The following is a 57671-nucleotide window of genomic DNA, read 5'->3' on the forward strand; positions in this document are numbered from 1 at the left end:
TTAAGCCACCGCGCTCCTGTGAGGCCTTGGTCAGCATCTGCATGCCGAGGCAGACGCCAAGCACAGGCTGGGTGAGGGAGCAGATGGTGTCGATAAGTTTCTTGTCTTTCAGCGCCTTCATGGCGGCCCTGGCGGTACCAACGCCCGGTAGCACGACTCGGGTGGCTGCCTTTATCTTGTCGATATCGTCACTCACCTCGACGTCGGCGCCGATCCGCTCGAAGGCGTAACGCACCGAGCTCAAATTAGCGCAGCCGGTATCTATGATGATGGTATCGGATTGGGTCATAGCACCCCCTTGCTCGATGGCAGGGCGTCGCCTTCGACCTTCACCGCCTGGCGCAGGGTGCGGCCAAAGACCTTAAACAGGCTCTCCACCTTGTGGTGATCGTTATCGCCCTGGGTAGACAGGTGCAGGGTGCAGCGCAGGCCATCGGCGAGGGATCGGAAGAAGTGGGGTACCATCTCAGTGGCCATCTCGCCGACCATCTCGCGCTCGAACTGCCCCTCAAACTTGATGAAGGGGCGACCCGAGAGATCCAGCAGGCAGCTGGCACTGGCTTCATCCATCGGGATGCTAAAGCCGAAGCGGGCGATGCCGCGTTTATCGCCTAGGGCCTGCCTGAGGGCATCACCAATGGCCAGCGCCGTGTCTTCGACGCTGTGGTGATCGTCTATTTCAAGATCGCCATCGACGCTCACATCCAGCCTGAAGTTACCGTGGGTGGCGATTTGATCCAGCATGTGGTCGAAGAAACCGATGCCGGTATTGATGCTGCTCTTTAGCTTACTGTCGAGATCGACAGTGACCTTGATGTCGGTTTCCTTGGTGGTGCGCACCACCGTCGCCACGCGATTACCCCCAAGCAGTTGTTCGGCGATGGCGTCCCAGTTCAAGGTGTCGCGATTGTACTGTATGCCTGTGATACCCATCGCCTCGGCCAGGCCCAGATCGGTTGCTCTATCGCCAATCACCGCCGATTGGGTAAAGTCGACCCGACCCTCGGTGAGGTAAGCCTTGACCAGACCCAGCTTAGGTTTGCGGCAGCTACAGTTTTCATCGTCGAAGTGTGGGCAGATGAGCACCTCATCGAACTTGACCCCCTGGCTGTTGAAGATCTGCATCATCATATCTTGGGGGGCATCGAAGTCATCCTTGGGGAAGGAGGGGGTGCCAAGGCCGTCCTGATTGCTCACCATCACCAAGCGGTAGCCGGCGCCCTGTAGCTTAAGCAGTGCGGGGATCACCTGAGGCTCAAATACCAGCTTGGCCAGGCTATCGACCTGCTTGTCGGTGACAGGCTCCTCGATCAGTGTGCCATCGCGGTCGATAAAGAGGATTTTCTGTTTCATCATGCTTCTACCTTAAATCTGCTTCTATCTTAAATTTGTCGTTATTGTCTGGCTGGCTGGGGCTTTACTTCGCTTTGCCACTAGGCCTTGAGTATGGCAAGCAGCGTCTCGGTCTGGGCGTCGCTGGCAAAGCTAAAACGTATCGCATCGGCAAGGGCCGGGTCTTTGTAGGCCCTGGCGACCACACCCGCCTGTTTGAGACGTGCCTGCATCTCACCGACTTTTATCTCATTTGCCTGGTCGAAATAGGCCAGCACGAAGTTGCCATAGGCAGGCAGCACTCTGGCGCCAGCTTCTCGTAAGGCGTCAGCGAGTCGTTGGCCGTTGGCCTTGAGCTGAGCGACCTGAGTCTGCATTCGGGCTATCCCTTCCTGACTTAGCGCATCTATCGCCAGCGTGGCGACCGGTAGCGGTACGGGATAGGGGGCGATCACCCGCATCACCATCTCGATGACCTCAGGGTTGGCCAGCATGAAGCCGCAGCGGGCACCGGCTAGGGCGAAGGACTTGGACAGGGTGCGTAGCACCACCAGGTTGTCGTACTTATCCAGCAGGCTTGCCACGCTGTAGTCCGGGCAAAACTCGATATAGGCTTCATCCACCACCACCAAGGTATCGGGCAGGCTGCGGATCACTGCCTCTATGGCGTCTGGGGCGATCACTGTGCCGGTTGGGTTGTTGGGATTGCAGATAAACACTAGCTTGGCATCGCCGACCTGGCTGCAAAGTACTTGTGGCAGCTGATACTCACTATCCAAGCGCAGCGCCTTGACGCCGACGTTGAAGGTCTTGGCGCTGATGGCGTACATGCCGTAGGTGGGGCCGAAGCAGGCGATGCTGTCCCGCCCCGGGATACAGAAGGTGCGGATAAGCAGCTCTATGGCTTCATCGGCGCCGCGACTGGTGAGTACCTGTTGATTACTTACGCCCGCATACTCGGCATAACGCGTAATAAGCTCCGGCGGCTGGCACTCAGGGTAGCGGTTTAGGCCATCCAGGTCGCTGTTGTTAAAGGGTGACTCGTTGGCATTGATCCAAATTTGCCCCTCGCCGCCGATGCGGCGCGCCGACTGATAGGGCTCAAGCGTCAGGAGCTCGGGTCTGGCGAGACGCTCGGCGAGCGATGTCGCGTTAACATTCATCTTAGCTTCTACACTCATCTTATTTCTCCTCGCCCGGTAGCGTGGCAAGGCGTACGGCGACGGCATTTCTGTGGGCATCGAGCTGCTCGGCGCTGGCCAGGGTCATCACGCACTCGCCTAGGCCCTGTAGCCCTTGGGCGCTCAGCTCCTGCACGGTGAAGCGGCGGCTAAAGTCGGCCAGCGACAGGCTGGAGACGGCGCGGCTATAGCCATAGGTTGGCAACACGTGATTGGTGCCGCTGGCGTAATCGCCAACTGACTCTGGCGTGTAGGCGCCAAGAAATACCGAGCCGGCGGCGCGGATTTTACTCAGCAGTTCACGGGGGGCACGGGTCTGAATGATCAGGTGCTCAGGGCCATAGCGGTTAGAGACCTCGGCGGCCTGGGCCATATCCTCGACAATCAGGGTGCGACTGGCGCTCAGGGCCTGCATGGCGATCTCGGCTCTGGGCAGTCTTGCCAGTTGCTCGCCAAGGCTCTGGTTGACGGCGTCTGCCAAAGTTTGGCTGTCGGTGACCAGCATTACCTGAGAGTCGGGGCCGTGCTCGGCTTGAGAGAGGAGATCAGCGGCGATGAAGTCGGGATTGGCCTCATTATCTGCGATCACAAGCACCTCTGAGGGGCCGGCGGGCATGTCTATGCTGACCACGCAGCGGCTGTCCTGGGCAACTAAGCGCTTGGCCTCGGTGACATAACGGTTGCCCGGGCCGAAGATCTTATCGACCGCAGGCACAGATTCTGTCCCCAGCGCTAAGGCGGCGATCGCCTGGGCGCCGCCTATCTGATAGATATCTGTGATGCCACAGGCCTTGGCAGCATAGACGATAGCATCGTCGATCGGTGGTGGGCTGACCAACACCCGCTGCTCACAACCGGCTATCTTGGCCGGCAGTGCCAGCATCAGCACGGTAGAGATAAGCGGCGCACTGCCACCGGGAATATAGAGGCCCACCTTTTCGATAGCTTCGCTTCGCAGCTCGCAGCGCACTCCGACTTGGGTCTCAAGGTCGATCCCCTTGAAGGCCTGGGCCTGGTGAAAGGTCTCGATGTTCTGTTTGGCCTGCTCGATAGCCGCCTTGATCTCGGGCGTCACTCGCTCGCTGGCGGCTTCTATCGCCGTATCGCTAAGGCGCAGGGCGTCGAGTTCTACCTTATCGAATTTTTGTGAGAAGGCTTTTAGCGCCGCGTCGCCCTGGCTGGCTACTTGGTCGATAATCGTTTTGACCTGCTGCTCAAGGTTGGCGTCGCCAATCAGGGGCGAGCGCGACAGGGCCTCTCGTCTTGCCTGGTCATCGAGCGCCTGCCAGTCGAGGCGCTGCATCTGTGTGGATGTCATGGTGTTTGTCGTCATGGCGTTATCCCATCATCTTTTCGATTGGCATTACCAGGATGGAGCTGGCCCCCAGCTGGGTCAGGGCCTCCATGGTATCCCAGAAGAGATCTTCGCTGCTGACTGCGTGGATCGCCACGCGATTGGTGTCGTCGTTCAGCGGCAGTACGGTCGGGTTCTCGGCGCCTGGTAGTAGGGCGACGATCTGATCCAGTGTTTCGGTCGGAGCGTGCAGCAGGATATATTTGCTCTCCTTGGCGCGCACCACACCGTTGACGCGGGAGAGGATCTTGTCGATCAGCGCCTGTTTGGCCTCGCTCTGCTCCTGGGTCGATTGGATGATGCAGGCCATGGAGCGGTAGATCACCTCAGTCTCGTACAGGCCGTTGGCCTCTAACGTCGCGCCGGTTGAGACCAGATCGCAGATACCGTCTGCCAGGCCGGCGCGGGGGGCCACCTCTACCGAGCCCTTGAGCATACAGTCGCGATAGCTAATGCCTTTCTCCTGCATGTAGCGGCGTAGCAGGTTAGGGTAGGAGGTGGCGATGCGCAGGCCCTCGAGCGAGCTGGCGTCCTGATAGCGCAATTCGGTGGGCACCGCCAGCGACAGGCGACAGGCGCCGAAATCCAGTTGGCGCAGTTTGATGCACTCGCTCGGCTTGTCCAAGGTTTGACGCTCGATCTGCTCCTCTTCGAGCACGTTCTCGCCTATGATGCCCAGGTCGACCACGCCGTCCATCACCAGGCCGGGAATGTCGTCGTCACGGACACGTAATAGGTCAATAGGCATGTTGTCAGAGTGGGCGATGAGGCGCTGTTCGTTAACGTTAAACTTAATGCCACAGCTCTTGAGCAGCTTCTGGGATTCCTTGGACAGGCGGCCGGACTTTTGAATGGCGATACGTAATCGGTTTGACTCTGACATAGGATGTTTCCTCATTTGTTGATTCAGTAAAATTGTTTAAATCGTTTTAAAACAAAATCTTAAGCTAAAAACTAAAAACCCCCGGAATTCCTTCCAGGGGTCTTAGATCGCTTTTGAATCAACCGCCAGAAGGAAATAGTCCTCCGGCAGTAAGCATCCGAAGGCTACCGCATATGATGGTGATGATGGATAGTATTCAAACGCTGTGTCATGTTCTGTCTTCTCTCGCCTAGTGCTGCGTGTACTTGCTTTGTGTATTAGCGGGGGCAGTGTCTGCCCTAAGTTGTATTTAAACTAATCAAGTTTTTCGGTGTATGCAAGCGCTAATTTGGGTCGATTGAAAATTATTCAACTAACACTGCAATATCCCCATTGGATCTCAATGATTTCCTGTTTATTTATCGCGGGTGCTTTGTGGCTTGTACTGGGTAAGAAAATCCGCATAATGCCAGCATGTCATTTTAAACATTAACTATCATCAGCCATTCATTGAATAAACGACTGATCCAAGATGTACAGCAGGTATTCGCCCCAGATGGCAGCTTAAGCCGTCATATCAAGGGCTATAGCTGTCGTGTCCAGCAGCAGACGATGGCGACTCGGGTGAGCGAGACCCTGCAAAAGGGCGACAACCTGGTGGTCGAGGCGGGCACGGGCGTGGGCAAGACCTACGCCTATCTGGTGCCGTCGCTACTCAGCGGTAAGCAGGTCATCGTCAGCACCGGCAGTAAGAACCTGCAGGAGCAGTTATTTTTCAAAGATCTGCCCGCACTGCTCAACATCTTAGGGATCAGGCCAAAAGTGGCTCTGCTCAAGGGGCGCAGCAACTACCTGTGCCAATACCTGATGGAGAAGCAGCTCAGCGGCGTCGAGGTGAACGATGGCAAGATCCTCGATGACCTGCTGCGAATCGATCAGTGGGCCAGCCAGACTGTGGATGGTGACATCGGCAGTCTCTACGCCGTGCCGGAAAACTCCCCGGCGATCCCGCTGGTGGTGAGCAGTAAAGAGTCCTGTATAGGTAAGGCCTGCGATCACTATGAGGCCTGCTTCACCCGTAAGGCCCGCGCCAAGGCACTGGATGCCAAGGTAATAGTGGTCAACCATCACCTGTTTTTCGCCGATCGCATCCTAAAAGAGACGGGATTTGCCGAGCTGTTACCCGACAGCGACGTGGTGATCTTCGACGAGGCGCATCTGCTGCCTGATATCGCCGTGACCTATTTCGGCCAGCAGCTCAGTATCAAGAGCCTCATCCGTCTGTTGGAACGTTTTAACGAGCTCTATCGCACTCAGATGGCCGATTCGCCGCAAATTGGCGCCATGACGGCCCGCTGCCATACTCAGCTGATCCATTGGCAGGGGCTGCTGTTTGCCAGCGAGGAGCGTGATTGGCGACGGCTTATCGGCGATAAGGCCCTGATGGAGGCGGCCTGGGCACTGGTCTCAGAGCTGACCGCCTATCGCACCATGCTGCTGGGCTATCTTGGCCGCAACGAGGCGTTCGATGATGGCGTCGAAAAAATCGATGGGCTGCTCAGCAAGTTAACCGTGTTTATTCAATGCGATAACCCAGATAGCGCCTACAGCATAGACTATGGTTATCAGCACCTGACCTTGAGGATCTCGCCCATCAAGGTGGCTAAGGAGTGTCAGTCGCTGTTTAGCCCGGATGTCAGCTGGATCTTTACCTCGGCCACCTTGCAGATCAATCGCGACCTGTCGCTGTTTACCAAGGCGATGGGGCTGGAGAAGGCCAACACGAGTATATTGGACAGTCCCTTCGACTATCGGCGCCAATCCCTGTTCTGTGTGCCGCGCCATCTGGCGTCGGTCACCAGTCAGGAGCGGGCCGCCAGGCAGCTGGTGGAGGTGGCGGTGAAGGCGATAAACGCCGCCAAGGGGCGCACCTTCATGCTGTTCACCAGCCATCGCATGCTCAATCTGGTGGCGGTGATGTTACAGGGGCGGGTCGACTATCCGCTCCTGGTACAGGGCCAGGCGGGCAAGCAGACTTTGCTTAAGAAATATCGACAGCTAGGCAACGCCGTGCTGCTGGGCACAGGTGCCTTCTGGGAAGGGGTGGATGTGCGCGGTAAGCTGCTGAGCTGCGTCATCATCGACAAGCTGCCCTTCGTTTCGCCGGACGATAATCTCTACAAGGCCAGGGCCGACGGGGTGCAGCGTGAGGGCAAAGATCCCTTCATGACCTTGTCGCTGCCCCAGGCGGTGATAGCGCTTAACCAGGGCGTCGGCCGCCTGATTCGTGATGAGAAAGACAGGGGCGTGTTGATCCTCTGCGACAATCGCATCGTCAATCGCCCCTATGGTCAGGCCTTTATCAACTCGCTGCCGCCCATGCATCGCACCCGTGATCTCGACAGTGCGGTGCGATTCCTACAAACCATAGACTAGCGCTAAGCCTGCTTAGTGCAGCTTCATCCGTGGGCGCACCACTCGCATCATCTTCTCCACCAACCAGAGGGCGATGGTCTTGGCCAGGCCGTGAATTGCTTTTTGGTGCATGCGGTAGAGGGAGATATACATGAAGCGGGCGATCTTTCCCTCGACAAACATGCTGTCTTTGGTGAGGTTGCCCATCAGGCTGCCCACGGTACTAAAGCGTGACAGATTGACCAGGGAGCCGTGATCCACATACTCATACTCGGTGAGACCCAGGCCTCTGAGCTCATTGAGAATATTGTGCTCGACACACTGGGCCATCTGGTGCGCCGACTGGGCCCTGGGCGGCACGAAGCTGCCATCGGCCTGCTCACAGGCGCAGCAATCGCCGATCACATAGAGATCGTCATGGCCTTGGGCCTGCAGGGTAGGACGCACCAATATCTGATTGGCGCGGTTGAGGTTAAGTCCCTCTATCTGCTTGATAAAATCAGGCGCCTTGACCCCGGCCGCCCACAGCATCAAGTTGGCGGCGATCAACTCGCCGTCAGCAGTGACAAAGCCCTTAGAGGTCGCCTCTTCGATACGGGTGTTTTGTCGCACCGACACGCCCAGCTTAATCAGCTCGCGGGTGGCCGAGGCGGCGATTCGCTCGGGCAGGGCGGGTAAGATGCGCGGGCCCGCCTCGATCAGTGTGATACTCAGCCTGTCGGCGGTCATCTTGCTCAGGCCATAACTCTTGAGCAGATCGGTCACATGGTAGAGTTCGGCGGACAGCTCCACCCCAGTCGCACCACCGCCGACGATGGCAATATTGAGCTTTTGCTGTTCCTCCGATTGATGCATGCGGGTGAAGCTGTCGAGCAGGGCGTTGTGAAAACGGTTCGCCTGGTGGTGGGAGTCGAGAAAGAAGCAGTGCTCCTTCACGCCTGGGGTGCCAAAGTCGTTGCTGACGCTGCCAACGGCCAGCACTAAGGTGTCGTACTCAAGTTCTCTGGCGGGCAGTAGTGCCTCGCCTTTATCGTTGCAGATGGCGCAGAGCTGTAAACGTTTGCCCTTAAGGTCCAGCCCGGTGAGTTCCCCCAATTGAAACTGGTAGCCATGTTTAACCGCGTGGGCGGAGTAGACTACGCCGTCGAGGTCGGCATCGAGTGAGCCTGTGGCCACCTCATGGAGCAAGGGTTTCCAGATATGCGTGCGATTTTTGTCTATCAGCAGGATCTCGGCCCTCTGCTTCTTGCCTAACTTGTGTCCCAGTTGGGTGGCCAGGCCGAGTCCGCCGGCACCGCCGCCCACAATCACGATTCTTGGGATCTTTGCACTCATCGACAACTCCTTCTATTGGGGGCGCGGCGCTCGGCGCCGCTTGCGCGTCTGTATCAGTCCGGCGCAGATGATAAGGCCACAGCCCATTAATTGTATCGGGGTGAGGTGCTCGGCAAACAGGCTCCAGCCGAGGATCACCACGGTCACAGGTTCGATATAGGCCAAGGTGCCGAAGGTGGCCGCGGGCAACACCCGTAGCGCCTTGACCGCGAATAAGATCGCCAGAAAGCCGGGAAATACGCCGATCAGCGCCAGCCAGAACCATTGGGTTAAGCTGGGGAGCACGGCTTGATGTAGGGCGAAGGGCAGCAAGCAGAGGGCGCCGAAACTCAGTTGGATAAGCGTGCTCTGGTAGGGGCTGGCACTGGCGGGCCTGCGATTGATTAACATGAAACCGCTGTAGCTCAGCAGGGCCAGCAGGGCAAAGCCATAGCCCTTGAGTTCGGCCGTGCTGCCCGTGAGGCTCTCAAGGCTCGGCAAGATGGCTACGACGCCAATAAGGGCGATGCCTATGGCCAGCAGGTCCTGGCGCGTCAGCCGCTCATGGAAGAGGAAGTGAGCGCCAATGGCGCTGACCAGGGGGGCGAGATAGATCAGCATCACCGCATTGGCCATGTTGATGTAACCTATGGATTGCACGTAAAACACCATGAAACCGGCGAGCATAGCGCCATTAAACAGATGGCGTTTCCCCGGACGATGCAGGATCTGCCGGGCCTTGCCTGTGGCAAGCATGTAGGCGATGAGGCAGGCGGCGCCGATCAGCAGGCGGTAAAAGGTGATGATACTGGCATCGAGGTTGGCGGTGCGCGCCAGTGCGCCGATTGTGCCCATTAAAATAGCCGAGCCTAGTGCCATCATCACGGCCTGGGAGGAGGAATGGGATGGCAATTGTGATAGCGGTTGGGGCTGTGCTCTTGATTGACTCATTACGTCATTAGCCTACATCTGAGTACGACTCTAGATCCTTGGGTTGAGTGTCTATGCTAGCTTTCTGTATCTGATTTTGTATTAGGTCATTAGCTTGCGTGCTGGCTAAACCGCCGACTTTAGCGCTGATTTAAGCTAAGAAGCCGATAAGCGTGAGCCTATCCTATCGGGTTTATCTTAAAGAGAAAACGGATTTTTCGCCTTGGCGTCGATATCAACTCAAGGGGCTATAGAGCCAGCGGATCGGTAACGCCTAGCCGCTAAGATCCCTAGGTTTACCGCTATGGCACGGGCAATTAAGGCTATACCTAAGCGGGTTTTACGTTATAATCGGCGCCATTCATCCTATGGTTTTGGCGATAAGGGGTTAGCGCAGTTCGATTAGCAGCGCAATGCCATGATATCGCGACAGATTTGGTTCGTTTTTGCATGCCGAAAAATAAAGATTTCTCAGCCCCGTTAAGTTTACTCGCCCTGGACACCTGCACTGAGTTTTGTTCGGTCGCCCTGCAATATCAGGGACAGGTGTTTGCCCGTGAGGCCGATGCGCCGCGGGAACACAGCCAACGCTTGCTGCCCATGGTGCAGGAGGTGCTGCAAGAGGCGGGGATCGCGCTGAGTCAGGTAGATGTGATCGCCTATGGCCGTGGGCCAGGCAGCTTCACCGGGATCCGCATCTGCACCTCAATGACCCAGGGGCTGGCCTTAGGCCAAGATCTTCCCGTGGTGGGGATCTCAACCTTGGCGGCCATGGCTCAGGCGGCTATCGAGATCAAGGGGGCGACTCAGATAGCAACCGCCATCGATGCGCGCATGGGCGAGATCTACTACGGCGAGTACCTCGCCGTCGATGGCTTGGCGAGCCTGGTTGGGGAAGAGCGGGTCTGTGCGCCAGAGGAGTTGTCGAGCCAGCTGGCTTTTGATACGCCCCTTGCCGCCTGTGGCACAGGCTTCGATGCCTACCCGGCGCTATTGACCGAGCAGATGAGCCTGGTCGAGGAAGCCAAATTCCCACTCGCGCGCTTTATGTTGCCGCTGGCAGAAGCCGCGGTGAAGGCGGGGCTGGCGACCGATGTGGATCAGTTAAAACCTGTGTATCTGCGTGATACCGTGACCTGGAAAAAACTGCCCGGTCGCGAGTAATTTAGTGTAGGCTTGAAGCAGTATCGTGTAACCAGACTGTCAGGAGAGTAGGGGGAATTACTTTGATGCAAGTTTCGTCATCTAACCTGATGCCTGGGCTCTCTTCGGGTGCCTCTGCCATTAGCGATGCTATCGCCCCACAGCAGGATCTGCGGACCAATGTTATCGATGTGTCGCCAGTGGGGCCGGCCGTGCCCGCAAGGGATAATGTCGATCTCGCTAATGCCAATACAAATGTGGCTAGCGATGCAACTGGCGACGCCACTAAGTTGGTCGAGCGCAAGCAAGAGTCCCTCGAAGAGCGGCTCAGCGCCAAGCTTGAATACGATCAACAGACCGGTGGCAGTCGCGGCGCCATAGGCCAATATCTGCTGCACCAACACGCCGCCCAGCGCGATGCCATCTCCCAGATGGTGGGCATAGACACCTATGTCTAGGTTCATGTTTAGCTAGGTTCATGTTTAGTCTCGTATACAGGGATATGTTTAGTCTTCAATAAAGGTAGATGTTTCGGCGTAGCGCCAGCGTGCCTAAAGTGCCGGCCATTAAGGCATCAACAACCTATAGGACGGGTTCTTCAGTATGGCTTTTTCTATCGATTCTCCCTCTTCTCGCGCCGGTATGCCATCTCGCAGCCTCTTCATGGTTGAGCTGCTGCTGGCTTTAGTCGTCACCCGCATTCCCTATCTAAGCGTGCCCTTTAAGTGGCTGGAGAGTTATTTTCACGAGGCGTCTCACGCCCTGGCGACCCTGATTAGCGGCGGGATAGTGAGTCATATCGAGCTCTATCCCAATGGCGCCGGTCTGTGCGTGAGCCAGGGAGGCTGGCCCGTGTTGATTGGCTTTGCCGGCTATTTCGGCGCCGCGCTCTGGGGGCTACTCATCTTTCATCTGGCCACCTGGGCCAGGGGGATCCGCGTCAGCTTTAGCTGTCTCGGGCTGGTGGTGTTGCTGAGTATCGTGCTCTGGGGGCGGGACCTGCTCACCGTCGCTATCTTGCTGATGCTCGCCTTGCTGTTTCTGCTGCCGTTAAAACTCAGTCATAGCCCACTGCTGACCTTTGCCCTCAGGGTGATGGCGCTGATGGTGATGTTGAACGCGCTCGCCAGCCCCACAGTGCTGCTGGGCATGCCGGGGCGCGGCGATGCGGCCATGCTGGCGGAGCAGACCTGGATCCCGGCCTGGATCTGGGTCGGTATCTGGCTGCTCACCAGTTTAACCATGCTCTGGCTCTGTTGGCGCCGGGTCGATAGTGCCAATCAGCTGAGCGCGCAAAAAGTGTAACCGACTGTATATCTAGTTTAATTTTCGTTATTAGCCTGATAGCTTAGGTGTTTTAGCCTTATCTAATATCTAGGGAGAGAATATGAAGAGTTTAACCTTAGCGGCCTCACTGGCATTAGCCATAGGCGTGGCGGCACCTAGCCTAGTCAGCCCAAACTATGCCCAGGCTAACGAGACACACCTAGTCAATCAGCAGGTCACAGATGCGCTCACCAATCCACTGAGACAAGCGGCAAACATGGAGCGTGATCAGTATCGTCACCCGGGTGAGACCCTGAGCTTCTTCGGCGTTAAGCCAAGCGATACTCTGGTGGAACTCTGGCCGGGCGGTGGTTGGTACGCCGAGATCCTCGCCCCTTACTTGGCGAAAGAGGGTCGCTATATCGCCGCGAATTTCGATGCCAACCCGCCTGAAGGCCTAGAGGTACCCGGCTATCGTATCCGCCTGGGCAAGGCGCTGGACAAGTGGCTCAAGGATCATGGCGATACCTTAGGCCAGGCATCGAGTATCAGTTTCGACCCTCCAAGGCTTATAGAGCTTGGCGCGCCTAACAGCGCAGATGTGGTGCTGACCTTCAGAAATCTGCACAACTGGGCCAAGTCCGGGGTATTGGAGCAGGTGTTCGACTCGGCCTACAAGGTATTAAAGCCTGGTGGTACCTTTGGCGTGGTGGAGCACAGGGCAAACCCTGGCATGGATCTGAGCACAGGTTACATGGTGCAGGATGAGATGATCGCGCTTGCCGAGAAAGTCGGCTTTACCCTGGTGGCCACCAGTGAGGTCAATGCCAACCCTAAAGACAGCAAAGATCATCCTAAGGGCGTCTGGACTCTGCCGCCGAGCCTGCGTCTTGGCGATCAGGATAAAGCCAAGTATCTTGCCATCGGCGAGAGCGACCGCATGACGCTTAAATTTGTGAAGAAGTCTTAATCATGAGCGATCCGCTAGCCCCTCTGTGTCAGCCCTCAAGTGATGGCAATGAAGTGATGCTATCACTGCCCCATATTCGTCTCTCTGGTCGGCTGTGGGGGGAGGCGGATAAACCTCTGCTATTGGCGCTGCACGGTTGGCTGGATAACGCCAACAGCTTTGCGCCCTTGGCGGAGCATTTAAGCGAGTACCGCCTGCTGGCAATCGATTGGCCGGGCCACGGCGCGTCGCAGCACAGGCCCGGTGGCTATCCGCTGCACTGGATAGACTACCTCTATGATCTCGAGCTGCTTATCGATGCCATAGTGCGTCATCAGCCCCTGCATGGCGTGATAGGTCACTCGCTGGGCGGCATAGTGGCCTCGGCCTACAGCGCCGCCTTTGCCGAGAAGGCCAAGCATTGGATCGTTATCGAGGCGCTCGCACCGCTGTTTGAGGCGCCCGCTAAGAGCAAGCTAAGACTCAGGCGCAGCTTCGATGCCCATCAGCGGGCGGCCATGAGTCAGCTCGCACCTAAGCCTGTGGTGCTGGATGCTGCCGTCAGGGCGAGGCACAAACTGACCGGGCTGGATATGCCCTGGTGTAAGCTAATTCTCGAGCGCAATTTGCAGCTAACAGACGGTCACTATTATTGGCGCAGCGACCCCAGACTCAAACTAGATTCCCCCATGAGGCTCGATTTTGACCATGTCAGCGGCCTGATGCAGGGCCACGCTGGCAAGGTGCTGGTCATTAGAGGCAAAGAAGGTTATCCCCTGATGGGCTATCACCAGACAGAAAAGGTGTCTGAAGCCCATGATACGGCTGGCGAAGATCTATGTGAAACCGCCGCCAGTTGGTATCAAGATCTCACTCAGGTGACCCTCGAAGGTGACCATCATCTCCATATGGGTAATAGTCTGGAGGTGGCTGCGGCAATTAAGGCATTTTTAGCGTGACAGCCCCTCGGGGAGGGATGGTAAAATTACACTAGGATTTTTACTCTAATTGTGTGATGATGTTCAAAATTAAAACGCCCGTATGATTTTTAGGGTGTTACCTACAATATTTATAAGTCAGTGTTTAGTTTCTGTTTTTGAAACCTTAAGTGAATGGCCTCATTCACCTAACTCTGCCTGGGGATTTAGGAGAGACTCGTGGAACAGCTTTGGACGAAAAATTTACCCCATGATGTGCCCGCTATTATCGATGCAAAGCAATACAGCTCGCTGATCGACCTGTTTGAAAGCTCGGTAGCCAAGTATGCCGATCAGCCTGCCTTTGTGAACATGGGCGCGACGCTGACCTATCGAAAACTCGAAGAGCGCAGCCGTGCCTTTGCGGCTTATCTGCAAAACGAACTCAAGCTGCAGAAGGGCGATCGCGTGGCGATCATGATGCCTAACCTGCTGCAGTATCCCATCGCCCTGTTCGGCATATTGCGTGCCGGCATGGTGGTGGTCAACGTGAACCCTCTGTATACCCCAAGAGAATTGAAGCATCAGCTCAACGACTCGGGTGCCAAGGCGATCGTCGTGGTATCTAACTTTGCCAATACCTTAGAGCAGGTTGTGGATCAGACGCCGGTGAAGAGCGTGATCCTAACCGGTCTTGGCGATCTCTTGAGCGCGCCTAAGCGCACCCTGGTGAACTTTGTGGTCAAGTACATCAAGAAGATGGTGCCTAAGTATCATCTGCCACATGCCATCTCTATGCGTCAGTCCCTCTCTAAGGGGCGCCGCCTGCAGTATGTGAAGCCGACCATCAAGGGGGACGATATCGCCTTCTTGCAATACACCGGCGGCACCACTGGTGTGTCTAAGGGCGCCATGCTGACCCATGGCAATATCGTCAGCAACCTGCTGCAGGCCGACGCGGCCTATTCGCCGCTGCTCGCCGATGGTAAGGAGTTTGTGGTTACCGCACTGCCGCTGTATCACATCTTCGCCCTGACGGTGAACTGCCTCTTGTTCCTGCATAAAGGCGCGAACAACCTGCTGATCACTAACCCAAGGGATATCCCGGCCTTCGTGTCTGAGTTGAAGAAGCATCCATTCACGGCGCTTACCGGGGTGAACACCTTGTTTAACGCCCTGGTCAGCTCAGAAGAGTTTAAGACCTTGGATTTCTCCAATCTTAAGCTTTCTATCGGTGGCGGTATGGCGGTGCAGCGCGCCGTGGCCGATAAGTGGCAGGGGATCACCAAGACGCGCCTGCTGGAAGGTTACGGTCTGACCGAGGCCTCGCCGCTGCTGACCTGCTGCCCCTATAACCTGGAGGGCTACAACGGCTCTATCGGCTTCCCGGTCGCCAATACCGACATACAGGTGCGTGACGAAGAGGGCAATGTGCTTCCTCAGGGCGAGACCGGCGAGCTGTTTGCCAAGGGTCCTCAGGTGATGAAAGGCTACTGGCAGCGCCCGGAAGAGACGGCCAAGGTGATCGATAAGGATGGCTATCTGGCCACCGGCGATATCGGTTACATGGATGAGCAAGGCTTCTTCTTTATCGTGGATCGCAAGAAGGATATGATCTTGGTCTCTGGCTTTAACGTCTTCCCTAACGAGGTGGAAGAGGTGGTTGCCCTGCATCCTAAGGTGCTGGAAGTGGCCGCCGTCGGCGTTCCCCATGAGGTGAGCGGCGAGCTGGTGAAGGTATTTGTAGTACCAAAAGACAAATCTTTGACCGAAGAGCAGGTGATCAAGCACTGTCGTCATCATTTGACGGGATATAAAATTCCTAAGCTGGTAGAATTCAGGGATGAGCTACCTAAGAGCAACGTGGGCAAGATCTTACGCCGCGAGTTGCGTGACGAAGCCAAATCGGCCTAGTTATATAGGAAACCACCCGTTGTAGGTGACTCAAAGCCGGCATTATGCCGGCTTTTGTGTTCACCGAGCCATAGCATTTGGAGATGAGATTTGACCTTTCAATATGTAGAGGATGACGCCAGCCTAACAGAGTTGGTGGACAAGTATCGTCAGGCTAAGGTCCTGATGTTGGATACCGAATTCGTTCGCACCCGCACCTATTACGCCAAGCTGGGACTGATCCAGGTTTATGACGGCGAGACCCTGGCGCTGATCGATCCTGTGGCGGTAAGCGACCTCTCTGCATTTTGGGCCCTGCTGGAGCGCGACGATATGGTAAGCGTGCTGCACTCTTGCAGCGAAGATCTCGAAGTCTTGGCCCGTTACGGTCGCTGCCAGCCTAAGGTGCTGTTCGACAGCCAGATCGCCGCCGCCTTCTGTGGTTGGGGACATGGCATGGGCTACGCCAAGCTGGTGGAGCACTGCCTGGGCGTGCAGCTGGATAAGGGCGAGTCGCGCACCGACTGGATGAAACGTCCGCTCAGCGATGCTCAGTTGCAGTATGCCGCCAACGATGTGGATTATCTCTATCGGCTCTACCCTCAGCTGCTTGAAAAGCTTCAAGAGAGTGGCAGAATGCCTTGGCTGCTGGAAGAGGGTGAGCGTATGACCCAGGGGCGTCTTGAGAGCCCGGATGGTGACACCGCCTATCTCAAGGTGAAGAACGCCTTCCAGCTAAGCCCTAAACAACTGGCCTATCTGAAGGTGCTCGCCAAGTGGCGCCTGCAAAAGGCGCTGGACAGAGACTTGGCCCTGGGCTTCGTGATTAAAGATCACGCCCTGCTGGCGCTGGCCAAGAAGCAGCCCAAATCTACCGGCGAGATCTTTAGGATGACAGAGCTGACCGAGCAGGAGAAACGCATGCATGCCAAGGCGATCATCGCCGAGATGGCCAAGGCGGATCTGGAAAACCTGCCCGAGGCTATCGATGTTATTGCACTAAAACCTGGCTACAAGTCGGCCTTCAAGGCGATAAAACAGGCCTTGACCCAGGTGGCTGAAACCCATGAGGTGCCTATGGAGCTGCTGGGCTCTAAGCGTCATATCCATGAGTACCTGCAGTGGCGCTGGAATGACGGTCAGGGCGAGATGCCCCTGGTGTTACAGGGCTGGCGCGGTGAGCTGAGTCAGGAAGCCTTGGCCGAGATCAGCTGCTAAGGCAGGATTATCCAACTTGCTAAACGCCAAACGGCGCCCATGAAAAAGCCCTCAAAAGAGGGCTTTTCTGTATGCATATTCTGGCTATTGAGCAAGACCTGCTCGTCGCCTAAGACTTTTCCGGCAGGGTCACGTTCAGTTCCAGTACCGACAGGTTGTCGTCGTTCTGATCCAGCTGCACCGACACCTGATCGCTGTCTATCTGCACATACTTGCGGATCACCTCGATGATCTCCTGCTTCATCGCCGGGAAGTAGTCTGGCGCGTCACGCTCGCCGCGCTGATGGGCGACGATGATCTGCAATCTCTCCTTGGCGGTGGTTGCGGTCGTAGGCTCTTTTTTCGCTCTGAAGTAATCGAGTAAAGACATAATTAGCTACCAAATATCCTTTTCAAGAATCCTTTTTTCTCTTCGGTGACGAAACGCATCTCTACGTCTTCACCCGTTAGTCGTGCCACGGCGTCGCTGTATGCCTTACCGGCATCGCTCTCTTGGTCGATGATCACAGGTACGCCCGAGTTAGAGGCCTTGAGCACGGCTTGTGACTCGGGGATCACCCCAAGCAGCGGAATGGCCAAGATCTCCTCTACGTCGGCCACGCTCAGCATCTCGCCGGTGGCGACGCGAGTAGGGGAGTAACGTGTCAGTAGCAGCAGCTCCTTGACCGGCTCAAGACCCTCTTCGGCGCGCTTAGACTTGCTCTGCAACATGCCCAGGATACGGTCCGAGTCGCGCACCGAGCTAACCTCTGGGTTGGTGGTGACGATCGCCGTGTCGGCAAAATAGAGGGCCATCATGGCGCCGGTTTCGATACCCGCAGGTGAGTCGCAGATGATGTATTCGAACTCTTGCTTAAGCTCGTCCAGTACGCGGCCCACGCCTTCTTTGGTCAGGGCGTCTTTATCACGGGTCTGAGAGGCGGGCAGCACGAACAGCTTGCTGGTGCGCTTGTCTTTGATCAGCGCCTGATTCAGGTTGGCTTCGCCGTTGATCACATTGACGAAGTCGTACACCACGCGGCGCTCACACCCCATGATGAGGTCCAGGTTACGCAGGCCGATATCGAAATCGACCACGACGGTTTTATGTCCTTTCAATGCCAGGCCGGTGGCAATGGCCGCACTCGAAGTGGTCTTGCCCACTCCACCCTTACCTGAGGTGACAACAATAATTTGTGCCATGTTTGTTTCTGTCCTTTTCAATTTCTATAGCGATAGTGCTTCGACGGTAAGGCTGTCGCCGTCAAGCCTGATGCAACCGCTCTTGATCGAGGCATGTGCCTGTAGATTCTCGGTTAACCAATATTGCCCGGCGATGGAGACCAGCTCGGCATCGATATTCTGGGCGATGATCACGGCATTCTTGTCGCCATTGGCACCCGCCATGGCCTTGCCTCTAAGACTACCGTATATGTGTATGCTGCCATCTGCAATCACTTCTGCGCCATTACCCACGGCGCCTATGATGATGAGATCGCCATTTTGCGCGTAAATCTGCTGACCCGAGCGAATGTTCTGCTTCACTATCTTGGTGGTTTTCGGCAGCTGCGGCTGGGTCTGACTCTGTTTGCCAGACTTGATCAGTGCAAGCCCCAAAGCCTTGGCTTGATTGGCGATAGCACTCGGCGCGCCTGTGATCCCCACAATCACCAACTGCCTGGAGATCAAGAGATCTTTGAGGCCGGCGAGGTTGTAATCGGGGTCTGAGATGGCGCTGAGGTTAACCACCAGGGGCGCACCAAGAAAAAACTGCGGCGCGATGGCCAGTTTATCGTCGAGTTCGCGGGCGATTCCGTCGAGATCTGCATCATTAATATGCAGCACTGAAAGCGTAAATGAAGAGCCTTTTAATTCGAGGCTAGGTTTCTGCATTCCTAAACTTGCTCTTGATAAAATTAACCGGCTCGCGCCGGCTAGATATTATTATAATCCTTGCGCTCCATGTTATAGTGTGCGCAATTTGCTGGCAAGTTGAATAAACTGGAAATTTCACCCTATATGATCTGTGCTGTATATAAGAGTCGCTTAAAACCCGATAGCTATCTTTTTGTGGAGAAACGCAACGATTTCGAGCGTGTACCCGAGCCTCTGATGAAGATGTTTGGCACGCCAGAACTGGTGATGTTGCTGCCGCTAAACAAACGTGAACAGTTAGCCCTTGCCGATATCGAAAAAGTAAAAGTTGAACTAGCCGAGAAGGGGTATTATCTTCAATTACCACCACCGCCGGTTAACCTACTCGAAGAGTACAAGAAAGAGATAGGTTATAGCAGAGACTAGTTACCGATAGGAAAGTGCATGTTTTTGAAGAATGTTTTGCTAAGTGCTCTACTTGCAAATGGCTTGGTTTTGACCAGCCCCTTGCAAGCCCAAGAGTCAGCGCTCAGTTACGATCAATATCTCTCTGAGTTAAAGCAGCAAGCAGTCGAGCAGGGGATCGCCCAAGGCACCATAGACGCGGTTTTCGATCAGATAAAGCTGTTCAAGAAAGCTGTGGTTAACGAACCCGCCGCCAATGGCCCACAAAATCTGGATACCTATCTCCCAGAGCGGGTCAGCGAAGCCCTGGTAGAGCAGGCGAGAGGCCTGTATCGAGACAACAAGGCGCTTTTCGACCGTCTCGGTAAGGAATATGGCGTTCAGCCAAGGTTTGTACTGGCCTACTGGGGCATAGCCTCGGCCTTCGATGCCAGCGACTATCCGGCGCTGACGGTGATCGCCTCCAACGCCTATCACGGTGATGGCCAGGATGAAGCGTTTCTCGCGGCGCTTAAGCTGATGGAGCGTGACCAGCTCAGCTTCGACAGCCTCAAGAGCGATGCCACCGGCCTGATGGGCTACCCCCACTTTACCCCCAAGCAGCTGGCCAAGTATGGCAAAGATGGTAATGGCGACGGTAAGGTGGATATCTGGCAGAACCTCGCCGATGCCTTCGCCACCACGGCAAACTATCTCAAGCAGCTCGGCTGGGATTATGATGGCACCTGGGGACGCCAGGTGAGATCCCCTAGCGAACTGCCCAAGGATCTGGTGGGGCTAGAGGTACACAAAGGCTTTGATCAGTGGCAGGCGCTCGGCGTAAGGCGCTTCAATGGCAGCGACCTGCCATCACGCAAAGATATGCAGGTGTCGCTGATAAGGCCCGATGGCGAAGGCGGTCGCAGCTATCTGGTGTATGACAACTACCGGGTACTGAGACAGACCCAGGCATCGGATCATCTGACCCTGGCTGTGACCTACCTGTCAGAAAGAATTAAGTATCCTGAGATAAAATAGGCTACTCGAGACGCCGAGCCGGTATTTGCTGGCTTGGCGCCTAAGCACTCCGCCAACTCCAGGTCATCGAATTTATGGCCTTTAAAAGAGTTGGCCCTTGAAAGAATTGTAAAGATGTCGTTTTGGAAAGAGAAAACCCTCGCAGAGTTGAGTGCCCAGGAATGGGAATCGCTGTGCGATGGCTGTGGTAAGTGTTGCCTCAATAAGATCATCGACGATGAAACCGATGAGCTCTACTACACCAACGCCGCCTGTAAGCTGCTCGATGCAAAGGCGTGTCATTGCATGCACTATGAGCAGCGTTTTACCTTCGTTCCTAGCTGCACCAAGGTGACGGTGGATAACATCGCCGAACTCACCTGGCTGCCAGACAGCTGCGCTTACCGCCGTCTGTATCAGGGCCGGGACCTTCCCAGTTGGCATCCGCTGTTAACCGGCGACAAGACCAAGATGCATGAGCTGGGGATGTCGACCCGCAACAAGATAGTGAATGAGAACAAGGTCAGGTACCTTGAGGACCATATCGTTTTGTGGCCGCTGAAAGACTGTGACTAGTTCTTCACTCAACTAGTGAAAAGTGGTTTTAGTCTTCTTTGACTGCAATCACTTTGCTGTAGCGTTAGCCATCAATGTTACTTATTGCCTGCGGCAGGCTCTTCGTGCAGGTGCTGCTGCGGCACGCTGTAAACCCCTCCTTGGGCGCTCTACGACAGCATCCCTGCTGTCGAAGGCCTCAGCCGCACCTGCACCAAGTTAATTGTCTCTTCGATTTAACCTTGCTGGTATCGGATGATGTTTGGGCCGAGCGTCTAGCGACGTTTTGTATTTGGAAGGGCGCCTAGAATCATCTCTTCATGGTGGATCAATTGCCTCCGGGAGGCTTATGTGCAGATACATCTGCTACACGCCGACTCTTTGCTTTAAAGAGAGTCATCCTTGGAGGCTCGACGATGGCATCCCTGCCATCGACGTCCGCAGATGCATCTACACTCGGTATCTAACGTTTCTTCGATTTGGCTTCATCTGTTGCTAGTAGATACAAGCTATTATTCTTAAAGAAAAAACGTATAAAAATGTGAAATGAGATGTTGAATATCAGCAACAAGTTAGATTAAAGTATCACCAATCAAGGACAGAGCTAGGCTAACTCGAATCTAACATCGACTACGCCATTCAGGGAATGAAAAAGCCAACCAACATGCGCCAATCATACCCCTTTAAAAGTTAACTTTGCTCTCATTTATTTCCAACCGGAAGCGGTGAATGTCTCGTCTTTTTTAAATAAGTTCGGTCTCGTTTTGTTTTGGGATGAGTTACTTTCTTCTAGTGACGCCACCTTATTATTAGTCAAAGTTTCAATTGCTTATGGTGTTGCTGTGAGGTGAGTTAGGTAGTCATAATTTATGTATCCGATATTGTCGCTAATAAGCGTTCTTAACTTGCGGCAGACGATTTTTAGCAAAACAGAAGTGATATTTAAGTTAAGCCGAAGTATTAGATAGCGCCAAATGTAATGGTATAAACACCTCATTCATTTATGACAGCTTGAAAGCTCTAACCTAGGCTCTTAAAGCTAAATTTTTAAGAGGCCAGCAATTGACTTCAAGTGAAGAAGAGATACAACCCTCCCGCCGCAGGGTTGCCTCAAATTAGCCCGAAGGGCACGGATTATAAACTCACGGATTGAGTAGCGAAAACCACCTCTCTCCGAATTAATGAACTGCTCGTTACACGAGGCTGATAGCTCGTGAACTAGATCTTTTTGTGCACGTAGGGTGATGATCAAAATTTCCATATTGAATGGTTAATGGTTTTATTTTTAAGGTTCGGAGGAAAGATGCTGCATCTTTTGTTAGGGTTGATTGTGTTGGTTGTCGGCATTGTTTTGTTGAAAAAAATTATAAAATTCATAGTGGTAGTGGCTGGTGGCGTGCTGGGCTTGGTAGCCGCTGTGTTCTTGGGACCTGCTGCCTTGTCGGCGATTCTATTGGAAAAATGCGCCAATGCCCTGCGGTTAAAGCTGGTCATGCCTTACCTGATGCTAGCTGGGTTCACTCTGCTGGTTGGCTGGATCTACCTTGAAGGGCACAACTACGGGCTGCAGAATACGGGCTTTGGTTACTACCGCAACCTGATCACGCTGCTGGTTGGACTGGCGGTTATCGGTGCCGTGTTCAAGACTCGCGGGCTCAATGCAATCAATGCCAATCAGGCCCTGCTGCTAAAGAAAGAGAGGCAAAGTTGGGCGCTGTTCCATGCCGCTCTGTTGCTAACCCTATGTGCCATCATCTCACCCCGTATCGCCGCCGAGACCGAATCACTGAACGGTCTGCAAACCTGGCTGGGCGGCGCTTACTGGGTGGTTGGCCTGCTGGTGCAACTGTACGCTCTGATGGACACCAATGTGCGCTGGACCTTCTGCTCCCAAGCTTTTGCCGAACTGTCCGAGACCGAGCAACTCAATGCCCGGGAACACTGTGAAACGCTGGCCGATGAGCATCACCTGGATCAGGCCGATGCCGAGGCGCTATATCAGGGCTGCGTCGTCCTGCTAGTCGAGCGAGGTGTGCTGCATGAATATGAGATACTGGCTGACTCTTGGGTCTTCAATGCCAATTGGGACGAGCACAACCGCCGGCGCATTGAAGATATGATCAACGCAACGGCCCGCCTGGACTTGGATGTAGTGGTACAATTGATCGGCCAGACCTACTGTCTGAATGAAGAGCAGGCCAGAGACTTTCTCGAATTCAATGCAGGGCTGGGCGTGATCTACGGCATCGGCACCAACGCTTTCTTTGTACCGCTAAAACAGTTAGACAACATCCGAGTTTGTACCTCCTGCGGGCACGCCGAAGAGGGCCACGTGCCAGAGCAGGGCGAATGGTTCTGCTCCACCACCTGCCGCGAAACCGAGAACCTGTGCCTGGAAATCAAAGACAAACCCTACAAGGAGTTTCTCGACTGCGCCGCCACCAGTGGCTTTGTGCTGATGGCCGGTGGTGTGGCGTTGGATACCAACCATAAGTTGTTCGCCACCGGCGGCCAGGGTCACGGTTTTGCCGCCGAAAACGCCAACCACAGGATTGACAAGCTGATGATGAAAGAAGTGGAACTCGTCGGCGGCGACAACGCCAAAAACGGCGCAGACCGTCTGGTTGACGGTGCCAGCCTGCAAACCAAATACTGCAGGACTGCCGCGCGCAGTGTAGGTGCAGGTTTTGACGGGCAGGGTGGCAACTACAAATACCTGGATGCCCAGGGCAAGCCCATGCAGATCGAGGTGCCCAAGGACCAGTACGAACTGGCCTTAGAAACCATGAAAAACAAGATCAAGGACGGTAAGGTGCCGGGCGTCAGCGATACCGAGCAGGCCAAAGACCTGGTGGTCAAAGGTCATCTGACCTATGATCAGGCCAAAAACATCACCAAGTTCGGCACTCTTGAATCAGTCGCGTATGACATCGCCGAAGGGGCGATTGTCGGTACCGTGGCTGGTGGCATCAGCTTTGCCCTGAGTGCCTGCGTCTACTACGCCTCCACTGGTGACAAGAAGCAAGCACTCAAGGTCGCCGCCATACAGGGCGGCAAAACCTTCGGTAAGAGCCTGAGTGTATACGTTGGTGCCCAGCAACTCAACCGGGTCGCCGTGGTGCAGAATGTGCTGAGCAAGATCGACGTTTCAGCACTGTCGCACAGTAAACGTAGCCTGCTGCAGAAAGGCTTTGGCGTTAGCTCCACGAACAGCCTCAACAAAGCCCTGCGCGGCACCGTGATCACCTCCATCGTGCTGATCGCCGTCACCACTGGTCCGGATATGGTCAAAATGGTCCGTGGCCGCATATCCAAAGCCCAATTTGTCAAGAATCTGGCAGTGGTGTCGTCTGGCATTGCCGGTGGCACCGTCGGCTCGATTGCTGGTGGCATCGTATTCAGCCCCTTCGGTCCGGTCTCCGCCATGCTAGGCCGCGCCGCAGGTGGCATTATCGGTGGGGTGATCTCCTCAGCCATCACGAACAAGATCGCTGGAAAACTCGTGGAAGAAGACCGAAAGCGCATGCTCAAACTGGTACAGCATCAGCTCGAATACCTGGCCGTAAGCTTCATGCTGACCAAGGACGAACTGCAAAACCTAAACCGAAACCTAGACCAAATCCTTCAGCCCAAAACGCTGGAAATCATCCACGCTGCCAAGTCTGAACAACGTGCCATGGCCAACTTCATTCTAAAGCCGGTGGTAGTCAGCGTGGTCAAACAACGCCCAGCCTTCCAGTATGATGGAGTTGAGATTTTCTTTGCATGTGAAGAAATAGCTGCGTGATTGCTAACATAAATGGGGTCATAGCAAATTTTATTGGAGAGTTGATTTGCAGATGAATCTGTTGGGTTTTGTGTTCATCGTGCGTTGGGGTAGGCTGGGTGCTAAAGTTGCTTACGCTGAATGTGGCGTTATGGGGTAATCGAGTTATGGAGAAGTCGATGAATATGGAAAAATGGAAGCAAGTACGTGCCAAGGGTAAAGCTAAATTTATCTGGATGAATGGCTTTCTGTTTAGGGGCGTTTCTACTGCAGTGCTATGGTCAACTTTGATGCAGTTGTTTCAGCCACAGGAACCTATTTGGGTTAGACTGCTTGTCGCTATTATCGTTTTTCCAGTTGGCGGTTTAATTTGGACCAATTGGCTTTGGTACTCCTCAGAGCGCAAGTATCGTAAAAATATATAACAAGTGACTTCGGCGTTTAGCCTGTTTATCTCAGTTTTTACACATCCTAGCTCCTCATTCTTAAGCAGGAGCTTGTACCTCTAATCTCTGTCTTATCTTCTTTTCATTACCAATGCCGCCAAATCGAAGAGACGTTAGATACCGGGTGCAGATACGCCGGTGAGCTTCCGAAACAGGGATGTTTCGGCAGAGCCTATAGGGATATATTCAAACAACATCCCTGTTTAAATGCCAGTTCGGCATCCATGCCTCTCGTTCGTGAGCACGAAGCGGTGCTTCACTCACCGTCTCACAGGCGTATCTGCACATCCCCCGCCGGGCAGGCGTTAGGTTGCAGTGAAGGTGCGACTTAATACATTCTTGGTAAGTAGCTATGAAGCTTGGTGTTACTTAAGCGAAATTTAAGCGAACTCAAGCTTGGTATGTCATCAAGCGACATGCGTGGCTAGGCGATAGCTAGCCACAAAAAACGCCCATTAAGGGCGTTTCTTATAAGCAATAACCTAAACGCAATTAGGCTTTCTTAGTCGGCATTAACGCCGGAACAATAAACACCACCAGGGCAATCAGGTAGGTGCTGAAGGCCACCACCATCCACTGTGACATTGTGATACCAAACATCTCCCATGGAATGTCGGTGCACATGCCCGTCGGCAGGAAGACAGAAGGGAACCACTCGTGTAGCGGCATCCATTCTGGAAATTCCGGCAGGAAGGAGCAGGTGGAGAAGGGCGATGGGTTGGTTTGCATCTCGACCAGTTCCAGTGCCAGCTTGAGGCCCCAGGCGGCGCTAACGCCCCACAGGAGTACGCCGAGGAAACGCAGCAGACGGAATTGATGGCCAACCACGCCGATGAGGCCGGCGGTGAGTACGCCGAGTACCGCTAAGCGCTGATAGATACACATGACGCAGGGGTCGAGTTTCATCACGTGTTGAAAGAAGAGGGCACAAGCTTCCAGGCCTACGGCTGTGAGTAGCAGTAGGGTCCAGGCTAAACGAGACTGTGCAAATCGGGTCAGGGCACTCAACGATATTCTCCTATAAAAAAACGCCTCTAACTGCTAGAGGCGTTTTTAAGACTTTACGAAACTAGATAAGTTCAGTCAATCAACAAATTAGTGTCCGGTGACTGCGCCCTTGGCCGCTTCCGCCACCGAGTGGTGGATCAGCATATGGGAATCGTAGAAGTACTGGGTCATCTCGCCCAGGAATCCTGTTTCGATGGCCAGGATGCCCACTATAGACAATACGATAGTGTAGGGCAGCGCCATCCACACCATGCGACCGTAGGAGAGTCGGATCAATGGGGCAATCGCCGAGGTCAGCAGGAACAGGAAGGCCGCCTGACCGTTAGGAGTTGCCACAGATGGCAGGTTGGTCCCCGTGTTGATGGCAACTGCCAGCAGGTCGAACTGATCGCGGGTGATCTGCCCATCTAACAGCGCGGCTTTCACCTCGTTGATATAGACGGTACCCACGAACACGTTATCACTCACCATAGAGAGCAGGCCGTTGGCGATATAGAAGATCACCAGCTGGGTGTTACCCTCGTAGCTCAGTGCCCACTGGATCACTGGGGCGAACAGTTGCTGGTCGATAATCACGCCCACGATGGCGAAGAAGACTGCCAGCAGCGCGGTGAAGGGCAGTGCCTCTTCGAAGGCCTTACCCAGGGCATGCTCGTTGGTGACGCCGTTAAAGGCGGTGGTTAGGATGATCACCGACAGACCGATAAGGCCCACAGAGGCCAGGTGGAAGGCCAGGCCGACGATCAGCCATACACCCACAAACGCTTGGATAACCAGCTTGATCTTGTCATGCTTGGTGCGGTGCGCATCTTCATAGGAGGCGTAATCGGACAGAATTTTGTGTACCGCCTCTGGCAGCTGTTGGCCGTAGCCAAACCACTTAAACTTTTCCACCAGGAAACAGGTGGCGATACCCGAGATGAACACAGGCACGGTAACCGGGCCCATGCGCAGGGCAAACTCACCGAACTGCCAGTTGGCCTGGGCGGCGATGATCAGGTTTTGCGGCTCACCCACCATGGTGCACACACCACCCAATGCGGTACCGACACCGGCGTGCATCAGCAGGTTACGCAGGAAGCCACGAAATGCCTCTAGCTCATCTTCACACAGGGGATGTCCTTCACCATGGCTGTCGGAGGTGTGGTCATGATCGTCGGTAAAACTTTTGCCAGAGGCCACCTTGTGGTAGATGGAGTAGAAGCCTACGGCCACGGCGATGATCACGGCGATTACCGTCAGCGCATCGAGGAAGGCCGACAGGAAGGCCGATGCCACACAGAACATCAAGGAGACCACTACCTTAGAGCGGATCTTGGTGATCATCTTGGTGAACACAAACAGCAGCAGCTGTTTCATGAAGTAGATGCCGGCCACCATGAAGATCAATAGCAGCAGTACTTCCAGGTTGGCTTCTATTTCATGCAAGACCTGACTGGGCGAGGTCATGCCTATGATGACGGCTTCGATGGCCAGCAGACCACCGGGTTGTAGGGGATAACATTTCAGCGCCATTGCCAGCGTGAAGATGAACTCGACTACCAGTAACCATCCGGCGACGAATGGGTTGAGGTAGAAGACGATCGGGTTGATCACTAAGAATGATAAAATTGCGATTTTGAACCACTTAGGAGAATTTCCTAAGAAATTGTCAATAAACGCCTGACTCATGGTCACAGGCATGGCATCCTCTCATCTATATAATTATTTTTTGACAGAAAGTTAACGAACTGTCCGCTGTTCAATTCAGTGTATCCTAATGATATGTAGAATTTAATACTTTTATGGCACCTATTGCCCAAAAACGGACATTAACTGCAATCTATATCACAAGCTTGTTGATGTGGTGTGTATTTTGCCCAGTAATGAGATCTGAGTCCTTGATCTTATCCAGTAATGTTACGGATTAGGTTTCCATTTTTTACCGCTCTGGTATGATCAGTTCCCAAGATAACTTTGAATAAATTGGAATAGTGGCCTGATGACAACTGTCCCCCAAGTACCTGTAGCGCCTAAAGACAAAGATATTATTGAAGCGAAAGGTCCTGCGAGCTTTGCCGAAAAGTATATTGTTCGTTCGATTTGGGAGGGAAAGTTTCCACCCGGTTCCATTCTACCTGCCGAGCGTGAACTGTCTGAATTGATCGGCGTGACACGTACAACGCTGCGTGAAGTGCTGCAGCGCTTGGCCCGTGACGGCTGGTTGACCATTCAACACGGTAAGCCAACACGAGTTAACGATATCTGGGAAACCTCGGGTCTGAACGTGCTGGAAACCATCGCCGATCTTAACCCTGCCGGTGAACCTGTGCTGCTGGAGCAGCTTTTATCTGCCCGCACCAACATCAGCGCCATCTATTTTAAGGGCGCCGTCCGTTACAACCCAGACAAGGTGCTTGAGGCGTTAGCGCCACTGGCCACCCTGAAAGACGATGCCAAGGCTTTTATCGAGTTCGATTACCAACTGCATCACACCCTGGCGTACCATTCGGGTAACCCGCTTTATGTGTTGATCCTTAACGGCTTCAAAGGCCTCTATAGCCGTGTGGGTGAAGAGTACTTTGCCATCGAGAAGGCGCGCGAACTGGCGCTGGACTTCTACCAGGCGCTCGAAGCTTTGGCCAAAGATCACAACCACAACGACGTGCCTGTATTGATGCGTAGCTACGGCATCAACAGCGGCAAGGTGTGGCAGCGTTATAAGGCGAATCTGATGCAATCGGCCGAAGCGAGCAAGGCTTAAGCGCCAGCTGCAAAACCCTTTGATAAAAAGGCCGCTCATTGAAGCGGCTTTTTTATGGCGTCTTTAAATCTGTTTGTTACTCGCGGCGTTAATCGATATCGAAGTTGTAGTAGATATCCAGTGTCTTGGAGATGGTACCCGAGACGCTCTCCAGATAGAGCTGGGACATCAGGTAGTAGCGCACCGTCATCTCATAACCTGGGTTGAACACCCCGACACCATATTTGACCATAAGATCTTCGCCGATGAAGCCACTGATGGCGACCTTGCCATCGTCGTTGGCGTCGAACTGCACGTTGGAGATGCCGAACTTCTCTATGATGCTGGAGGCGGAGCTGCCGAGATTGCTAAAGGCGTTGTCCCCCAGCTGATTGCCCAGGGTGAGGGCGGCGCCCATCATCAGGGCATTGTTCTGATCTGAGCTGGTGTTATTCAGCCCTGTGCCCTTGATAATGTAGGAGAGGATCTCCGCCTGCTCCTTGGCAGGGTTGGAGAAGAGGGTGACCACAGGTTTTAGCGGCGTGCCGGTAATGCGTACCCCGGCGACCACATCTTCATCCTTGATCTCGCGAATCGCCTCGATATTCAGGTTAGGCACCGCCATGGGGCCGACAAACTGCACCTCACCCGCCTTGATTGAGAGGGTCTGACCCATAAATTTGTAGTTACCGTTAACCACCTTGATGTCGCCATAGAGTAGCGGCGGCTTAAAGGCGGCCTGGCGCAGCTCCAGGGTGCCCACCAGCATGCCTCTGAGCCCCATGCCGTCTATGGTGAGCTTGTCGCCTACCTTGATCGCTATCTGGCTGGTGACGGCGATGGGATCTTTCACCTGGGCTTGACTGGCCAGACTGTCGTTGAACACCACGTCGCTGGACTCGGCCACGCCGCCCTCGGGCAGCTGGACGATTTTGATGTGGCCAGATGGCACATCCAGCTTGCCGCGAATATCCAGGTGCTTATCGCTAAAGCTGATGTCCAGATCCGGCGACACATCCAGTATCGCCAGCGGTGGCTGAATGATGGCCAGCTTGTCGCCGCTAAAATTAAGATCCCCCTTGAGGCCCTCTTGCCAGCCAATCACGCCATCTACCTTGGCCTTGCCATCGCCCATGGTCCACTGACCCTTCACCTGGCCCGTCTGCCCCTGCAGGGTGAGTTTGAGGTTGATGTTATCCAGCAGGGTCGGGTTAGCGGCCGCCGCCAGTTGGCCATTGACCAGATCTAACGTGCCGCTGAGATCCGGTTCATTCAGCGTACCGCCCAAGATGATGGCGCTGGAGACCTGACCGTCGAGCACCTCAAGCTGAGGCGTAAAGTCGGCCAGGGCATGCAGGTCGATATCTTTAAGATCTATCTTGCCGCTCAGCCTGTGCTCGGGATCTGTGCTTATGGTGAGCTGACTGTCTATCTTGGCGAAACGCTCTGATTCCAGCTGTGTGTCTATGGCCAGTTGCAGCTCATCCAGGCGGGCCTTGAGGTTGAGGTAATGGTACTGTGCCTCAATATGGCGCTTGGTGGTGGTGAGATCGAACTGTCCCGGCGCCATGGCCAGGGTTAGCTGACCCGTGGGCTTGGCGCCCTTGGCCCATTGAAGCTCGCCATCGAGCTGAGTCGGCCCCTTCCATTTAAGATTTTCAGGCAGCACGGGTGACAGCAGGGCGCCGAGATCGCCGACAAATTGCAATCGGGTATCGCCCTTGTCGCCAAGCTCTGCGGTGTCGGTGAGGCACAGACTGGCGGCGTCATGTCGCCAACAGAAGGGGGAGATCTCGCCCTTGGCGCGCTTGTTGTCCCAATAGAGGTCGATGGGCTCATCCAGCGCCATGGCGCCGAGGCGAGAATTGAGGCTGATGCGCTTTATCTTGGCGTCGAAGCGCTGGGTTTTCTCGTCGAAGGTGGAGGCGATAGAGGTGTTAAGCTGCAGGTCGCCATAGGTCTGCAGGCCCAGTTTCTGTTTGGCCATATCCCCCTTAAAGCCCAAGGTGAGGTTATTCAGCGCCATGCCTTGCCCCTTGATACCTGAGGACTTCAAGGATAGGGCAAACTGATGTGCATCCTGGGGGCGGTAGAAGGCGATAAGCTTGGCCTTGTCTACCGTGATATCGGCGTACTTAAATTCTATGGTATCGGCGTTGATGGCCACTTCCGGGTGCTCGTCATCGCCCGAGACATTGATCACCGCCTTGATGGCGCCGCTGGCATTGGGATCCCACAGGCTCAGCGCGGGCACGCTTAGCTGACCGTCTAGCGCCCAGGCATCATCTACCCGTCCGGAGAGGGTAAGCTGCGATTCCAGGGCGTCGAGCTGCAGATGCTCTGCGTTAAGCTGGAACTTATCGTTCAGGGAGATATCTCCCTGAAGCCTAAGGGGGTATTGATCCACCTGGCCTTCGAGATCCGCCTGGCTGATGCCTACCGACCACTGTTTATCGCTAAAGCGTCCCTGGCTATGCAGGCTGCCGCTTATCTGAGTTTCGGGCAGAGGTTTATCAGGCATTACATCCAGCTGGGCAAGATCTAAGCCTTGGGTGTCGGCCTCTAGCTGCCAGCTAATCGTCTCGCCGTAGCCCAGGTTGCCCTTAAGATCTAGATTGCCCATCTCGCTGTCGACGGTAAGCGCCGCCACCTCGACTTGCTTATCCTGATGGGTCAACTGGGTCTTCAGGCTTAACCAGGGGTGATAAGGAGTCTTAAGCTCACCATTTAGACTAAGGCTCTGGGACGCTAAGCTGCCGCTCGATGTAAGGGCCAATGCCTTGGCCTCATATTGGGCCTGAACTAGCGGCCACATCAGGTGCGGGCTGGAAAGCGTCATCTTGTAGGGCATTGCAGGCGTGCTCAGGTTCGCCTCGGCATCTAGGTCCAGCGCGAGGTGACCCTCGCCCTTTAGCTTGACGGCAAGGGCTGAGAAACCGCCGTTGAACTCTGCGTTCAGGTGCTGGCGCTTGAGATCCGGCAGCTCGCTGACCTTGTTGCTGGTGAGATCCGCCTCGAGATGCAGCGCCATGGGATAGTCTTGAACCAGGCTCATCTCACCATCGAGGCGCGCCTTACCATAGTCATGATCTAGGGTCAGGCTATCGACGGTGATCTTATAGCCAAGGTAGCTGCCGGCAAGGTCGATAGCGGCAAATTTGTCTATGCGCTCGCCGAGCCTGAGCTCACTGTCAACCAGATGTGCGCCATCGACAAAGATGGGCATGGGGATCTCGACCTCGGGCAACTGACTCAAGGGCCAGCTCGCCTGCGCGTCTTGCTGGTCAGCTTTTACCTGATTTTGAGCCTGCATTTGGCTATTAGTTTGATTTTGCTGCGCGCCATCTTCGCTCTGCCCAAGGGGAATCGAGACCAAGAGACCGTTGCTGTCGAGCCGATTGACCCTCAGGCCTGTCTCTAACCAGCTGGCCTTGGCCGCGAGCTGCTCGGCATTAAACTGCATCTCATTGACCCGCACCCTAATCTGATTGAGGTCGCTCTGGTTGAGGATTATGCCGATAGGCAGGGTGAGCGGAGTATGCTCGCTTGTTTCGTCAGTTGGTGCTGTCTCCTCGAGAGGAGCGTCTGGCGATGATGAAGTGAGCTTGTCTGTGTCGATATCGACCCTTACCGCATCGGCGCCTAGCGAGTCGACACATACCTGGCGCTGTAGCAGGCACAGGGGGCGCCAGTTGAGGCTAAGCCCCTCGGTTTCGACCTCTATGCCTGTCATCTGCCACTTGGCGTGTTCCAGTTGCAGCTGACCGTTGAGGGTACCACCGCCGTAGCTCAGGCTTAAGTCCGGCACCAAGAGATCGGCGAGATTGACCGCGATACGACTGCCAAAGGGGGTGCCTATCAAGATAGCCAGCAGGATGAGCAGGGCGAGCGGCAGATAGAGCAGCACCCTGACCAGGTTACGCAGCCAGCAGAGCAGGCGGTATAGCAAAGATCTCTGTGCTGCCGTTTCGCCGCTCTGCGTTGATAGCAGCTGTTCCGGCGTCATCTGCCCTTGGTCGATTCCATCTGGCCGCTCTATCATAGCTCGGCCCCCATGGTGAGATGGATGCGCCAGCTGCGATCAACTGTCTCAGTCTCCTTAAGGCCCACACCCAGGTCGAGCTTGATGGGGCCGATGGGGGAGATCCAGTGGACACCGCCGCCCACAGAGACGATGGGCTCGAACTGCTTATCGTCGAAGGCATTACCGGCATCGACGAAGGTAGCCACTCGCCAGGTAGGGGTGAGATAGTATTGATACTCCAGGCTGCCGACCATGAGGTAGCGGCCACCCACCACCATGCGGGCCAGCTGATCTTGGCTGTTGGTATATTCGATATAGGGGCCAAGCTCCTGATAGCTATAGCCGCGGATACTTTGATCGCCCCCGGCAAAGTAGCGCAGCGAGGGGGGCACCATGGGCAGATTCTCTTCGCTCACCAGGTTGGCGCCCAGATCCAGCCGGGAGACAAACCTGTGCTTGTCGAAGAAGGTGTCTATCCACTTAAACTTGGCCTGTAGCCGGGTCAGACGTAGATCTGAACCAAGACTCGGGTCGGCATGCTCCAGGCTGTAATATTGAAAGAAGCCCGACTTAGGATCCAGGCTCTTGTCGCCTCGGGTGGTCTTGGACAGGCTGGTGCCGAGCAGCAGGACGTCGGGATTATACTTGATATCAGACTGGGTATACTCTTCGTTGATGGCATCTAACGAATAGGTAAACAGCCATTGGTTTTGCAGGCGTTTTTGCCTGACGACCCCCACGAGTTTCTTGATCGATTCCAGCTCACCCGTGTTGCGATAGTCGCGCTTATCGGGATCGTAGATCTGGCTCACCCCATATTTATCCCTCAGCAGGCCGAGCCGTAGTTTAAGCTGATCGTCCAGCGGATGGGTGAGGGGAATGGTATAGGTGGTTAGAAACTTGGGCCTGTCAGGCGACCATTCGACGCTGGTCTCCTGTGAGTGGCCATAACGGTTGATCTGCGGCGTGCGCCAGGTCACCCTGACTCTCGGTTCTATGTTATTGTCGATGGAGTTGCCTATGTCGGCGCCCAGACCCAGCTCGATGGAGTGGCTGGGTTTAGGCGTTACCTCTACCCGAATGGGCACTCGGTCATCCTGCATCCTGTCCAGTTGCGGCAGCACCTTGATATTGGTGAAGTAGCCGGTATCCACCAACTCACGGTTGAGGGCGCCTATCTTACCCGTGCTGTAGTGGGAATCTGGCTCAAAAGGGATCAGCTTGTCGAGAAACCCAGGCACTAAGTCGTGACCATTGAAGCTGACCTCGCCGATACGATAGCGTGGGCCCGAGTCGTAATGCAGGCTGATCTGCGCGCTGTCGAGATCCCGGTTGACCACTATCTGATTGGTCAGATATTTGCCCTCGAAGTAACCCCTGGCTAGGGCGTAGGTGAGCAGCTGCGACTTGATCGCCTCATATTCGCCATGATTGAGCACATCGCCGGGTTTGACTTTTATCTGCCTGAGCCAGGCGTTGATCACCTCATCATCGAGGATCTCGCCGGACAGCTGAATATCTATCCACTGGATCACCGTCGGGGCGCCTGGGGTGACGGTTAGGCGGAGCGTCCAGGGGCCAGATTCTGGGCTCTCCAGCTGCTGGTCTATCTTGCCCTTGTAGTAGCCCAGGGAGTGTAGCGCGGCCTCTATGTTCTCTTCGGCGTTGAAGATATAAGCGCGGCGCTGCACCTCTGAGCTTGGGAGGGCGCCGAGGTGGGCGGTGATGTTGCGTTTAAGCGACTCGCTCGCGCCGTCGACCTCGACCTTCAACCAGTCGTTTGCCCAGACGGGGGAGACCCCCATGCTGAAGCTGAGTAGGGCGAGTATCGATAGCCGGGATAAGGTCGCAAAGATCCGCAAGAAAAAGGCTCTATCTAGTTGAAAAGTTTGTTGCTGTTTATTGTCGCAGATTATAGAGGCCAAGCAAGATGGTGATTGTAATTAATGATGAAAATCGGTACAAAGAAGGCAAACAATAACGAGGAAGTCTACCGTGAGAAGCACTTTTACCCCCTCCCTACTGGCCGGCCTGATGGGCCTGTTGATCAGCACAGGCGTAGCGGCCGAAACCCAGCCATTTTCCATCGCCATCCATGGCGGCGCCGGCACTATCTCTAAGGCCAATCTAACCGAGGCGCAGCAGCAAGCCTACCGCGACAAGCTAAAAGAGGCGGTGGATGCCGGCTATAAGGTGCTCGAGAAGGGGGGCGATAGCCTGACGGCGGTGACCACTGCCATCAATATTCTCGAAGACAGTCCGCTGTTTAATGCGGGTAAAGGCGCGGTTTACACCTATGACGGCACCCATGAGATGGACGCCTCCATCATGGATGGCCGCAGCCTCAACGCCGGCGCCGTAGCCGGGGTGAAACATATTAAAAACCCGATCAACCTGGCGCGCGCTGTGATGGACAAGTCGCCCCACGTGATGCTCTCGGGTCAGGGAGCGGAGGAGTTTGCCCTGAGTCAGGACTTTAGCCTGGTTCCTGTGACCTATTTTGATACCGACAGTCGCTATCAGCAGCTTCTCGATGCTAAGGCCAAGTTGAAGGCGGCCGAGAGCAAGGAGGCGGGCAAGCCTGACTATCAGGCCTCGGTTAACTATCTGGATTTGGATTACAAATTTGGCACCGTGGGCGCCGTGGCGCTGGATAAGCAAGGCAACCTGGCGGCCGGCACCTCGACCGGCGGCATGACGGTCAAGCGTTTCGGCCGTATCGGTGATTCGCCGGTGATCGGCGCCGGTACCTATGCGGAAAACCAGGTGTGCGCGGTGTCGGCCACCGGCCATGGCGAGTATTTCATTCGCTACCATGTGGCGGGGGATATCTGCGCCAAGGTGAAGTATCAACAAAAATCGATTCTGCAGGCGGCGGATGAGGTGATCAACCAGCGCCTGATCACCGCAGGTGGTACCGGCGGGGTGATTGCCATCGATCAGCGCGGCAACATCGCCACCCCATTTAACACCGAAGGCATGTACCGCGCGACTCGCAAGGGCGGCGAGCCGGCCAAGGTGATGATCTGGCAGGACAACTAAGCACATTCAACAAAAAGCAATCCAAAGTATAGGTTTGTTTTGAGCCGGGCCTGGGCTTATAGCCCTGGGCCTGGCTTTCGCTTTTATCTCTAAGCTTTTATCTTTAAGCTGCTTATCTCGTACTTCTTCACGTCAGCCCCTAAATCAGTTTACCTCAGTAACCCCCTGTCGACTGACTTCATCGAGGCGCTGATAAAAGAGAATTATGCTGCAAAATCGCCTCTAATCTGTCAATTGTGCTTAACGCTCGATGTATTGACTTTATGTAAAATTTGTAACCTCTTTGTCACTAAGCTGATTTATAGTGTGCGCTGGTCGAAGGATCAGCACCGCAGTAATTTGAGCGATAAGACTCGGATACTGTCTAGCACAGCACTAGTTAAACACTAGGTTAATGGATAATTTTAGGGGTTAATATGTTTACTAAAGCAAGCGCGCTTGCCTTGGCGATTGGTGGTGTCTCCACCTTTGCCCAGGCCGCAGACGATCTGATCATCTCAGAGTATGTAGAAGGCAGCAGCAACAACAAGGCCGTCGAATTCTACAATCCCACCGGCGCCGCCATCGATTTAAGTCAATATCAACTCGAGTTCTACTTTAACGGCAGCACCAGTGCCGGCTCTACCATAGCCCTTAGCGGTAGCCTGGCTGCCGGCAAGACCTATGTTGTGGCCGATAACGATGCCGCCGGTGAGATCTTAGCGGTCGCCAATCAGCTAAGCACTGCCAGTTTCTTCAACGGTGACGACACCTTAGTGCTGCGCAAGCAGGGCCAGGTGATCGACAGTCTTGGTCAGTTGGGCACAGATCCGGGGTCAGAGTGGGGCAGCGGCGATCTGTCGACGCAGAATAACACCCTGCGCCGGGATCCTAACCAGCTGATCGCCGATACTCAGCTCGATGATGCCGTGACCCTGGCCACCTGGACAGGGCATGTACAGGATGATTTTAGCGATCTCGGCCAGTTTGCCGGTCAAGGTCCGACAGATCCAACTGACCCGACGGATCCTACCGAGCCGCCGGTGAGCCTGGTCTGCCATGATCCGGCCACCAAGATCTCAGCACTGCAGGGCAGTAGCGATATCAGCCCCCTCAACGGACAGAGTGTAACGGTCGAGGCGATCGTGACCAGCAATCAGGAGGCTGGGCTCAAGGGTCTGTTCCTGCAGATGGCCGATGCCGAGGTTGACGGTGACATCAACACCTCAGAGGGGGTCTTCGTCTATACCGGTGGTTCGCTGGGTTATCAGACGGGCGATCGCGTGCGTCTGACCGCCACGGTCAAGGAGTATAACGGCCTGACCGAGCTGACCAATGTCAGCGAGCACGCCTTGTGTGACAGCGCTCAGGCTCTGCCGAGCGCCGCCGAGGTGAGCCTGCCACTGGCCCAGAGCAGCGACCTGGAAGCAGTCGAAGGCATGCGTGTACACTTTACCCAGAACCTGGTGGTGAATGAGGTCTATAACCTGGGACGCTACGGCGAGATCTTGCTTGGTAGCAAGCGTCACTTCATTGGGACTCAGGTGGCCGAGCCTGGCAGTGACGCGCTGGCGGTGAGTCAGGCCAACGCCTTAGACTCAGTGCTGCTGGACGACGGACTAACCTCACAAAACCCAGACCCTGTGCGTTACCCAGCACCAGGCCTGAGCGCCGACAATACTGTGCGTGTGGGCGACTCTATTACCGGGCTTCACGCCGTGATGCACTATGGCTTTGGCAAGTATCGCCTGATGCCAATCGATACGGTTAACTTCGTGGCGACCAACCCAAGAAGCAGCGAGCCAGCCTTGGCCGCTGGCGGTAACCTCAAGGTCGCCAGCTTCAACGTGCTGAACTACTTCAACGGCGATGGCCAGGGCGGCGGCTTCCCGACGGCTCGCGGCGCCGATACGCCAAGCGAGTTTGCCCGTCAGCGCGCCAAGATCATCAGCGCCATGGTGAGCATAGACGCCGATATCTTCGGCCTGATGGAGATAGAAAACGACGGCTTTGGTAGTGAGTCTGCTATCAATGACCTGGTGAGCGGTCTGAACCAGGCGGTGGGCGAGACAAGATATCAGTTTATCTCGGCGCCAACGCCAACCATAGGCACAGACGCCATTACTGTGGGCATGTTATATCGTAGCGATCGCGTTACGCCTGTGGGCGCGGCCAAGGTGCTGTCTAGCGCCAACTCGCCGCTGGATGAGCAGGGTGAGGTGCTGTTTAACGATGGTAAGAACCGTCCGAGTCTGACCCAGGCCTTCGAGGTCTTGGGTGAAGATCAACAACTCGTAGTGGCGGTAAACCATCTTAAGTCTAAGGGCAGTGATTGTGTCAGCCTGGGTGACCCAGACCTCAACGATGGTCAGGGTAACTGTAACCTAACCCGTACCCGCGCGGCGACCGCCCTGGGGACTTGGCTGGCCAGCGAGTATGGCGAGCTGCCAACCCTGGTGATTGGTGACATGAATGCCTATGCCAAGGAAGATCCAATCGATGCGCTACGCGGCGCCGGTTACCTCGAGCTGTTCGACCATCTGGGCAAGTCGGGCGCATACTCCTATGTCTTCTCCGGTGAGACGGGGCAGCTTGACCATGCATTGGCCAATACTCAGTTAGCCGACAGGGTTGTCGATGTGGCCGAGTGGCATATCAATACCGACGAGCCAAGACTGCTGGACTACAACGAAGAGTTTAAGTCTGCCGGTCAGATTGAGTCGCTCTACAGCAGCGATGCCTATCGCTCTTCGGACCATGACCCTGTGGTGATCTCCCTGCTGCTGGAACGTGAGACCATAGCGCCGGTCGCTAGCTTCAGTTATGAGTTACAGGGCCGTACCCTGAGCCTGGTGAGCAGCGCCACGGATGAAGATGGTGAGATCGTCGATTATCAATGGGATCTCGGTAACGGTGAGACCGCCAGCGGCAAGCAGCTTAGCTATCGCTACGCTAAGGCCGGTGAGTACCCAGTGACCCTGACGGTAACCGACAACGATGGTCTGAGCCATAGCGTGACTCAGGTGGTCAAGGTACAGGTGAAGCAGCAAAAGCCTGTTGCCGTTATCGAGCATCTGGATCTCTGGTTTATGGATCTGTTCATCTCGCTAAGCTATGACGCAGACGGTGGGATAGTGTCCCAGTCGTGGAAGTTTAACAATGGCAGCAAGCAGACGGGCCCGGTTGCCATCAGCTTCGGTCACCGCGCCAGTAAGGTAAAGCTGACGGTTGAGGATAACGACGGCCTCAAGGGTAAGGCAAAGTTGAATTTTTAGTGTTTAGTTTGCGCCGATTGAAATGGCCACCTTAGGGTGGCCTTTTTTATGCTTAATTAATGTCTAGATTTATGTAATCTAATGATTTTAATGGCTAAACAGCCGCATTACTTTCAGCTAATAGCTAAAGGTTTGCATTGGGGCTGGGTTAGCTAAAAATGTTCTTAACAATAATCATTTCTATTATCATGCGGTTGGCGCTAACCCTTGTCAATAAAGGGCTAGCGCCATTTTGGCGCCTCTGGCTTGAACTACAATTAGGTGCGAATCCTAGGTGAGAGCAAAGTTATGGATAGCTATCAGAGACTTTTAGTGGTTGTTGATGAACACGATTTTAGTTTAAAGGCCGTTTCCCGTGCCGTGTATTTGGCCAGTAAAACCCATGCGGCAATCATAGTGATGATGTTAGAGCACAGCCATTTCGTCAATCGTCTGGTGGACACCTTCGAGGCCGATGCCAATGAAGTGCAGTCCCAACCCCTGACCAAGGAGCGTAAGCTGAGTTGCTTAAATGCCTGTATCAGTCAGGCGGCCCAATCGGGGCTCTCCATCTCCAAGGCGTCTATCGCCTGTCATAGCAGCGACGATGTACTGCAGTTTTGCGACGACTTCAAGGTGGATGCGGTGATCTTGGCCGCCTCGCGCCATAAGCTATGGAACTGGCTGACCATCAAGCCGCTGGATGTGCGGCTGATCCGCGAGTCTTCCCGCCCCGTGGTGGTGGTTAAGGACCATCTGTGGCAACCCGGCGGGCATATTCTCTCTCTGGTTGAGCCCTGCGCCGATGATGTTACCCACAGGGCGCTCAATGACGCCGTGCTGCAGACCTCTGAGCATTTCTCTCAGCTGCTGGCTGGGGATTGTCATCTTATCGATTGCTACTATGGCGAGACGCCAAGCATCTCCTTCCATCAGGCGCTGGCTCCTGCCAATGATGAGAACTACCACCTGCAGCAGATGTCTAGTTATTCCAGCCGCTATCACCTACAGCCAAAGGGGGCTGCGGTGAGTAACCATCATCTTCATCTGGCCAAGTCGCTGCCGGAAGATGCCATCGAGTCCTTAGCCAAGGAGGTGGATTCTGAGCTGGTAATCGTCGGCGATACAGGCAATGGCAGCATGTTCTCCAACATGTGTGGCCATGTGGGGGAGCAGGTGATCGACAGGATCCAGTGCGATCTCTTGGTAGTCAAACCCCAAAGCGCCCACGCCATCTAGCCCTTTTATGTTTGAATGAGCCACTGTGAGAGTCGGTGGTTAGTCGGTTAGATAAATGAGAGTTAAAAAACCAATAAGCGACGCATTAGGCGTCGCTTATTGGTTAGACAGATATCACAGATTGAGTGGGAACTAGCAGTTAGTCCTATGAACTACGCCTTCTTGACCCCTCAATTTTTACCCCATCTATTCTTTGCACCATTTATTTCTTGACCCATTTTCCTTGGGGAGTCTGAATATAATGGCCCTTGGCGGTAGCCGCTATCGCCTTCTCGGCGGCCAGCTTGGCCACATCATCTACGCTGATCTGATTCTTGCGGGCAATCTTTTCGTAGTGCGCCTTGCGCTTGGCGTTGACCGACTTGGCCAGGGCGCTGGCCTCACTATTGTTGACCACCACACCTAGATATCCATTGACCTGTTCGCCCACTAAACCTTGCGCCTTGGCGTCTTGCAACGATATGGCGAAGGCATTGAGGCTGAGAAGAAGTCCGGCCATGAGGACGAGTATTTTGCTTTTCATTAGGATCACCTTATACCTTGATTAGAAGAGTTCATCGTTGTTGATCAGCTCATCGAGCTCTTTATCCACCTTAATCTTGATCTCATGTTCAATCTTAACGTTAAGGTTGATAACGATAGGCTTCTCAGGTGGCTCTATCTTGACCGTTGGCGTGCAGCCGCCCATGAGCAGCACGGCGGCCAGGCTCAGGGTTATCGTCGGCAAGGTTAGCAATTTCTTCACAGTGCTTCCTTAATCTGGTTGAAAATTCTATTGGCTATGGTCTTAGTGTAGATCCCTAAGATGACCATAGGCTGAACGTTTGCTTTTGTCGCTGGCTATGACTCTTATGTCGATGCTTGTGCGAAATTAGTTGGCCATGGCCCGCTCGATTTCAGACTGCAGTCTATCACCAATTTGTAAACTCTTGAGTAACTGCAACATATTTTCTTCCTGAGCGTAGTTTAAATGGATAGGACGTTCAATATCTTTGGCACGGCCCTTCACCTGAACCTTTAGCAGGGCATCGCCGTTGGGGGCCATGTCGAAACTGCTGGATAGCTGGGTGTAGTGCAGCTCCTCCAGTGCCGAAAAGGCGAAATCGAGATAGGGCTGCGACAGGCGCATCTGCAGCACGGCCGGATTGTCATCCACCTTGATGAGGCCACCGGGGGCGCGCGCCGCGAGCTGCCCATTGGTGATGCTTACCTGACCATGCTCCAGTTGCACCGGCAGCACGCCGTCGAAGATGCCATCGGCATAGATGCCGGTTTGGGGCTGGGCGGCGAGCAGCTGCTCGAGATCAAGCCCCTGAAGCACCAGATAGGCGGAGGAGGGAGCGCCGAGGTTAAGGTTAAAGATGGGCAGTAAGATCTCGCCCCCCAAGGTGTTGGCCCTGGCATCGAGCTTGACATCGGCGCCGCTCAGCGCCAAATCAGCACCTGTTTGAGCACCGAATGCGGCTTCTGTTTCGCCTTGAGTCAGATCTAATTCGAGTTTGGCGTGGGCGTTTATGTTGGTGATCAGCACGCCTGGGTTGAAGGCGGCAACCTTGAGTGACAGCGGCTCACAGGCAAGCTTTGCCGTTTGAGAGTGAGGCGCTTTGACACCATCTAGCTGGCATTGGCCGCTAAACTCGGCTTGCTCGAACGGCAGGGCGTTATAGCTACCCTCGCTGAGTTTGACCTCTGGGATTAAGGCAAAGGCAAAGTCCATCTTATCGCCGTGCCAGTTGAGGCTGTGCTTGCTGGTGAGATTGATATCGCCAATTAAGGGATTTTCTAGGCTTGTGCCTTGCATACGGGTTACACGCTTCATCAGCTCGTTGGCATCACTTGCTAGCGTGAGTTCTCCTGTAAGCAGCCTGGGTTTAAGCGAGTGAGTGAGTCCAAGATGATGCTCGCTGTAAAATGGCAGGCCATCCAGGTTCCAGCGCTCTTCGGTTGCGAGTTGATAGCCTGGCGATGAATCCGTTTTTAAGCCAAAGCGCTCAGCTTGGATCGAATTTTTTGATGCCTCAGCTACAGGTTCTGAATAGGACTTAGTGCTTGGGGCGGCCCCTGATTGCAGGGCACCTTGCCAACGAAGCGACTGACTCAGGCTGGCGCCAGGGAGCTTAAGCAGCGTTTTGCGGCGCAATTTATTGAGGCGAACACTCTCCTCGCTCACCTTAAGATTGGTTAGCTGGTAGTTCACCTCACTCTGCCAGGGGGAGGCTAACAGGGCATCTGGCGACAGTGATAGCGTCGATTGTGATTGTGTCGATTGTGATTGTGTCGACTGTGATAGTGTCGCCGCGGCGCTTTCTGTTCCGGTATTTGCGTCACCCTTGGTGGTTTTTGGGGTTAGCGCTATGGTCTGGGTGGCAAGGCTTAACTCATCGAGGTTGACCCGAGTGGTTCTAACTTGAGTTGTTTTAACTTGAGTGGTTTTAACCTGAGCTTGAGTCTGTTCTTGGCCCTTTCCCTGAACGGCTTTCTGCTCGCTGGCGACCAGCTTAATAACCTTTAACCCGACGGGGGGGATCACCAGAGCTTGCGCATCGAGGCGCAGTGGCTGCGCGGCTTCGAGTACAAACTCACTGGCGGTAAGTTCGCGCTCCAGCGGCTTTGCTGTTCTCTCTGTTTTTGAGGCGGCTGTGATTGAGGCGTCTGTCATTGAGGTGTTAGCCAATGAGACCTCAGGTATCGACACCTCAGGCAGCGTCAGATGAGGGGAGTGAGTGACACTCATAAAGCTCGCTAACTCGGCCAGAAGAGGCTTACCTGGGCTAAAGGTAAAATGACCAGCGCCAAAAGTGGTGCGAGTCTGCTCGCTGGTCAGCTGGGCTTCTGCTTGCCCTTGCCATACATCGCCTTGTAATTGCTCTGCTTTTGGCTCCTTGCTTGCCATCTGGAGCGCAGGCCAGCTTAGATGATGCCCGTCGATTGCGACTTTTAGCCCTTGCCAATCGAGGTTTAGCTTAAGTTCTGGCCCCTTTTCGAGGCTGAGATTGAGTGGCGCCGGAATTTCTGTGGTGATTTGGCTAGCGCCCACCTTAAGGTCTCTATGATTAAATTCGGGTTGCGCTAGGTTCAGCTCGCCCGCCAGGGTTAGATTGAGAGTGCTATTTTTTTGCGAATCATTTGTCGAATCATCTGTCGCATCTGCTTGTCTGGCATCCAGCTCGCCTTCGAGTTTCAAGTTTGCTTTGGCAAGATTGAGGCGATTGTCTATGTCGGTTTTATTCTTAGGCCGATCCTGACAGCCGTTGCTTGTCTCTGGATAGGGCGGCAGGATTAGGCACAGCGGCTGTTTAAGCGCTGCATCAAGTTGCCAGTTGCCGGTGAGCTGCCAGGTTGAAGTTGGCTTCGATTCAGGATCGTTTTTCAGCCTGGCTTCTTCTAGCCTTGCCTTTTCTAGCCTTGCCTTTTCAAGCTTGGCTGCAAGCACTAATCCCTGAGTTTCAACCTTGGCGGTGAGAATTCCTAGCTGCACGTCTACATCTTGGAGTGAAAAGTCGAGCGCATCTTCACCACTTATCTCTCGGCCAAGCTCCAGGGAGAGCTTGGTGGTATGTTCATCGGCTGAGCGATTATCTGGTGCCTGCTTATCATGTGCTTTCTTATCATGAGCCTTCTTATCATGAGCCTTCTTATCATGAGCCTTCTTATCATGAGCCTTCTTATCATGAGACTGGGCCTCAAGCGCCGTGAGAAGGGCGGTGACCGGCTCAGATTCACCTGCCAGTTCTCCAAGCTGCCCCAGCGATGTGTTGCTGGTGACCAAAGTTGGCGACAGCGTTAAATGCAGATCGTTAAGGGGGCCATTCAGTCCAAGTATCATGCTCTGACTGGATTGAGCCTGATTGGATTTAGCATGACTGGATTGACTGATATTCGTGCCGTCTTGTTTGGCACGTCCCAGGCCCGTCACGGCAATGCTTAGTTCTGGCGATAGCGGCTGGCCACCTAGCCGTTTCAGCTTGATGTTAAGCCCATCAAATTCATGGCTTGAAAGTAGTTCACCCTTGATAAGGTCTAACTCGCCGCGGGAGTTGAGGCTGCCGCTTAGGGAAAAAATTTCGGTTAAGCGCTCATTAACATCATGCAGGGCCGTGACTAATGCAGGTGCCTTTGAAAGGCCTGGCATGTCTGGCTTTGGTTCGCTTTGGCCGGCTGAGGTGAGCGCACTAAGTTCGCCGACGAGGCGGCCCAGGGGCTCGAATTCGAGCCGACTCTCGAGTTGCCAGCGGGTCTTCTCGAGTGTCGCCGCAAGGCTCAGCAGGGGCGCCTGATAGAAGCTGAGGGCGCCGGTAAGCTGACCTTGATTATCCAGGTTAAGATAATCCAGCTTGAGGCCCAGGGGTTGCGTCTGTGAGGCGCTAGCTTGTTTGCCTAACAGGTTGAAGCCGACTTCGCCCAAGGCGATCTGCGGTAGGGCGCCCAGATTGAGGGCGCTGCTGGCGCCTGATGCTTGCTCACGACCTAGATTATCGAAATAGTCCTGGCTCAGTGATACCTCGGCGCGGCGCACCGAAAGCGAGTCTATCTGGGTGAGCCCCATTGGCGCCGATAACCAGTCTTCGGCGAGTGTGAGCTCAAGATCGTCGAGTCTCACCAGGTTGTTATCGACCTTAAGCTGCGCCATGGGCAGCTTGAGCGCCATCAGATCGCTGGTGCTTAAGCGCAGCGCTTCTATGCTAATGCCAGCATCAGCCAGATAGGGATTTGCGAGACGTTTAACCAGGTATTCCAATTGACTCGCCACTAGCACGAAGAGCAGCAGGGACAGCGCCATTGCGCCGGCTATCCATTTTATGCTGCGGGAGGTAAAAAAACGTCGCGACATCTGTCCCTGTCTCTGATTATTTAGCGAAAGTTGCTAGCGCTGGTTACTTAAGGTCTCAATGATTGAAACTAACCTTTCTATTTTAGCGCTCTCGCCAGTAAAACCTATTCACTAAAACCTTTGACTGCCAGTAAAACCTTTGATCGATAGGAGAGAGCGGCTTCTATGTATCGCTAGTTTACCGGGCTAAAGAGGGCACCTTATTCACCTGGTGCCCAGAAACTCAAGTTTAGCCCTGAGGTTGCCAGCGGATATGAGTGCTCAGGGTATGAGACTCACCCGGCGCCAGCTCGACCCTATCTTCCAATACATTGGCGGCCTCAAGGCACACCATGGTGAGATAATCCTGATCGTTAAAGCGCGACAGACGCTTAGATTTCTCTATCCAAGGATTCCACAGCACCGCCGATCGGCTGTTATCGCGGCGCACCTCTATGATCCCCTGTGGGGTATGCAGTAGCTGGCAGTCGCCAAGCTGGGTGTAGACACGGTCGGTTTCGCGGTCAAATAACACCTCATCTCCCTCCTGCTCGAAGGGGCCTTCACCAAATTCGATATAGCGGGCGCCGCTAAAGCCACTGGCCTTAAGCTGATGAATATCTTCGATAGGGAAGTAGGTGTGCAGCGCCTGGGTCAGATTGAATGGGGTATCACCTAGGTTGGTGTTGATCAGGCTGACGCTTAGGCTATCGCTTAAGGTAAAGATGAGCTCGACTCGGCTTGGATGCGCCCAGTACTGCCTGTCTTCATCGCTTATGGTCAGGCTAAACTTGAGCTCCACCACCTGATCCTGCATCTGCACCGAATCTAAATTCCATAGACGGGTACGGGCAAAACCGTGTTGCGGCCACTGAGGGTTCTCATGCATGCCAAACCAGGGCCAGCAGACAGGGATACCGCCTCGGATGCCGCTACCCGGCTGATAGTCGTCGGCGCTCGATACCCAGAGCAGCGGGGCTTGGCCCTTTGGCTGAAACCTGTCTATCTGGGCGCCTTGCATGAAGATGCGTGCCTGACAGAGATCGGTATCGACCTCGACATATTCGAGTCCCTGGGGATGTTTTTTTACGGTTACAGAACCCATAAATGCTCCTCACGAGTTAAGCCGGGTTGGTCATTTAGCTGATGACCTAGCTTACAGAGTTTTCGTTGTAAGCTGTAGTATGACCTTGATTGTTTTTAAGCTTTTCGACGCTCGAAATAAAACAGCCGATTATAAGGGCTGTATTTTTGAGCAGATTTGGGTAAAGTGGTCGGAGCACTATAGTTGAGCGAGCGCTAATGTCCCGGCTAGCGCCTGTTCGTTTTGGGTTTCGACAATAGAAGGAATAAGGAATGCCAATCTATCAAGCTCCACTGCGCGACTATCAGTTTATTCTCTCCGAGCTACTTAACATCTATGGGCGCGATGACCTTCAGGGATTCGATGAGATCGACGCCGAGCTGACTGACGCCATTCTTCAAGGGGTCGCCGACTTCACCACAGAGATCATGCTGCCGCTTAACAGCCAGGGCGATACCCAGGGCTGCCAGCTGGTGGACGGTCAGGTGCGCACCCCCGAAGGCTTTAAGGACGCCTATCAGCAATACGTGGATAACGGCTGGGCGACACTCACCAGCGACCCAGAATATGGCGGTCAGGGTCTTCCCGAATGTATCGGGGTGTTTGCCACTGAGATGAAGACGGCGACCAACATGGCCTTTGCCATGTATCCAGGCTTAACCCACGGCGCCTATGCGGCGATCCATGCCCATGGCAGCGACACACTCAAGGCCAAATATCTCGAGAAGCTGGTGTCGGGCGAGTGGACCGGCACCATGAACCTGACAGAGGCCCATGCGGGCACGGATCTGGCGCTGCTGCGCACCAAGGCTAAGCCGGTGGGCGAAGACACCTATGCCATCAGCGGCGAGAAGATCTTCATCTCATCTGGGGATCACGACCTGGCCGACAACATAGTGCACCTGGTGCTGGCGCGTCTGCCCGATGCGCCCGATGGCGTGAAGGGGATCTCCCTGTTTGCCGTGCCCAAATATCTGGTGAATGAGGATGGCACCTTAGGTTGCCGCAACGGTGTCGAGGCCAGTGCCCTTGAGCATAAGATGGGGATCCACGGTAACTCTACCTGCGTCATGGTGTTCGACGGCGCCATCGGCGAGCTGGTGGGCGAACCCCATCAGGGGCTGAGGGCCATGTTTACCATGATGAATGAGGCGAGACTCGGCGTGGGCGTGCAGGGGCTCGGGGTCTCTGAGATCGCCTATCAAAATGCCCTGAGTTACGCCAGAGAACGTCTGCAGGGGCGCGCCTTAAGTGGCGTTAAGGCCAGTGAATCGCCGGCCGATCCGATTTTGGTTCATGGCGATGTCAGACGCATGTTGATGGCCCAGAAGGCTTTCAACCAAGGCGCCAGAGCCCTGATGGGACAGCAGGCTCTCTGGCTAGACGAGTCTCACCGTCATCAGGACAAGGCCAAGGCGACCATAGCGGCCAAGTTAGCGGCGCTCTTTACCCCAGTGGTGAAAGGTTTCGTTACCGATCAAGGCTTTAAGGCCTGTGTCGATGCCCAGCAGGTCTATGGAGGCCATGGCTATATTCACGAGTGGGGCATGGAGCAGTTTGTGCGCGATAGCCGCATCGCCATGATCTACGAAGGCACCAACGGCGTGCAGGCGCTTGACCTCGTTGGGCGTAAACTGCTTGCCGATAAAGGCGAGGCGCTGGGGCTCTGGTCTGAGATGGTTAAGCCGTTCCTGGCTAAACATCTCGAAGATGAGGCGCTGAAACCTTACCTGATGCCGCTGATGGAGGCCACGACCGACCTCGAGAAGGCGACCCAGTATATCGTCGCCAACGGGGTTAAGAATCCGGACATCATAGGCGCCGCCTCCATGGGCTATCTGCAGATCCTGGGTATAGTGGCTCTGGGCTGGATGTGGGCGCGGATGGCGGTCAAGTCTCAACAGGCCATGGCGGCGGGCGAAGAGGAGGCCTTCTATGCCAACAAGCTAGTGACGGCGAAATTCTACATGAGTTACTGGGCGCCTCAGACTAGGAGTATTCGCTATCAGATGGAGCGTAGCTGTGAGCTGCTGACTCAGTTACAAGACAGCGATTTCGACTAGGCCAGATTCGAATGGGCAAGTTAGGATTGAGCCTGATTCGATCTAGCAAGAAGGGCCGTAAGGCCCTTTTTTCATGCCCTTTCACTTGCCGATTTAAAGAGTAAACGACAGGGGGGATGTTGTTAGCGCATGAAATGCAACAAACGGTTGTTGGCGGGCATGGCATGGTCGGCTAGCAGATTGAGGCCTGCAGCTTCGGCGAGTTCAGTTATCCATTCTATGTCACGTATGCCACTGTGGATGTTGCGATGCTTGAGCCAGATATCGAACTGGCGATTGCTGTCGCTGGTGTATTGGTTGTTGTAGTTGAAGGGGCCGTAGACGCAGAGGCTGCCAGTATCGCTAAGATGGCGATCAACACCCTTGAAGAAATCGGTCACCATGGCCTCACTCATGATGTGCAGCGTGTTGGCGCTGAAGATGCCGTCGACCTCTCCCTGTGCCAGTGGCCAGGGGGCGGTGACATCCAGGCTGACGGGCGGTGCAATGTTATCGCCCCCCTGCAGGGCGATTCGCTTCTCGAGTGGCTCGATAAATCGCGGCTGATCGCTGGGGCACCAGATGAGATGGGGCAGGTGCGCCGCAAAGAATACCGCGTGTTGGCCCGTGCCGCTGCCGACCTCAAGCACTCGTCGTGTGGTCCTAAAGCTCTGTTTCAGTACCGCCAGAATAGGCGCTTTGTTGTTTTCGCAGGACTGTGAAAAGGGCAGTTGGCTGAGAGACATAATGCATGTTAATTGTGGGCAGTGAGTCTCAATCTACGATATTTCAGCGCCTGTTCGCAAGCCAATAAAAAAGCGCCCGCAGGCGCTTTTGGCTATTTAGCTATAACGCGCTTTACTGCGTGATCATTTCGCAGCGGGATCGCTGGTCAGATCGATGCGGTAGACGGCGAAGCCCAGGGCATCTGGCTCGGCCAGCTTTTCCATCTTGCGCAGCTGGTTGTCGTTGATGAACGTGTCGGCCTTGTCGCTGTTTTGGGTCTCGAAGCGAATGTCCAGCGCCACCTGAGTGTTGATGGTCTTGAAGTCCCAGTTGTAGTCGGCTCTTGGGTCGACCATGCCATCATAACCACCCTGATCGTTTGGCTTGGATTGTGCCGTGATATAGGCGGCCAGGGCCTCACGGTTGGTGTCTGGTAGCTCCATCACCACATACTCTGAGCCCGTACCGGCAAACTTGCCGCCAAAGGCGCGGTAGTTGTTAGAGGCTACGATAAACTCCTGGGCGCTAAGCGCATCACCGGTTAACACCTCGCCTGTTGGCGTGGTGTAGGCCAGATCGACGATACGCTGGGCGTTCTCGTTGCCAGCAATAACGGCGCAGTTACGGTCAAACTTGCTTGGCTGAGTGACATCTATCTTATAGGTCACGCCGTCGATCACATCGAAGTTGTAGGTCGGATGGCCATTCCAGTTGATCAGTGACTGAGGCTCGCTTGAGCTCGGGTCTATTTGATTGAACTGGTTGGCACTACACTCTAACCAGTCTTTCAGCTCGACGCCTGTGATCTTCACCGCCACCATGGTATTAGGGTAGAGGTAGAGATCGGCGGCGTTCTTAAAGGTCAGATCGCCGGCATCCACCTGCACGAACTGCGAGGCATCGGCTTCGGTGGCGTGACGCCCACCCGCCTTGAAGGGGGCTGCGGCCGAGAGGACTGGGATCCCCTGCAGCGATTCGGGTAGCTTGGCGCTCACCTGGGCAATCTGAGCATCCGAGACGATTTGTACCGTAGGATCATCCTGTACCAGAGTCAGGAAGCTATACATATCCGCCGCGGCGACCCCTATGGGTTGATCCACGAAGGCCAGGGTGCCTTGATGCTCGAGTTCGACCGCATCGTGAATATCTTTATCGGCGTCTACCAGGGCAACCTTGTTGGCGCCATCATAGATGGGACGCGCCTCAGTCTGGGCATCGGTTACCGACCAGGTGCCATCTTTGAGGGTCAGTTTAAGATCCACCACCCCTAAGTTGTCGCCCCAGCGGCCCGGCATGACGGCGGCCACACCGTTGAGTAGACCCTTCTCCACATCGGTATTGGGCAGATCGGCATAGTTGGCGTGTGGGAAGATAGAGTGGCTATGGCCGAACATGATGGCATCGATGCCTTCGACATTGGTCAGGGCGAAGGTGGCGTTCTCGGCCATGGCATCGCCTGGGTTTTCCGTCGAGCCAATGCCAGAGTGGGGGATGGCGATGATCACATCGGCGCCCTCGGCCTTCATCTTAGGCACGAACAGCTTGGCTGTCTCTATGATATCTTTAGCTTCGACCTTACCGGTCAGATGCTGCTTGTCCCACAACATGATCTGTGGTGGCACGAAGCCTATGTAACCTATCTTGATGGTGTGTTCACGCCCCTGAGTGTCGATAACCACTTTTTCCTTGATCAGGTAAGGGGTAAACAGGTTGTCGCCTTTCTTGATGTCATTCCAGCAGTCATCGGCCGCGCAGTAGACGTTGGCGTTGATATAGGGGAACTCGGCGCCGCTGAGGGCCTTCTCAAGAAAATCCAGGCCGTAGTTAAACTCGTGGTTGCCTATGTTGGCCACCTCATAGTCTAAGGTGTTCATCGCCTTGTAGGCCGGGTGAACATCGCCTTCATTCAGGCCAATCTTGGCCATGTAGTCGCCCATGGGGCTGCCCTGAAGCAGGTCACCGTTATCCACTAGCACGAAGTTAGTTGCCTCTTTACGGGCGGCGTGGATCAGGCTGGCGGTGCGCGCAAGGCCTATGGTGGGATCGACCTTAGACTGGTAGTAGTCATAGTCCATGATGTTAGTGTGCAGATCTGTGGTTTCCAGTACCCTGAGCTCCACGTTTGCCGAGGTGATCGTATCCTCATCATCATCGTTCCAGCTACAGGCGGTGAGTCCGATACTCGATGCGATAACCACGGCTAATAGTTTTTTATTAAACATATCCATCAATCTCTATTAATTATTGTTTGACCCCGAAGCCGCTGTTAATTTCAGTTGGGCTTCATTTGTGCGGCAAGGCCTGGGCAGGCTTATCTTTGGCCTGCTTAATCCCGAGTGCCGCCTGGCGAATTATAGAGAGATGAAATGTAAAAACTGTGACAGTAAGCGACTGTTTATGTGACAGTTTGTATCGACTTGCTATGAATCGGTGAACCCTTGAGCAGGTTGCGCGGGAATTGTGCAATCTCGCGGTTTGATGGGATAAAAAAAGCACGCCGGAGCGTGCTTTTTGTAGATTGACGAGTGCTGCTTACTTGGCGAGCAGGCCACGACTGCGAAGCAGCGGCTCGATGCCCGCTTCCTTACCGCGGAACTGCTTGTAGAGCAGCATAGGATCTTCGCTGCCGCCTTGAGACAGTACGTTGTTTCTGAAGGCGTCGGCGGTTGCCTTGTCGAAGATACCGTTCTCTTTGAAGGCCTCGAAGGCATCGGCGCCCAGGATGTCAGACCATAGGTAGCTGTAGTAACCGGCCGAGTAACCACCAGAGAAGATGTGTGAGAAGTAGGTGCTGCGATAGCGCGGCGCGATCTCCTCGATAAGGCCCATCTTGCTCAGGGAATCGGCTTCAAACTTGGCCGCATCTTTTGGCTCGAAGTCGCTCAGGGTGTGCCAGTCGAGATCCAGCTTGGTCGCCGCCATATATTCAACCGTGGCAAAGCCCTGGTTGAACTTGCTGGCCGCTTGGATCTTCTCGACCAGGGACAGAGGGATCACTTCGCCCGTCTTGTAATGCTTGGCAAACTGCGCCAGCACTTCTGGTTGAGTCATCCAGTTTTCCATCACCTGTGATGGGAACTCCACATAGTCACGTGGTACTGAGGTGCCCGCCTGAGAGCGATACTCGACGTCCGACAACATAGCGTGCAGGGCATGACCAAACTCGTGGAACAGAGTACTGGCCTCATCGAAGGTGAGCAGCGCTGGCTCGTCGCCTACCGGACGTGGGTAGTTGAGTACGTTAACGATAATCGGCTTAGACTCGACCCCATGCATTCTGTACTGCTTGCGATAGGCGTTGGCCCAGGCGCCACCACGCTTGCTGTCACGCACATAGTAGTCGCCCAGGAAGATCGCCATCAGCGAGCCATCTTTGTCATACACTTCCCAGGTACGCACCTCGTCGTTGTATTTAGGCAGATCGGTGCGCTCTTTCACTGTGATGCCGTAGAGACGGTTGGCTGTGTAGAACACGCCTTTCAGGGTGTTTTCCAGCGAGAAGTATGGGCGAGTTTCCTGCTCGTTGAAGCTGTACTTGGCCACACGGATCTTATCGGCATAGTACCACCAGTCCCAGGCCGCCAGCTTGAAGTTACCGCCTTCGGCGTCGATCAGCTCCTGCATTACGGCGACTTCTGCCTTGGCTTGACCAAGGGCTGCCGGCCAGACCTTATCTAACAGGCCGTAGACATTTTCAGGGGTCTTGGCGGTGCGCTCTTCCAGCACGAAGTGGGCGTGACTCTTATAACCCATCAGCTGGGCGCGCTCGGCGCGCAGGGCCGCCATTTGAGCCAGGATCTTCTTGTTGTCGTGGGCGTTGTTATTGTTGCCACGCTCAACGTATCCCTTGTAGATCTTCTCACGCAGCTCGCGGTTGTCAGCGTAGGTGAGGAAAGGGGTGATAGATGGACGCTGGGTGGTGAATACCCATTTGCCCGGATGACCTTTCTTCTCGGCGGTTTGCGCGGCGGTGTTGATCACATCCTGCGGTAGACCTTTGAGGTCGGCGGCGTTGTCGATCACCAGTTCGAAGGCGTTGGTTTCGGCCAGTAGGTTATCGCCAAACTCCAGGCTCAGCTTGCCGATCTTCTCGTTCAGAGCTCTGAGTTTAACCTTGTCGGCATCGCTCAGGTTAGCGCCGCCGCGGGTGAATGACTTGTAGGTATCTTCCAGTAGCTTCTGCTGGGCGGTATTGAGCGCCAGGCTATCGCGCTGGTCATATACGGCCTTGACGCGCTTGAACAGCTGGTCGTTGAGCAGGATGTCGTCACCGGCGGCAGACAACATAGGCGAGACCTCTTTAGAGATCGCCTGTAGCTGCTCGTTGGTGTCGGCACTGGTCAGGTTATAGAAGACGCTGGCCACCTTAGTGGTGAGATCGCCGGCAAATTCCATGGCTTCGATGGTATTGGCGAAGGTAGGGGCCGCCGGGTTATCGATAATGGCCTGGATCTCAGCCTTGTGCTGGGCGATACCCGCCTTGAAGGCTGGCAGGTAGTGCTCTGGCTTGATCTTGTCGAAATCTGGCATACCCAGGAAGGTATCATAGGGTTTGAAGAAGGGGTTGCTGGTGTTGTTGTCTATGATGCGCTGCGCGACCACGTTGGGTGCGACTTCCGCTTCCTGGCTGCTACCTTGCTGGGCGCTACAGCCGCCTAAGGCGATGGCGAGTGCCATGGCCGACACGATTGGCTTGAGGGTCAATCCCTTCATAGTTAAATTCCCCGATGATTGGCTTGTTTTAGGCCGCGATCTGGCGTCACGACTCGTTAAGCGGCCAAATTGACCGCGAATATCTGCGCTTAAATTGGCTTAAGCGGCGACATTAAACTGCTCATTATCAGGTTTCTGACGGTTAAATCTATCGATTTTGTGTTTTGTTTGTAACAAATGTTTTGAGTTGGCTGTTTTTGCACCCTAGATGCACATAAATGTGGCAAAATGCGTCAATTCGACGTTAAAAATGATAATAACAGATGACTCTTAAACTCTCCCTTAAAGCCGCCGGCGCCCTAAGTTTATTGCTGAGCAGCGGCCTGGCTTTTGCCGCGCCTCAAGCCGATTCACAGCTTAGTGCTCAAACTAGTTCTAATGCCCCTCTAATAGACGCGCCAAAGGTCTCGGCCCTGGCCGACCGAGTGGCTCAATATGCCCTTAATACCTATGGCGATGAGACCATCTCCGCGCTATCGACCCTGATCCCCTTTAAGACGGTGGAAACAGAGGGGATGACCCCCTTGACCCATCCCGAGTTTATCGGCTTCAAGGCGCAGTTAAAGTCCCTGAGCCAGAGCCTGGGCCTGGATTACAGCGATCAAGGCTATGTGGTGCTCATCGGTCTGGGGGAAGGGGAGCAGAAGCTTGGGGTGATCACCCACGGCGATGTGCAGCCCGCCGATGCCAGTTTCTGGCAGCAAGACCCCTTTATCCTTGACAGTCAGTCACAGCCCGGCTACCTGATTGGTCGCGGCACCGAAGATGACAAGGGGGCGATAGTAACCGCCATGTATGCCATGAAGGCGATCAAGGACAAAGGGCTTGCTTTAAACAGGCGCATCGAGCTGCTGGTCTATCTGGCTGAAGAGTCGGATTGGGCGCCGCTGAAGGCCTTTTTGACCGAATTTACCCCCGCCGATATCAATATCACCATAGACGCCGAGTACCCGGTGGTGACCGCCGAGAAGGGCTGGAGTGAAATTCGCCTGACTATTCCTAAGATGCCCAAGACGCCCAAGATGCCTAAGGATGGTAAAGCAGCCTCTAGCGCGTCGGCCAGCTTAGAGGGTTTTTCTGGCGGCGCCTTTGCCAGCCAGGTGCCCCAGCAGGCGGTGGCCAACATCTCTGGGCTAGATATGAAGACAATCGCTGCGCTAAAGGAGAAGGCCAGCAAACAGCAGGGGATGAAGTATCAATTTGAGCAGACATCATCGGCAGGCCAGGATGGCGGACAGCTAACCATCACCGCCGAGGGCAAGTCGACCCACTCTTCTACGCCTGAGGCGGGGGTCAACGCCGTGACCCATCTGGCCGAGCTGTTGAAGGGGATTCATTTTGCGCGCAGCGAGGCGGCCCTCACGGCTGAGTTTATTCAGCAGATGGTTGGGTTAGGGCTATACGGCGAGGAGTTTGGTGATATCGCCTATGAAGATGATTTTATGGGGCCCATGACCCTGGCCGCGACCTTGGTGAAGCCAAATGATCAGGGCACAGAGATAGTGCTAAACCTGAGACGCCCTGTGGGCAAGACTCCCGAGCAGCTGGACCAAGAAACGTATAAGGCGCTGGAGAGCTGGCAGGCGCAGCAAAGTGTGTCGCTTAAGGGGGTCGAGACCTATTGGGGCGAGCCTAAGTTGATGGACAAGGCGCCGCATCTGCAGACCCTGCTGTCGGTATTTGGTCACTTTACCGATACGCCATCTCCAAAGCCTGTGGCCATCGGTGGCTCGACCAACAGTAAGCTGTTTCCCAATGCACTAAGTTTTGGCCCCGCCATGCCCGGCGTCGAGTATACCGGCCATAGCGAGCACGAGTTCATCACCAAGACGCAGTTTATGCTCAATCTACAGATGTATACCGCCGCCTTCGTCGAGCTGGCCGCCTCAACAGAGCAGTTATCCGAGCAGGCTAAGCAAGGGACTGGGCAAGCGACTAAGACTGGGGCACAAAGCGCCAGCGATTAAGGCTTGCAAAATAACCTGACTATTTTTAAGGTAATTTAGTCTTTGTTGATAATTATCAATGACTTTTTAATTGCGTTAGATAAGCATAGCTAACGTCTTTGTACCCAGAAGAACAATAATATGAAAAATAACCAACCTGTCACCCAGAAAGAGAAGGTGTTTGCCGCCGACACTATCTTGTTGTCGACCACAGACCTTAAGGGCAAGATCAAATACGCTAATGCTGGTTTCACTCAGGTGTCTGAGTTTACTCAGGATGAACTCTACCGCCAGCCCCACAATATCGTGCGCCACCCTGACATGCCGCCGGCGGCCTTCGAATCCATGTGGTCTCGCCTCAAGCAGGGCAAGCCTTGGATTGGTATAGTGAAGAATCGCGCTAAGTCGGGAGATCACTACTGGGTCAACGCCTATGTGGCTCCTGTGTTAGAAGGCGGCCAGGTGCACGAATATCAATCGGTGCGCAGAAAGGCCACCCAGGCGCAGATAGATAACGCTCAGGCCCTCTATGGCGAGCTCAACGCCGGTAAACAGCCCCGCGCCCTAAAGGCGGCGCGCCTCGGCTTTGGTAAGCGTTTGGGCTTGGTCTTGCTGCTGAGCCTCGGCGTCGGCGTCGCGCTCGCCGGTTATTCGCCCCTGCTGGCACTGCTGGTGGCAGCGGGCCTGGGACTAGCCGGACTCTCTCTGCTCCTCAAGCCCTTTAATGCCCTGGTGGAGCAGGCGAGCGGCATCATAGACGATCCGCTGGCGACCGCCGTCTATTGCGGCCGTCAGGATGAGCTGGGCAAACTCAGCTTCGCCCTGCAGTATCTGCTGACGGAAACCGGCGGCGCCGTGGGACGCATGGCGGACTCGGCCGAGTCGATACAAGAACTCAGTGTCAGCCTGAATGAGACCATCAGCCATACCCGGGATCGCGCCGACAGTCAGAGCCAGCAGACCAGTCAGGCGGCCACCGCGGTGGAGGAGATGAGCGCCAGCTTTAACGAGGTGAGCCAGAATATCCAGCATGCGGCCGAAGAGATGTCGATGAGCCATGAGGCGGCCGAGAAGGGCCATGAGCTGCTGGTCGAGGTGATCCAGGCCATCAAGGGGCTGCATCAGGAGGTGAGTAACTTCTCTGCCGTGGTGGCCTCAATCGAGCAGGACAGTCAGGAGATCAACGAGGTGCTGGAGGTGATACGGGGTATCGCCGAGCAGACCAACCTGTTGGCCCTCAATGCCGCCATCGAGGCGGCCCGCGCCGGTGAGTCGGGCAGGGGGTTTGCCGTGGTGGCCGATGAGGTGCGCCAGCTCTCCAGCCGCACCAGCGAGTCGACCAGCCATATCGAGGCGATCGTCAGTAAGTTCAGAGACAGCACCTTAAAGGCGAGTCAGACCATGCAGGCGGGTCAGCGTCAGGCCCAGCACTCGGTAGGCTTGGCCCAGCAGGTGGATGCCTCCTTCGAGGAGCTGCGCGCCTCTATCGATAAGATCAATCAGATGAGTGATGCCAACGCTGCTGCCATGAGCCAGCAGACTGCGGTGGCCAGTGAGATCAGCCAGTCGATTCAGTTGATCAATGAGCTAGCCCTGGCGAGCCTGAGTCAGACCCAGGCCGCGGCAGAGCGGGGCGGCCAGGTGGCGCGCCTGTCGGCCAAGACTCATCACCTGTCACAGCAGTTCTGGCGTCAGAGTCTGCGCATTAAGTGATAAAACATTGAGTAGAAATATTGAGTAAAGAAAAAAGGGAAGCTTAGCTTCCCTTTTTTGTGGGGTATTTTACTTGCTAGTAACCCGCAGTCGCACTGCCGGCGCGGCGAGGATCTGAGGCGCCAAACAGGCCCTCGTCGGTGATCATGATCGACTGGGTCGAGCCCATGGCATCTTTGACGCTGACCTTGTGGCCTCTGGCTTCCAATAGCGAGATGGTGTCGCGATTGAGGTTCTTCTCCACTCTCAGCTCGTCGGGTAGCCATTGGTGATGTACCCGGCTGGCGTAGCTGGCCTCGGCGATATTGAGCCCATGATCGATCACATTCATGATGATCTGTAGTGTGGTGTTGATGATGCGTGACCCACCAGGGCTGCCGGTGACGATGAAGGGCTTGCCGTCTTTCATCACTATAGTTGGGCTCATAGAGCTGAGGGGGCGCTTGCCGCCTTCGACCGCATTGGCATCGCCGCCGATCAGACCATAGCCGTTAGGCACGCCGGGTTTAGCTGAGAAATCGTCCATCTCGTTGTTGAGCAGAATGCCCGTGCCTTCGGCCACCAGGCCCGAGC

Annotated in this window: 42 protein-coding genes (2 of these 42 running past the window's edge); 20 read left to right on the top strand and 22 right to left on the bottom strand. The window is 54.9% G+C overall.

From position 1 onward, the window contains the following. From hisH to hisG, 5 genes are all read right to left on the bottom strand, one after another. Positions 1–289: the 5' end (the start) of an imidazole glycerol phosphate synthase subunit HisH gene (gene hisH / locus AYI87_RS13870; protein WP_144203013.1), read on the bottom strand. 386 nt of this gene lie to the left of the window's left edge; 289 of the gene's 675 nt are visible here — the first part of the coding sequence; it begins with the start codon at positions 287–289; its stop codon lies beyond the left edge, outside the window. Continuing rightward, entirely contained in the window at positions 286–1353 is a 1068-nt protein-coding gene (gene hisB / locus AYI87_RS13875) for a bifunctional histidinol-phosphatase/imidazoleglycerol-phosphate dehydratase HisB (protein ID WP_144203219.1), read from the bottom strand. The genes hisH and hisB overlap by 4 nt, the downstream gene beginning before the upstream one ends. Before the next feature lie 80 nt (positions 1354–1433). Beyond that, positions 1434–2513: a histidinol-phosphate transaminase gene (hisC, locus tag AYI87_RS13880; protein WP_144203016.1), complete on the bottom strand. Its 1080-nt coding sequence runs from the start codon at positions 2511–2513 to the stop codon at positions 1434–1436. Position 2514: 1 nt separating this feature from the next. After that, entirely contained in the window at positions 2515–3816 is a 1302-nt protein-coding gene (gene hisD, locus AYI87_RS13885) for a histidinol dehydrogenase (RefSeq protein WP_144203221.1), read from the bottom strand. A 34-nt stretch (positions 3817–3850) separates the two neighbouring features. Next, complete coding sequence (gene hisG / locus AYI87_RS13890) at positions 3851–4750, bottom strand: ATP phosphoribosyltransferase (RefSeq protein ID WP_144203018.1); 900 nt, start codon at positions 4748–4750, stop codon at positions 3851–3853. Between the two features lie 489 nt (positions 4751–5239). Between hisG and AYI87_RS13895 the strand changes: the two genes are divergently transcribed. Beyond that, the gene (locus tag AYI87_RS13895; RefSeq protein ID WP_144203021.1) at positions 5240–7165 is read left to right on the top strand and encodes an ATP-dependent DNA helicase; all 1926 of its coding nucleotides are present in this window, start codon (positions 5240–5242) and stop codon (positions 7163–7165) included. A gap of 12 nt (positions 7166–7177) precedes the next feature. Here the strand turns inward: AYI87_RS13895 and AYI87_RS13900 are convergent, their stop codons facing one another. Together AYI87_RS13900 and AYI87_RS13905 are read right to left on the bottom strand one after the other, a co-directional pair. Next, positions 7178–8479 (bottom strand): NAD(P)/FAD-dependent oxidoreductase, encoded by a 1302-nt coding sequence (locus tag AYI87_RS13900; protein ID WP_144203024.1) that lies wholly within the window; start codon positions 8477–8479, stop codon positions 7178–7180. A 12-nt stretch (positions 8480–8491) separates the two neighbouring features. After that, a complete protein-coding gene (locus AYI87_RS13905; RefSeq protein ID WP_144203040.1) occupies positions 8492–9409 on the bottom strand; it encodes a DMT family transporter in 918 nt (305 codons plus the stop codon). A 429-nt stretch (positions 9410–9838) separates the two neighbouring features. Between AYI87_RS13905 and tsaB the strand changes: the two genes are divergently transcribed. From tsaB to rnd, 7 genes are all read left to right on the top strand, one after another. Next, positions 9839–10552 (top strand): tRNA (adenosine(37)-N6)-threonylcarbamoyltransferase complex dimerization subunit type 1 TsaB, encoded by a 714-nt coding sequence (gene tsaB, locus AYI87_RS13910; RefSeq protein WP_144203043.1) that lies wholly within the window; start codon positions 9839–9841, stop codon positions 10550–10552. A gap of 65 nt (positions 10553–10617) precedes the next feature. After that, positions 10618–10989 (top strand): hypothetical protein, encoded by a 372-nt coding sequence (locus tag AYI87_RS13915; protein ID WP_144203046.1) that lies wholly within the window; start codon positions 10618–10620, stop codon positions 10987–10989. Positions 10990–11134: 145 nt separating this feature from the next. Continuing rightward, the gene (locus AYI87_RS13920) at positions 11135–11836 is read left to right on the top strand and encodes a M50 family metallopeptidase (RefSeq protein WP_144203048.1); all 702 of its coding nucleotides are present in this window, start codon (positions 11135–11137) and stop codon (positions 11834–11836) included. An 82-nt stretch (positions 11837–11918) separates the two neighbouring features. Further along, a complete protein-coding gene (locus tag AYI87_RS13925) occupies positions 11919–12767 on the top strand; it encodes a class I SAM-dependent methyltransferase (RefSeq protein ID WP_144203051.1) in 849 nt (282 codons plus the stop codon). A 2-nt stretch (positions 12768–12769) separates the two neighbouring features. Further along, positions 12770–13705, top strand: a complete 936-nt coding sequence (locus AYI87_RS13930) for an alpha/beta fold hydrolase (protein WP_144203054.1) — start codon at positions 12770–12772, stop codon at positions 13703–13705. A gap of 198 nt (positions 13706–13903) precedes the next feature. Then, on the top strand, positions 13904–15577 hold the full coding sequence (fadD, locus tag AYI87_RS13935; RefSeq protein WP_144203057.1) for a long-chain-fatty-acid--CoA ligase FadD: 1674 nt from the start codon (positions 13904–13906) through the stop codon (positions 15575–15577). Positions 15578–15667: 90 nt separating this feature from the next. After that, positions 15668–16774: a ribonuclease D gene (rnd, locus tag AYI87_RS13940; RefSeq protein ID WP_144203059.1), complete on the top strand. Its 1107-nt coding sequence runs from the start codon at positions 15668–15670 to the stop codon at positions 16772–16774. Positions 16775–16883: 109 nt separating this feature from the next. Here the strand turns inward: rnd and minE are convergent, their stop codons facing one another. The 3 genes from minE to minC are packed head-to-tail and all read right to left on the bottom strand — an operon-like array spanning position 16884 to position 18646. Then, the gene (minE, locus tag AYI87_RS13945) at positions 16884–17144 is read right to left on the bottom strand and encodes a cell division topological specificity factor MinE (protein WP_144203062.1); all 261 of its coding nucleotides are present in this window, start codon (positions 17142–17144) and stop codon (positions 16884–16886) included. Positions 17145–17146: 2 nt separating this feature from the next. Next, positions 17147–17956: a septum site-determining protein MinD gene (minD, locus tag AYI87_RS13950; RefSeq protein ID WP_144203065.1), complete on the bottom strand. Its 810-nt coding sequence runs from the start codon at positions 17954–17956 to the stop codon at positions 17147–17149. Between the two features lie 24 nt (positions 17957–17980). Further along, positions 17981–18646: a septum site-determining protein MinC gene (gene minC / locus AYI87_RS13955; RefSeq protein ID WP_144203067.1), complete on the bottom strand. Its 666-nt coding sequence runs from the start codon at positions 18644–18646 to the stop codon at positions 17981–17983. A gap of 126 nt (positions 18647–18772) precedes the next feature. Between minC and AYI87_RS13960 the strand changes: the two genes are divergently transcribed. From AYI87_RS13960 to AYI87_RS13980, 5 genes are all read left to right on the top strand, one after another. After that, complete coding sequence (locus AYI87_RS13960; protein WP_011865981.1) at positions 18773–19054, top strand: YcgL domain-containing protein; 282 nt, start codon at positions 18773–18775, stop codon at positions 19052–19054. Between the two features lie 69 nt (positions 19055–19123). Beyond that, the gene (locus AYI87_RS13965) at positions 19124–20050 is read left to right on the top strand and encodes a lytic transglycosylase domain-containing protein (RefSeq protein ID WP_186300631.1); all 927 of its coding nucleotides are present in this window, start codon (positions 19124–19126) and stop codon (positions 20048–20050) included. A gap of 114 nt (positions 20051–20164) precedes the next feature. Further along, positions 20165–20605, top strand: a complete 441-nt coding sequence (locus tag AYI87_RS13970) for a YcgN family cysteine cluster protein (protein ID WP_144203072.1) — start codon at positions 20165–20167, stop codon at positions 20603–20605. 1282 nt (positions 20606–21887) lie between these two features. Beyond that, positions 21888–24371 (top strand): hypothetical protein, encoded by a 2484-nt coding sequence (locus tag AYI87_RS13975; RefSeq protein ID WP_144203075.1) that lies wholly within the window; start codon positions 21888–21890, stop codon positions 24369–24371. Between the two features lie 158 nt (positions 24372–24529). Continuing rightward, a complete protein-coding gene (locus AYI87_RS13980; protein WP_144203078.1) occupies positions 24530–24775 on the top strand; it encodes a hypothetical protein in 246 nt (81 codons plus the stop codon). Between the two features lie 513 nt (positions 24776–25288). Here the strand turns inward: AYI87_RS13980 and dsbB are convergent. Both dsbB and nhaB read right to left on the bottom strand, forming a co-directional pair. Beyond that, positions 25289–25804, bottom strand: a complete 516-nt coding sequence (gene dsbB, locus AYI87_RS13985; protein ID WP_011865974.1) for a disulfide bond formation protein DsbB — start codon at positions 25802–25804, stop codon at positions 25289–25291. Between the two features lie 87 nt (positions 25805–25891). Continuing rightward, the gene (gene nhaB, locus AYI87_RS13990) at positions 25892–27487 is read right to left on the bottom strand and encodes a sodium/proton antiporter NhaB (RefSeq protein ID WP_144203080.1); all 1596 of its coding nucleotides are present in this window, start codon (positions 27485–27487) and stop codon (positions 25892–25894) included. 298 nt (positions 27488–27785) lie between these two features. On the opposite strand from nhaB, the gene fadR reads away from it, so the two are divergent. Next, positions 27786–28547 (top strand): fatty acid metabolism transcriptional regulator FadR, encoded by a 762-nt coding sequence (gene fadR / locus AYI87_RS13995; protein WP_011865972.1) that lies wholly within the window; start codon positions 27786–27788, stop codon positions 28545–28547. Positions 28548–28635: 88 nt separating this feature from the next. Here the strand turns inward: fadR and AYI87_RS14000 are convergent, their stop codons facing one another. Together AYI87_RS14000 and AYI87_RS14005 are read right to left on the bottom strand one after the other, a co-directional pair. Next, positions 28636–32568 (bottom strand): translocation/assembly module TamB domain-containing protein, encoded by a 3933-nt coding sequence (locus AYI87_RS14000; RefSeq protein WP_144203083.1) that lies wholly within the window; start codon positions 32566–32568, stop codon positions 28636–28638. Further along, positions 32565–34355, bottom strand: a complete 1791-nt coding sequence (locus AYI87_RS14005) for an autotransporter assembly complex protein TamA (RefSeq protein WP_260865148.1) — start codon at positions 34353–34355, stop codon at positions 32565–32567. The genes AYI87_RS14000 and AYI87_RS14005 overlap by 4 nt, the downstream gene beginning before the upstream one ends. Before the next feature lie 229 nt (positions 34356–34584). Between AYI87_RS14005 and AYI87_RS14010 the strand changes: the two genes are divergently transcribed. From AYI87_RS14010 to AYI87_RS14020, 3 genes are all read left to right on the top strand, one after another. Next, the gene (locus tag AYI87_RS14010) at positions 34585–35592 is read left to right on the top strand and encodes an isoaspartyl peptidase/L-asparaginase family protein (RefSeq protein WP_144203223.1); all 1008 of its coding nucleotides are present in this window, start codon (positions 34585–34587) and stop codon (positions 35590–35592) included. 416 nt (positions 35593–36008) lie between these two features. Continuing rightward, a complete protein-coding gene (locus AYI87_RS14015; RefSeq protein ID WP_144203089.1) occupies positions 36009–38846 on the top strand; it encodes an ExeM/NucH family extracellular endonuclease in 2838 nt (945 codons plus the stop codon). Between the two features lie 288 nt (positions 38847–39134). After that, positions 39135–40064, top strand: a complete 930-nt coding sequence (locus tag AYI87_RS14020) for a universal stress protein (RefSeq protein WP_144203091.1) — start codon at positions 39135–39137, stop codon at positions 40062–40064. A 202-nt stretch (positions 40065–40266) separates the two neighbouring features. Here AYI87_RS14020 and AYI87_RS14025 read toward each other — a convergent pair whose 3' ends face one another. From AYI87_RS14025 to AYI87_RS14040, 4 genes are all read right to left on the bottom strand, one after another. Further along, positions 40267–40587, bottom strand: a complete 321-nt coding sequence (locus AYI87_RS14025) for a YdbL family protein (protein ID WP_144203094.1) — start codon at positions 40585–40587, stop codon at positions 40267–40269. Between the two features lie 21 nt (positions 40588–40608). After that, positions 40609–40752, bottom strand: a complete 144-nt coding sequence (locus tag AYI87_RS14030) for a YnbE family lipoprotein (RefSeq protein ID WP_160290154.1) — start codon at positions 40750–40752, stop codon at positions 40609–40611. Between the two features lie 183 nt (positions 40753–40935). Continuing rightward, a complete protein-coding gene (locus tag AYI87_RS14035; protein ID WP_144203097.1) occupies positions 40936–44895 on the bottom strand; it encodes a YdbH domain-containing protein in 3960 nt (1319 codons plus the stop codon). A gap of 229 nt (positions 44896–45124) precedes the next feature. After that, positions 45125–45979 (bottom strand): D-hexose-6-phosphate mutarotase, encoded by an 855-nt coding sequence (locus AYI87_RS14040; RefSeq protein ID WP_144203100.1) that lies wholly within the window; start codon positions 45977–45979, stop codon positions 45125–45127. A 251-nt stretch (positions 45980–46230) separates the two neighbouring features. On the opposite strand from AYI87_RS14040, the gene AYI87_RS14045 reads away from it, so the two are divergent. Continuing rightward, positions 46231–48021, top strand: a complete 1791-nt coding sequence (locus tag AYI87_RS14045; RefSeq protein ID WP_144203102.1) for an acyl-CoA dehydrogenase C-terminal domain-containing protein — start codon at positions 46231–46233, stop codon at positions 48019–48021. 122 nt (positions 48022–48143) lie between these two features. Here the strand turns inward: AYI87_RS14045 and AYI87_RS14050 are convergent, their stop codons facing one another. From AYI87_RS14050 to AYI87_RS14060, 3 genes are all read right to left on the bottom strand, one after another. Continuing rightward, a complete protein-coding gene (locus AYI87_RS14050; RefSeq protein WP_144203105.1) occupies positions 48144–48746 on the bottom strand; it encodes a DUF938 domain-containing protein in 603 nt (200 codons plus the stop codon). A gap of 123 nt (positions 48747–48869) precedes the next feature. Next, positions 48870–50948 carry a bifunctional 2',3'-cyclic-nucleotide 2'-phosphodiesterase/3'-nucleotidase gene (locus AYI87_RS14055; RefSeq protein ID WP_144203107.1) on the bottom strand — a complete coding sequence of 693 codons (2079 nt, stop codon included), beginning with the start codon at positions 50946–50948 and terminating at the stop codon, positions 48870–48872. A 310-nt stretch (positions 50949–51258) separates the two neighbouring features. Then, positions 51259–53439 (bottom strand): M3 family metallopeptidase, encoded by a 2181-nt coding sequence (locus AYI87_RS14060; protein WP_144203110.1) that lies wholly within the window; start codon positions 53437–53439, stop codon positions 51259–51261. Between the two features lie 263 nt (positions 53440–53702). On the opposite strand from AYI87_RS14060, the gene AYI87_RS14065 reads away from it, so the two are divergent. Continuing rightward, positions 53703–55406: a dipeptidase gene (locus AYI87_RS14065; protein ID WP_144203112.1), complete on the top strand. Its 1704-nt coding sequence runs from the start codon at positions 53703–53705 to the stop codon at positions 55404–55406. Between the two features lie 120 nt (positions 55407–55526). Then, positions 55527–57098: a methyl-accepting chemotaxis protein gene (locus tag AYI87_RS14070; RefSeq protein WP_144203115.1), complete on the top strand. Its 1572-nt coding sequence runs from the start codon at positions 55527–55529 to the stop codon at positions 57096–57098. Positions 57099–57174: 76 nt separating this feature from the next. Here AYI87_RS14070 and ggt read toward each other — a convergent pair whose 3' ends face one another. Beyond that, positions 57175–57671, bottom strand: the end of a protein-coding gene (gene ggt, locus AYI87_RS14075; RefSeq protein WP_144203118.1) for a gamma-glutamyltransferase. The gene runs 1234 nt beyond the window's last position; the window shows 497 of its 1731 coding nt (coding positions 1235–1731); its start codon lies off the right edge, out of view; the stop codon is at positions 57175–57177.

Source organism: Shewanella sp. KCT (genome assembly GCF_007636505.1).
GTDB classification, from domain to species: domain Bacteria; phylum Pseudomonadota; class Gammaproteobacteria; order Enterobacterales; family Shewanellaceae; genus Shewanella; species Shewanella halotolerans.

Bases quoted from the DNA above. Each gene is read 5' to 3' on its own strand.
- AYI87_RS13975 (WP_144203075.1), top strand. From the start codon at position 21,888: ATGCTGCATCTTTTGTTAGGGTTGATTGTGTTGGTTGTCGGCATTGTT.
- AYI87_RS14000 (WP_144203083.1), bottom strand. From the start codon at position 32,568: ATGATAGAGCGGCCAGATGGAATCGACCAAGGGCAGATGACGCCGGAA.
- AYI87_RS13960 (WP_011865981.1), top strand. From the start codon at position 18,773: ATGATCTGTGCTGTATATAAGAGTCGCTTAAAACCCGATAGCTATCTT.
- AYI87_RS14040 (WP_144203100.1), bottom strand. From the start codon at position 45,979: ATGGGTTCTGTAACCGTAAAAAAACATCCCCAGGGACTCGAATATGTC.
- fadR (WP_011865972.1), top strand. From the start codon at position 27,786: ATGACAACTGTCCCCCAAGTACCTGTAGCGCCTAAAGACAAAGATATT.
- AYI87_RS13930 (WP_144203054.1), top strand. From the start codon at position 12,770: ATGAGCGATCCGCTAGCCCCTCTGTGTCAGCCCTCAAGTGATGGCAAT.
- AYI87_RS14020 (WP_144203091.1), top strand. From the start codon at position 39,135: ATGGATAGCTATCAGAGACTTTTAGTGGTTGTTGATGAACACGATTTT.
- minE (WP_144203062.1), bottom strand. From the start codon at position 17,144: ATGTCTTTACTCGATTACTTCAGAGCGAAAAAAGAGCCTACGACCGCA.
- hisG (WP_144203018.1), bottom strand. From the start codon at position 4,750: ATGTCAGAGTCAAACCGATTACGTATCGCCATTCAAAAGTCCGGCCGC.
- AYI87_RS13970 (WP_144203072.1), top strand. From the start codon at position 20,165: ATGTCGTTTTGGAAAGAGAAAACCCTCGCAGAGTTGAGTGCCCAGGAA.
- AYI87_RS14065 (WP_144203112.1), top strand. From the start codon at position 53,703: ATGACTCTTAAACTCTCCCTTAAAGCCGCCGGCGCCCTAAGTTTATTG.
- minC (WP_144203067.1), bottom strand. From the start codon at position 18,646: ATGCAGAAACCTAGCCTCGAATTAAAAGGCTCTTCATTTACGCTTTCA.
- AYI87_RS14050 (WP_144203105.1), bottom strand. From the start codon at position 48,746: ATGTCTCTCAGCCAACTGCCCTTTTCACAGTCCTGCGAAAACAACAAA.
- AYI87_RS14055 (WP_144203107.1), bottom strand. From the start codon at position 50,948: ATGTTTAATAAAAAACTATTAGCCGTGGTTATCGCATCGAGTATCGGA.
- AYI87_RS13915 (WP_144203046.1), top strand. From the start codon at position 10,618: ATGCAAGTTTCGTCATCTAACCTGATGCCTGGGCTCTCTTCGGGTGCC.
- AYI87_RS14005 (WP_260865148.1), bottom strand. From the start codon at position 34,355: ATGGGGGTCTCCCCCGTCTGGGCAAACGACTGGTTGAAGGTCGAGGTC.
- AYI87_RS14010 (WP_144203223.1), top strand. From the start codon at position 34,585: ATGGGCCTGTTGATCAGCACAGGCGTAGCGGCCGAAACCCAGCCATTT.
- AYI87_RS14030 (WP_160290154.1), bottom strand. From the start codon at position 40,752: ATGGGCGGCTGCACGCCAACGGTCAAGATAGAGCCACCTGAGAAGCCT.
- AYI87_RS14045 (WP_144203102.1), top strand. From the start codon at position 46,231: ATGCCAATCTATCAAGCTCCACTGCGCGACTATCAGTTTATTCTCTCC.
- minD (WP_144203065.1), bottom strand. From the start codon at position 17,956: ATGGCACAAATTATTGTTGTCACCTCAGGTAAGGGTGGAGTGGGCAAG.
- AYI87_RS14025 (WP_144203094.1), bottom strand. From the start codon at position 40,587: ATGAAAAGCAAAATACTCGTCCTCATGGCCGGACTTCTTCTCAGCCTC.
- AYI87_RS13925 (WP_144203051.1), top strand. From the start codon at position 11,919: ATGAAGAGTTTAACCTTAGCGGCCTCACTGGCATTAGCCATAGGCGTG.
- hisC (WP_144203016.1), bottom strand. From the start codon at position 2,513: ATGAGTGTAGAAGCTAAGATGAATGTTAACGCGACATCGCTCGCCGAG.
- tsaB (WP_144203043.1), top strand. From the start codon at position 9,839: ATGCCGAAAAATAAAGATTTCTCAGCCCCGTTAAGTTTACTCGCCCTG.
- nhaB (WP_144203080.1), bottom strand. From the start codon at position 27,487: ATGCCTGTGACCATGAGTCAGGCGTTTATTGACAATTTCTTAGGAAAT.
- AYI87_RS14060 (WP_144203110.1), bottom strand. From the start codon at position 53,439: ATGAAGGGATTGACCCTCAAGCCAATCGTGTCGGCCATGGCACTCGCC.
- hisB (WP_144203219.1), bottom strand. From the start codon at position 1,353: ATGAAACAGAAAATCCTCTTTATCGACCGCGATGGCACACTGATCGAG.
- AYI87_RS13920 (WP_144203048.1), top strand. From the start codon at position 11,135: ATGGCTTTTTCTATCGATTCTCCCTCTTCTCGCGCCGGTATGCCATCT.
- AYI87_RS14015 (WP_144203089.1), top strand. From the start codon at position 36,009: ATGTTTACTAAAGCAAGCGCGCTTGCCTTGGCGATTGGTGGTGTCTCC.
- hisD (WP_144203221.1), bottom strand. From the start codon at position 3,816: ATGCAGCGCCTCGACTGGCAGGCGCTCGATGACCAGGCAAGACGAGAG.
- AYI87_RS13980 (WP_144203078.1), top strand. From the start codon at position 24,530: ATGAATATGGAAAAATGGAAGCAAGTACGTGCCAAGGGTAAAGCTAAA.
- AYI87_RS13900 (WP_144203024.1), bottom strand. From the start codon at position 8,479: ATGAGTGCAAAGATCCCAAGAATCGTGATTGTGGGCGGCGGTGCCGGC.
- AYI87_RS14070 (WP_144203115.1), top strand. From the start codon at position 55,527: ATGAAAAATAACCAACCTGTCACCCAGAAAGAGAAGGTGTTTGCCGCC.
- AYI87_RS13905 (WP_144203040.1), bottom strand. From the start codon at position 9,409: ATGAGTCAATCAAGAGCACAGCCCCAACCGCTATCACAATTGCCATCC.
- AYI87_RS14035 (WP_144203097.1), bottom strand. From the start codon at position 44,895: ATGTCGCGACGTTTTTTTACCTCCCGCAGCATAAAATGGATAGCCGGC.